Genomic DNA, 56,251 nt, shown 5'->3' with positions numbered 1-56,251 from the left:
GGCGGCTCCCGTCACGTCGTCGATCGACAGGGGGGCTGAAAATTAATCGACGACGCGATAGCGGCCGTACTGGTCGGGGCAGGTGCGGACGTAGCGGGTGTCCGTGCGACCATCGGGCAGACGGATCTGGCTTTCGGCCAGGCGGCATCCGTCTGAATTCTGATAGGGCGAGACCGAGCGGGAGCGGTCGTCGTAATAGTCGTCGCCGTTGTAGGCGTAGTCGTCGCGGCGGTCGTCGTAGCGACGGCCCTGATCGCCGGTGTAACGGTCGTCATAGTAGCCGTAGCTGGGTTGGCTATCGCTCTGGCTGTAGTAGCCGCTGGAGCCGTAGCTGCTCTGGTAGCTGCGGCAGGCGTCGGAGCTGGAGCGGCCGACTTGCGAGCCGATGACCGCGCCGACGACGCCGCCCAGGATGCTGCCTTCGGTGCGGCGACCGCGAGCGGCCAGTTGCGAGCCGATGACGGCGCCGGCTCCGCCGCCGATGACGGCCCCGGCGCCGGTGCGGCCCTGACGTTCGCGGGCGCAGGGGTCGTAGGACTGTTGCGGGTAACGGTTGTAGTCATAGGAGGGGGCGTAGGCGCCGGTGCCGTAGTTCTGGCTGTAGCCATAGCTCTGGGCCGAGGCGGCCATGGGCGCGGCGACGGCGCCGAGGGTCAGGGCCGCGACGGCGGCGAGGGACTTGGTGGAGAGACGCATCTTCAACCCCTTGTGGTCGGACGTTCAGCGATGGGGGCTGAACGGGTGGACCGGCTGTCTGTTGCACCCTGTCTATCGGGGCGAAGCTGAACGGCTTTTGAGCGCCTCGTTCATCTTCGTTCATGTTTCGTGGGCCTATCGCGCTTCGCGACATCCTTGGTGGCCTATCGCGCCTAGCGCTACTTGAGGCCGGCTGGTGTGTGGGGCTGTTCCGAGCGCGCCGCTTGGCGTGGGGCGGCGGCGGGGCTAGAAGCCCGGCGATGCAGACCTTTACGATCAGCCGCGTCGGCGGACAGGGCGACGGCGTCGCCGAGACGCCGCAGGGGCCGGTCTTCGCCGGCCTGACCCTGCCGGGGGAGACGGTGCGGGGCGAGGTCGTCGATGGACGGCTGGAGCGGGTCGAGATCGTAACCCCCAGCGCGGACCGGATCGCCCCGGTGTCGCCCCAGTACGGGGACTGCGGCGGGTGCTCGCTGCAACACTGGGCGGACAAGCCGTATCTGGAATGGAAGCGCGAGCAGGTGCGGCGGGCCCTGGCGCGCGAGGGGATCGAGACCGAGGTCGAGGCGACGGTGGCGAGCCCGGCCGGGACGCGGCGGCGGGTGGCCCTGCACGCGCGCCGGACCCAGGACGGCCGGGTGGTGCTGGGCTTCAAGGCGCGGCGGTCGTGGCGGCTGGTCGAGGTGCGGGAATGCCCGGTGGCCGATCCCCGGATCATCCGCGCCATCCCGGCCCTGACCGAGGTGGCGGCGGCCTTTCTGGAGCATCCGAAGTCGGCGCCGACCCTGCACGTGACCTGGACCCTGTCAGGGCTGGACGTGGATGTGACGGGGGTCGAGCGGCGCTCGGGCGGCGGGCTGTCGGCCGACGCCCAGATGCGGGCCATAGCGGCGGCGCACCGGGCCGATCTGGCGCGGCTGAGCCTGGCGGGCGACACCCTGGTGATGGCGCGCCAGCCGAAGATCGGCTTCGGTCCCGCGACCGTGCCCCTGCCGGCGGGGGGCTTCCTGCAGGCGGTGCCCCAGGCCGAGGCGGCCATGGTGGAGCGGGCCGTGGCGGCGGTGAAGGGGGCCAAGAAGATCGCCGACCTGTTCTGCGGCGCCGGAACCTTCACCTTTCCGCTGGCGACCGTCGCGCCGGTGATCGCAGCCGATGCGTCCAAGGCGGGGATCGAGGCCCTGAAGGCCGGCGTGGGTTCGGCCAAGGGGATGAAGGCGATCACGGCCGAGGCGCGCGACCTGTTCCGGCGGCCGCTGACCCCTTATGACCTGAAGGGCTGCGACGCCGTCGTGTTCGACCCGCCGCGCGCCGGGGCCATCGACCAGACGGCCCAGATCGCCGGGACCAAGGCCGGGGTGGTGGTCGGGGTGTCGTGCAATCCCCAGACCTTTGCGCGGGATGCGCGGGTGCTGATCGACGCCGGGTTCCGGCTGGAGCGGGTCACGCCGGTGGATCAGTTCCTGTGGTCGGCCCATGTCGAACTTGTTAGTATTTTCAAGCGGTAAGCCCTATGGATGATGAGCTGGAAGACGGCGGCGGATTCGACGCCGACGACTGGAGCCGGTTGACGCCCTTCGTCGGGGCGGTGGCGACGCTGGACGACGTCCAGGCGCGCCGGGCCGTCTTCGCCCTGGGCGAGACCGACGATCCGCGCCCCATCGCCATGGACCTGCCCCAGCCGGTGATCTGGTGGGAGGAGGACGGCGAACAGGCGGCGGTCGCGGTTCAGGCCGAGAGCCATCTGGGGCCGGACGGCGAAGAGATGGAGATCCTGGGCCTGATCCTGCCGGATGGGGAGGGGGCGGTGGCCCTGATGGAGGACGTCGATCTGGTCGACGACACCGACCCGACCTGGCGGGATCTGGTGACGCGGGCCGTCGATCCGTCGGCGGCGGACGAGGTCTGAGGAAATTGCACATCGGATGAAATCGGGTGCAATCTGTGCAATTTGCGACAGGTCGCTGTTTTTAATGGGGAAAACTTACCGCCGAAATTGCACTGTGCAATCTCGTTCAAATCCGTTCCGTCGAGATATCAAAGACCAGGGCTTGATCTTATCACGGCGCCGCAGGGCGCCGGGTTGATTGTCGAATTTACTTTCAAGCGTCTGAAAAGGCAGCTGATTGTTTTCAGAATTAGGAAACCTGGGCGGCCTTAGCCGAACAACTCCAGCTGCGGTCGAGCGTCGGCCGGAACGCGGAACTGGGTTTCGTCCAACAATCGCAGCGGCGCATCCAGGCCGTAGCGTTTGACGGCGGCCTTGAAGCGGGCGCCGATCAGTTCGGCGACGGGGCCGGTTCCATTCATGCGCTGGGACCAGTCGGCGTCGTAGTCCTTGCCCCCGCGCGTCTGGCGGATCAGCGACATGACGCGGGCGGCGCGATCGGGGCGGGCGTCGGCCAGCCACTCGCGAAACAGATCTTTGATCTCCAGCGGCAGGCGCAGGGTGACATACATGGCTCGCGTCGCCCCGGCCTTGGCCGCCGCCTCGAGCACCGATTCCAGTTCGTGGTCGTTCAGGCCGGGAATGACGGGGGCGAAGCCGACGCCGACGGGACAGCCCGCGTCGGCGAGGCGGCTGATGGCCTCCAGCCGTTTGGCCGGGGTCGAGGCGCGGGGCTCCATGGCGCGGGCCAGGCCCCGATCCAGGGTGGTGATGGAGACGAAGGCCGAGGCTAGGCCGGCCTGACCCATGGGCCCCAGAATATCGGCGTCGCGCGCGATCAGCACTGATTTGGTGATGATGCTGAAGGGGTGGTTGAACCGACGCATGACCTCAAGGATCGAGCGGGTCGATTTCAGTTCGCGTTCCACCGGCTGATAGGGGTCGGTATTGCCGCCTATGTGGATGCGCTTGCACCGGTATCGGGGGGCGAGGAAGGCCTGTTCCAGCAGACGCGCCCCTTCGGGCTTGAAGAAGATCCGGCTCTCGAAATCCAGGCCCGGGGATAGGCCCATCCAGGCATGGGACGGACGGGCGTAGCAGTAGATACAGCCATGTTCGCAACCTTTGTACGGGTTGATGGAGCGGTCGAAGCCTATGTCCGGACTGTCATTCCGGGCGATGATGGTGCGTGCGTGTTCGGGCGTGAGCGTGGTGCGCAGCGGCGCGGCCTGGGCGTCCTCGGGCGTCCAGCCGTCGTCGAACGATTCATGCTGCTGGGGCTCGTAACGGCCTGTCGCATTCGAACGCGCGCCTCTTCCCTTGGCGGATTTCATGAAAGGGAAGGTGGATCAGAAAGTGGAACATAGCAAGAACATTTGTTCATCTCGTTCTTTGGCGACGTTCTCGAGTGGAAACAGATACAGTATCTGTTGCGAACGAGCGCGGCTGGTTCTATCTGGCGTTCATGACCTCGCCCAGTCGCTATTCCGCCGTCGCCATCGCCCTGCACTGGGCCGTCGCCGTCTGTATCCTGTCGATGATCCCGATGGGGTGGTGGATGACCGCCGCCATCGAACAGCCGGGCAGCCAGGCCCTGGCCTATCGGGTGTTTCAGATCCACAAGTCGATCGGTTTCCTGATCCTGGCCCTGACCGTGGTGCGGATTGTCTGGCGGCTGACGCATCGGCCGCCGGCCCTGCCGGGCGGGATGAAGCGGTGGGAGGCGTTCGCCGCCAACGCGACCCATGTGGCCTTCTACGCCCTGATGCTGGCCCTGCCGCTGACGGGGTGGCTGTATGTCTCGGCCGGATGGGCCGTGGCGCAGGACCGGGCGCTGGAGGTGGCGACCAGCTGGTTCGGCCTGTTTCCGATCCCGCATCTGCCGGGCGTGGCCGAACTGGCGGCGGGCGCACGGCGGGCATTGGCCTTCCAGGCCATGGGGGCGCACGCGGCCATGGCCTGGGGCGCGGTCGTCCTGATCGTCCTGCACGTCGGGGCGGCGCTGAAGCATCAGTTCGTCGACCGCGACGGGGTGCTGGCGCACATGGTTCCTTTTCTGAAGGCGGGGCATGAGACGACGGTTTCCCCGCCGTCTTCGCCCTGGGTCGAGCGGGGCGTGGGCGTGGCCCTGATCGCGGTCGTGGCCATGGCCGGGGCGGTGGCGTCGCGGCCCTATGCCAGACCTGAGGTGGAGGCGGCTCGGACGGAGGCGTCCGTTCCAGCCTCGACGCCCGCGCCCGAGATCGCCGCTGCGCCGGAAATCGCGGCGCCCGAACCGGTCGTGGAGGAGACGACGCCCCAACCCGTGAAGGCCGGCGCCTGGACCATTGATCGCGCCGCCTCCAGCATCGCTTTCGGCGGAACCCAGTCGGGCGCAGCCTTCAAGGGCCGGTTCGAACGGTGGGACGGTCAGGTCCGGTTCGACCCGGCCGATCTGGCGGGCTCGAAGGCGGTGATTACGGTTCAGACGGCCTCGGCCCGCACGGGCGATGCGACCCAGGAGGGCTCGCTGCAGGGGGCTGAATGGTTCGATCCCGAGCAGTATCCGACCGCCCGGTTCGAGACGACAGGCTTCCGCGCCTTGGGCGGGGATCGGTATGAGGCGAGGGGCACGCTGAGGATCAAGGCCACGAGCCTGCGCGTCGTCCTGCCCTTCAGCTTCCGCGAGACCGGCGGGGTCGCGACGGTGCAGGGGCGGCTGGAGCTGGACCGGACGGCGCTGAACCTGGGGATGGAGACCGACGCGACCGGGGACTGGGTCTCGAAGATGATCGATGTCCAGATCAAGGTCTCGGCGCGACGGGCGGAGTAGGGCGCCGAATGCGCCGCCGCTTGCCCTGAGGGAAGTCAGGCCTTAGGGGTCCGCGCTCTTGATCAATGATTCAGGGAGCGGTCGATGACCCTCGCACTTCTGTTTCCGGGACAGGGCAGCCAGGCCGTCGGCATGGGCGCGCAACTGGCCGACGCCTTCGCCTCCGCCCGCGAGGTCTTCGCCGAGGTGGACGAGGCCCTGGGCCAGAAGCTGTCGGTGCTGATGCGCGAAGGCCCCGAGGACCAGCTGACCCTGACCGAGAACGCCCAGCCCGCCCTGATGGCGGTGTCGATGGCGGCGATCCGGGCGCTGAAGGTCGAGTTCGGGTTCGATGTGGCGACGGCGGCCTATGTGGCCGGTCACTCGCTCGGTGAATATTCGGCCCTGGCGGCGGCGGGGGCGATCTCGCTGTCGGATACGGCGCGGCTGCTGAAGCTGCGCGGCCAGGCCATGCAGCGCGCGGTTCCGGTGGGGCAGGGGGCTATGGCCTCGCTGATCGGGCCCAAGACCGATCTGGCCCTGGCCGAGGCTGCTGCGGCGGCGGGCGCCGAACTGGGCGTCTGCGTGGTCGCCAACGACAACAACGCCGGCAATATCGTCATCTCGGGCGAGAAGGCGGCTGTGGACCGGGCCATCGAAAAGGCCAAGGAACTGGGCGCGCGGGCGATCCCGCTGAACGTCTCGGCGCCCTTCCACTGCCCGCTGATGCAGCCGGCGGCGGACGAGATGGCGGCGGCGCTGGCGTCGGCGACCATCCTGGCGCCGGCGGTTCCCGTGGTGGCCAATGTGCTGGCGCGGCCGGAAAGCGATCCGGAAGTCATTCGCCGACTGCTGGTCGAACAGGTGACCGGCCGGGTGCGCTGGCGCGAGAGCATGGAGTGGATGGCGAGCGAAGGCGGGGCGACCCGCTTCGTCGAGATCGGCTCGGGCAAGGTGCTGACCGGCATGGCCAAACGGATTGCACCAGAGGCAGAGTGCCTGCCGTTGAACACGCCGGAAGAGTTGGAAGCCTTCGCGAAGGCTCTGGTCTAAAAACCGTGACACGGGGCTCAGCGATCCTTTGGATCTGGGCGGCGAGCATTGTCCTCGTCTGGATCGCGGTCGCGGTCGATCTTGGGCAACCGCTGTGGGCGCGTCAGCATTCCATTGACCTGACGGCCTATGGGGCCTTCGAAGGTCGCACTTTAACGGTGGAGCACGGGTGGAGGCTGCTGGCGTCGCAATGGTTGCACGTCAAGTTTCCACATATGCTGTTCAACGCCGTCATCATCGGCCTGGTCGGGGCGGCGTTGACGCGACGGATGAACTGGCCTTCGGTACTGGCCTTGGGCTTGATCGGGGGCGCTTGCGGGCAGTTGGCGTCAGCGCTGGCGCAGCCGCAAGCCTATGTGTCTGGGGCTTCGCAGGCCTATTTGGCGCTCTGTGCAACGGCGCTTTTGGTGCTGGATCGCAGGAGCGTGGGCTGGTGGTCGGCGGTCGTAGGCGTTCTGGTCAGCGTGGCGCTGGACCTGTTCGTGAGCGGCCATGCGGGCGTAAAGCCCGGACATTTCGTACCCTTCGTCATCGGTTTGATCGTTGGCGGCGGTTTTCTATTGTTGGACAGACATCGGCCTGATGGGGCGGTGCTTCGGAGGACATGATGTTCAATCTTGCAGGCAAGACCGCGCTGGTGACCGGCGCGACGGGCGGGATCGGCGGGGCGGTGGCGCGGGCGCTGCACGCCCAGGGCGCGACCGTGGTGCTGTCGGGCACGCGCGAGGCGGTGCTGGCGGATTTGGCCAAGGAACTGGGGGAGCGGGCGCATTTCGCGACGGCGAACCTGTCGGATCCCGAGTCGGTCGATAATCTGGTGAGCGCGGCCGAGACGGCCGCGGGCGCGCCGCTGGACATCCTGGTGGCCAATGCGGGCATCACCAAGGATGGTCTGCTGATGCGGATGAAGGACGAAGACTTCCAGTCGGTCATCCAGATCAATCTGGAGAGCTATTTCCGCCTGACCCGCGCGGCGGTGAAGGGGATGATGAAGCGCCGCTCTGGCCGAATCATCGGCGTGACCTCGGTCGTCGGCGTGACCGGCAATCCGGGCCAGACCAATTATTCCGCGTCCAAGGCCGGGATGATCGGTTTCTCCAAATCGCTGGCGCAGGAAGTCGGGTCGCGCGGCATTACGGTGAACTGTATCGCGCCGGGCTTCATCGCCTCGCCGATGACCGATGTGCTGAACGACCAGCAGCGCGAGACCATTCTGGGCCGGATTCCGGCGGGCCGGCTGGGCACGGGCGACGAGATCGCAGCCGCCGCAGTCTACCTGTCGTCGGACGAAGCGGCCTATGTCACGGGCCAGACCCTGCACGTGAACGGCGGCATGGCGATGATCTGATCATCGCGACGACGCTTTACAGACTATTTCCTGCCCGAACGGCTGTGCTAAAGGGCAGGAACACGAAGGCGGTTCGAGCCATTGAGCTTGCATCACCGACGTTGCCGTGAGACGGCGATTTACAAGCTACCCCCGCCTCTACGGCGATTTTAAACAGGCAGAGAGACACTCATGTCCGACACCCTCGAGCGCGTTCGCAAGATCGTCATCGACCATCTGGACGCCGATCCGGACAAGGTCACGGAAAAGGCCAGCTTCATCGACGACCTGGGCGCCGACTCGCTCGACAACGTCGAGCTGGTGATGGCCTTCGAAGAAGAATTCGACATCGAGATCCCGGATGACGCCGCTGAGCACATCCAGACGGTCGGCGATGCGGTCAAGTTCATCGACGAAAAGTCGGCCGGCTGATCCCAGCCCCCGACTGGCGGCCGAAAGGCTGACAGATCACAGGGCCGCCCGGCGCTCCTAGCGGAGACGCCCGGCGGCCTTTACTGTTTCTGACCCTTGCGAATCCGCAGTGATTCCCCGGGCCGGATTGGAGTTGAAGGAGCACGCACCATGCGCCGCGTCGTCGTTACGGGCATCGGTCTGCTGACCCCCCTTGGTTGGGGTGTCGACAAGAGCTGGAAGGGTATCGTCGAGGGGCGGTCGGGCATCGGTCCGATCACCTCGTTCGACACCACGGGCTATGGCTGCACCATCGCCGGCGAAGTGCCGAGCGTCGATGGACGCGGCGGCGGTGGCGAGGGGGACTTTGACCCCGAGAAAATCATGTCCGCCAAGGACAGGAAACGCGTCGACGACTTCATCCTGTATGCCATAGCAGCGGCGGACGAGGCGCTGGCCGACGCGAACTGGAAGCCCGAGACGGACGAAGACAAGGAACGCACCGGGGTCATGGTCGGTTCCGGCATCGGCGGCCTGGGCCCCATCGCCGAGACGGCCATCGTGCTGAAGGAACAGGGGGTGCGCCGCGTCAGCCCCTTCTTCATCCCCAGCGCCCTGATCAACCTGGCAGGCGGGCAGATTTCGATCCGCCACGGCCTGAAGGGTCCGAACCACGCGGCGGTGACCGCCTGCGCCACCGGCGCCCACGCCATCGGCGATGCGGCGCGGATGATCGCCCTGGACGACGCCGATGTCATGGTGGCGGGCGGGGCGGAAAGCTCGGTCGTGCCGATCGGCATCGCCGGCTTCCTGGCCTGCAAGGCCCTGTGCACCGCCTATAACGACACGCCGGAGACGGCGTCGCGCCCCTATGACCGGGGCCACGCCGGCTTCATCATGGGCGAGGGCGCGGGCATCCTGGTGCTGGAGGAATACGAACACGCCAAGGCGCGCGGAGCCAAGATCTACGCCGAGGTCGTCGGCTACGGCATGAGCGGCGACGCCTATCACATCACCGCCCCGTCAGAGGACGGCGAAGGCGGCCTGCGGGCCATGAAGATGGCGCTGAAGCGGGCCGGGATGGAGCCGTCGGACCTGGATTACGTTAACGCCCACGGCACCTCGACCATGGCCGACTGGATCGAGCTGAAGGCCATCGAGCGGCTGGCCGGCGATCACGCCAAGGATCTGGCCGTCAGCTCGACGAAGTCGATGACGGGCCACCTGCTGGGCGCGGCGGGGGCCATCGAGGCGGCATTCTGCGTCCTGGCGATCCGCGATCAGGTGGCGCCGCCGACGATCAATCTGGACGACCCGGAAATGGAGACGCCGATCGACCTGGTCCCGCACAAGGCCAAGCCGATGAAGATCGACGTCGCCATGTCCAACAGTTTCGGCTTCGGGGGCACCAACGCCTCGGTGATCTTCAAGAAGGTCGACTGACATGTTCGGACGGGGGCGGGTTGAAAAGGGGCGGGGACGGTCGGGTCTGACGGTGACCTTGCTGACCGCCTCGGCGACGTTCAGCCTGTTCCTGATCGCCGCCCTGGCCATCGTCTGGGGCGTCTACTACGGCCCCGGGCCGGGCGCGCGTCAGGGAGACCGGACGGTCGTGACCCTGGCCAGCGGGTCCGGGGTCTCGGCCATCGCCGCCCAGCTTAAGGCGGCGGGGGTGATCCGCTCGACCGACCTGTTCAAGGCGGCGGCGACCTTTACCGGGGCGGACCGCAAGCTGCGCGCCGGGGAGTATGAGGTGCCGTCGGGAACCTCGCTGGGCGGGGTGCTGAAACTGCTGGTCGAGGGGCGGGTGGTGCGCCATTTCGTGACCCTGCCGGAAGGCTGGTCTTCGGCCCAGGCGCTGGACATCCTGGCCAAGGAGCCGGTGCTGACCGGGACGGTCGAGGTGACGCCCGATGAAGGCAGCCTGTGGCCCGACACCTATGAGATCGCGCGCGGCGATACGCGGCAGTCGGTGATTGATCGGATGCAGCGTGCGGCCAACGAGAATCTGCGCCTGCTGTGGGCCCAGCGCGGGCCGGGAACCGTGGTGCGCAATCCCGAGGAGGCGGTGATCCTGGCCTCCATCGTCGAAAAAGAGACCGGTCTGGCGGCCGAGCGTCCGCGCGTGGCGGCGGTGTTTTCCAACCGACTGCGCCAGGGGATGCGGCTCGAGAGCGATCCGACCATCGTCTATGGCCTGACCCAGGGGCGGCCCTTGGGGCGCGGCATTCGCCGGTCGGAACTTCAGCGCCCGACGGCCTGGAACACCTATCAGATCGACGGCCTTCCGCCGACGCCGATCGCCAATCCGGGCAAGGAAGCCCTGGCGGCCGTGCTGAACCCGCCGGCGGACCAGGCTCTGTTCTTCGTCGCCGACGGATCGGGCGGCCACGCGTTCGCCGCCACCTATGAAGAGCATCTGCGCAATGTCGCGCGCTGGCGTCAGATCGAGCGCCAGAAGGCGGGCCTGCCGCCGGAAGCGCCGACGCCGGCCGAGCCGGACGCCAGCGCCGCGCCGATGACGGCGCCCTCTGATGAAGCCGCCATCACCCTGCCTGCGGGCGCGAGCCAAGGTCTGAGATGAGCCTGATATCAGGAATGACCGGCTTTGGCCGGGCCGAGGGCGCCGGCCACGGCTGGACCTGGTCGGTCGAGGCGCGCTCGGTCAACGGGCGCAATCTGGAGGTCCGGTTTCGGGGACCGAACGGGTTCGACGCCCTGGATCGTGCGGCCAAGACGGCGGGGCAGGCCCGGTTCGCGCGTGGCCAGATCACCGTCGGGGTCCACGCCAAGCGGGTCGAGGCCGGCGAGGCGGCGGTCACGATCAATGCGGCGGTGCTGGCCCGCTATCTGACCCTGGCCAATGAACTGGCCGAGGACGGAGCGACACCCCCGTCCGCCGACGGCCTGCTGGCCCTGCGCGGCGTCATCGAGACGCCCGAAGAAGTCGATGATCCCGAAGCCCGCGCCGTGCTGGAGACCGCAATAGCGCGGACGGTGGAAGAGGCGTTCGACGCCCTGAAGGGGTCTCGCCATGCCGAGGGCGCCCAACTGGCGCCTCTGTTGCTGGAGTTCATCAGCCGCATCGAAACCCTGGTGGCGGCGGCCGAGGGCGAGGCCCAGGCCCAGGTCGAGGCCATACGCGACCGGTTCAGCCGCCGCATGGCCGAACTGGCGCCCGATGCGCCGGGTCTGGAGGACCGAATCTTCCTTGAAGCGGCGGCCCTGGCGGCCAAGGCTGATGTGCGCGAGGAGCTGGACCGGCTGACGGCCCATGTGGGCGCAGCGCGTCAGTTGATGGCGTCGCCGCCGGCGGGACGGAAGCTCGACTTTTTGAGTCAGGAATTCATGCGCGAGGCCAACACCCTCTGTTCGAAATCGGCTACGACCGCGCTCACCGGAATCGGCCTCGAGCTGAAGGCCGTCATCGAACAGTTGCGTGAACAGGTCCAGAATGTTGAATGAACGCACGCCCCGCCGGGGTGTCCTCCTGATCGTCGCCAGCCCGTCGGGCGCGGGCAAGACGTCGCTGTGCCGCCGGCTTATGGCGGATCACGGGGGGCTGGAGCTTTCCGTCTCGATGACGACGCGCGGGATTCGCCCCGGAGAGGTCGATGGGCGCGACTATAATTTCGTCGATCGCGAGCGGTTCCAGAAGCTGATCGACGCCGACGCCTTCCTGGAATGGGCCGATGTTCACGGCAATCTGTACGGCAGTCCGCGCGCGCCCGTGGACCGCGCCCTGGCCGAGGGTCGCGACGTGCTGTTCGACATCGACTGGCAGGGGGCGCGGGACGTGGCCGAGAAATGCCCGGAGGACGCGGTGCGGGTGTTCATCCTGCCGCCCAGCCTGGAAGAACTGCGTCGTCGCCTGATCACCCGGTCTCAGGATTCGGACGACGTCATCGAGCGCCGCGTCGCCAACGCCAAGGGCGAGATCGAACACTGCGACGCCTTCGACTATGTGATCGTCAACGAGGATTTCGACCGGTCCTACGCCGAGCTGGCGCACATCTATCACGCGGAGCGGTCGCGTCGTTTCCGCAACCTGTGGGTCGGGGACTACAAGGCCGCCCTGCTGCGCGAGCCGGTCTGATAAAGACCCGGCCTGGGTCAATCGATCTGGGAAGAACAACGACACCGCGGCAGGCGGAGGGGGGACAATGCCGCCGCGGTGTCGTCTTCGGCTGAGGGCGGTAACGACATCGCGCCAGGCGGGGGCGTCCTACGCGATGTCGTCTTCAGCGCTACTCAACTGCACCCCTTATCCCACAACAGGGGTTCCAGAGGGTAAATTTCTATCTAGGGGCGATTGCTTAGGTACGCACCACGATTGCCGAATCGGCGGATTTGCAGGGGCGGTCAGAGCCGGGTGCGCGCCGCGAACCAGGGCGTGAGTCGCGTCAGTGCCGCCTCGACCTCGGGCGTCGAGACGGCGAAGCTGATGCGGATGAAGCGATGGCCGTCGACGGGATCGAAATCGACGCCGGGCGCGGTGGCGACGCCGGTATCGCGCAGCAGTTGTTCGCAGAAGGCCACGCTGTCGTCTGTCAGATGGCCGATGTCGGCCCAGATGTAGAATGCCCCGTCGGGCGGGGCGATCTTCTTCAGGCCGAGGGCCGGCAGGGCCGCCAGCATCAGGTCGCGGTTGCGGGCGTAGGTCTGGATATGGCCCTCCAACTCGTCGACCGCATCCATGGCGACGAGGCCGGCGTGCTGGCTGAGGCTGGGCGGGGTCAGGAACATGTTGCCGATATAGGCGCGGGCGGCGTCGATCAGGCTCTCGGGAACCAGCAGCCAGCCCAGCCGCCAGCCGGCCATGCTCCAGTATTTGGAGAAGCTGTTGATCACCATGGCGTCAGGGGCGAATTGCAGCATCGACGGGGTCGGGCCGACATAGGACAGGCCGTGGTAGATCTCGTCCGATAAGATGGCGATGTTTCGTGTGCGGCAGACTTCGGCGATGGCGGCGAGTTCGGGCTCGGGGATGATGGTGCCGGTGGGATTGGCCGGGCTGGCGATGATGACGCCGGCGGGGGCGGGATCGAGCGCCTCCAGCTGAGCGGCGGTCAGCTGGAACCGGGTCTCGGGACCGCAGGCGATCTCGACCGGCTCAAGATGCAGGGCGCGCAGGCTGTTGCGGTAGGCGACGTAGCCGGGACGGGCCAGGGCGATGCGGTCGCCGGGCTTGAACCGGGCGCTGAGGGCCAGGACGAGGGCGGGGGAGGCGCCGCAGGTCAGCAGGATGTTGGCGGGATCGACCGTGACGCCATACCGATCCTGATACAGGCGGGCGATGCGGGCGCGCAGTTCGGGGCTTTCCCAATAGCCCATGCCGTCGGCGTCCAGCACCTGGTGCGCACGGGCGATGGCGGCGACGGGAGCGCCGGTCGAGGGCTGGCCGAACTCCATATGGATGATCGACCGGCCTTCGGCTTTCAGCTGGTGCGCCAGGCGGCTGACGGTGATGGCGCGGAAGGGTTCGACGGTCATGGGAAATCCTTATCCATCCGCTCATCCCGGCGAAAGCCGGGACCCAGTGCTTTCGCATCACCAGCGCGTTGGATGAGCACCCGTGCGCGCCTTACCCAGCTTGCGCCCAAAGATCTGGGTCCCGGCTTTCGCCGGGATGAGCGGATCCTATTAGGCCAGGGCGTCCGCAAGACGCAGGAAACCCGCCACATCCACCGTCTCGGCCCGGACGTCCGGTTCGATGCCGGCGGCCTCGCACAGGGCGGCCCCGCCGAGTTGTTTCAGGCTGGAGCGGAGCATCTTGCGGCGCTGGCCGAAGGCGGCGGCGGTGACGCGTTCCAGCTTCTTCAGGCGTTCGGGCGACGGGCGCTCGTCCAGCGGAACCAGATGGACCACGGCCGAGGCGACCTTGGGCGGCGGGGTGAAGGCGGCGGCGGGCAGGTGCATGACGATGCGGGCGGTGCAGACGGCCTGGGAGATGACCGCCAGACGGCCATAGGCGTCCTCGCCCGGCGCAGCGGCGACGCGCTCGGCGACTTCCTTCTGGAACATCAGGGTCAGGCTGTGGGGCAGCCAGGGGCCGGTCAGCCATTTGATCAGCAGGGCGGTGCCGACGTTGTAGGGGAGGTTGGAGACCAGATGGGCGGGGCCGGAGACCAGATCGGCCTCCTTTACCTTAAGCGCGTCGGCCTCGACGATGGTCAGGCGGCCGGAGCCGTCGTCCAGTTCGGCCAGCAGGGGGATGAAGCGCGGATCCTTTTCGACCAGGACCACAGGGCCGGCGTCGGATTCCAGCAGGGCGCGGGTCAGGCCGCCGGGGCCGGGGCCAACCTCTATCACCGCACGCCCCTCGAACGGGCCGGCGAGGCGGACGATCTTGCGCGTCACATTGAGGTCCAGCAGGAAATGCTGGCCGAAGCTCTTCTTGGCCGAGAGGCCGTGGGCGTCGAGGGTTTCGCGGAGGGAGGGAAGGTCGGTCACACGCCCTGTTAGCGCGCGGCGCGGGCCGCCGCCATCTCCGATGCCAGACGAATGGCGGCGATCAGGCTGTCGGGGCGGGCGACGTTCTTGCCGGCGATGTCGAAACCGGTGCCGTGGTCGGGCGAGGTGCGGATGACGGGCAGGCCCAGAGACACGTTCACACCGCCCCAGAAGTCGAGGGTCTTGACCGGGATGAGGGCCTGGTCGTGGTACATGCAGATCGCCGCATCATAGGTGGCGCGGGCGTCGTCGTGGAACAGGGTGTCGGCGGGTTTGGGATCGGTGATGTCGATCCCCTCGGCGCGGAGTTGCCGGGCGACCGGGATCAGGATGTCGATCTCCTGAAGCCCCAGGGCGCCGCCTTCGCCCGCGTGGGGGTTCAGGGCGGCCATGGCCAGGCGTGGACGGGCGATGGCGAAATCGCGTTTCAGGCTTTCATGAACGACGCGGGCGGTGCGGGCGACGCGCTCGGCCGTGACCAGTTCCGGAACCTGGTCCAGGGCGACGTGGATGGTGACCAGGCAGGCGCGCAGGTCGCGGGCGGTCAGCATCATGACTGGGCCGCGTGTGCCTGCGTAAGGAGCATCAGCCGTCAGTTCGGCGATGAATTCGGTGTGGCCAGGGAAGCGGAAGCCCGAGGCGTACATGGGCGCCTTGGCAATGGGGGCCGTGACCAAACCCGAGGCTTCGCCGGACAGGACGAAGCTGACGGCCTCTTCGATGCCGTCGGCGACGGCGGAGGCGTTGGCGGGATCGGGGGTTCCGACCACGACCGCAACGGGCAGCGGGCGGTGGATGACCGGCAGGGCCCGCGCGAATCGGTTAAGCGCGTCAGCGGGGCTATTGATCTCGATGACCGGAACGCCCTGCTCCCGCAGCAAGGCGGCGTCGCCGATGACGGCGAAGGCCAGGGGTTCGGTGTTGAGCGCCCGCCAGGCGGCGGCCACGATCTCCGGCCCGACGCCGGCGGGTTCGCCTAGCGTCAAGACCAGAGGCCGGATCATTTGAACTCGATGAGCGCGTCGTTGCGCAGGTCGCGCAGATAGCGGCGCTCGAGCACGGCCAGGTTTTGGGACCGCAGGCGGCCCTCGACCTGTTGGCGATTCGGGGCCTCGGGGCCGCCGACGCGACGGCCGCAGACGGCGACCAGGTGCAGGCCCAGCGGGGTGCGGATCGGCGTGGAGACCGAACCGATTTCGCCGGTGCGGGCGAACTGCTGGAACTGCGGCGCCAGATCGGCGACGTCGGATTCGCCGAGGTCGGACCCGATGACGCCGGCCGTCGCGCGGGACTGGGACAGGATGTTGTCGCAGTTCAAGCCGTCGCGCATGGCTTCCAGGGTACGGGTCGCGGCGGCGAGGTCGGCTTCCGAGGCGGCCTCAGGCAGTTCGACCATCAGCTGCTTCAGCGACACCAGGCTGGTGGCGGCACCGTCGCGCTTGTCGCGCATATAGATGATGTAGACGCCGCCATCGACCGGAACCGGGTTGGACAGCTGGCCGGCCTGGAGCTGGTCGAAGATGGTTTGAAGGGCAGGCTGGACGGTGCCCTTGACCACCCAGCCGGCGTCGCCGGGGACGCGGGCCGAGGCCGAAGGCGCGGAGGAGAACTGCTGGGCCACGGCCTGGAAGGGCGCGCCCTGGATGATCTGCTGCACCAGCTGGCGGGCGCCGTTCATAGCGGCGTCCTGACCGCCGACGCGGGCGGCCTCGATATAGATTTCGCCGATCAGATACTGGGGCTGGGCGGCCGCGTCATTGAGGCGACGGACTTCCTGATCGACCTGAAGCGTGCTGGGACGGGCGCGGCTGTTGAAACGACCGGGCACCAGCTGGCCCCAGCCGATCTCGGTACGCAGGCTCTCGCGGAAGGCGTTGGGCTGGATGCCGCCCTGTTGCAGGAACTCCAGATAGGCGGCGGGCGTCACCCCGGCCTGACGGGCCATCTGGGCGATTTCCTCGTCGATCTCCTGATCGGTGACCTTCAGGGTTTCAAACTTGGTGATCTCCTGCGCCTTCAGACGCTCCTCGATCAGGCGGTTCAGCGCCGCCTGCTGGATCGCCGGCAGGTTCTGCTCGGTCGGCTGGACCTGGGACGAGGCGATCAGCATCAGCATCTGCTGGCGCAGGTCGAAGCCGGTGATGATCTTGTCATTCACCGTGGCGACGATGCCGTCGGCCATTTCGAACTGGGGCGCAGGGCGCGCGGCGGCGGGGGCGTCGCCGGCCGCCGGATTGGGCGCGCCTGCGGCTGGCGCCTGCGGAGCGGACGCCGTCTGACCCTGGGCCGAACCGGCGAGGAGGACCGCCGCGAGCGCAGCCCCCGTCGAATAACGCATCAAACCCATTGGTCGTCCTGATTCCTCACAGCGGTCCATCTGCCAGGCCGGCAGGCGGTCGCGCCCCGTAAAGCGTCATGCTCAACGCATCTCGCCCTGTCCATAACCTGAACCTCCGAAAGTGGCGAGGTTTAGGCGTACATAGATCCCGTCTGAAGGGCCGCTGGCCCGAACGCGGGTATTGTTGCGGCGATAGCCGAATTCGACACGGAAACAGTCGTCGTCGAACAGCAGGCCGACTTCCTGGCGTGTGATGACGTTGCGTTCCAGGTCGGCGATGCCCGTCACGGAGACGCCCCAGTTGCCATAGACGAACTGCTGGCCCGCCAGCTGGACGAATTCGTAGTTACGATTCTGGTCGCCCGACAGGGGATTGGAGCGATCGACGATATAGCTGACCGACGCCAGGTTGCGGCGGCCCCAGCGCCCGTCCACCGCCGCCTCGGCCCGGTGAACGTCGCCCGAGCCGTCGAAGGTGGCGTGGCCCCAGCTGCGGATGCGGTCGGACGGCGAGAAACTGCCCTGAACCACCCAGTCGGACGCCGAGGACGCCAGGCCGGTGGGATCGTACAGCTGGCCGGTCTCGCTGTCGGGAATGGTGGTGCGGAAGGCGTCCTCGTCGTCGGCGCGGTAGCTGCGGCCGACGAACAGGCTGGCGCTGCGCCCTTCGGACCAGCGAATCGTCGCCCGGCCGCCGGCCGTGATCCGCCCTCCGCCCTCGACCAGGTCGTAGCCGGAGAAGCGGTCCATGCGGAACAGCGAAGATTCGTCGAGTTCGATGACCTGCGAATCCTCGTTGGGAATCCTGGGGTCTATGTCAGCCTTGTTGGAGATCGACACCTGGGCGACCGGCTCGAGGATGATGTCCGCGCGAGGGGTGCGTCGAATCAGCGGGTAGCTGACGTCGACGCCGGCGCTGGCGCGGGTTCGGCTGAGGGTGTCGTCGCTTTCCACTCCCATCATCGGCGGGAGGTCCGACAGGGAATACAGGTCCAGGCGCGTATCGACGAAGGGCTCGATCCGCAGGCCGACTCCGGTGATGAAGACGCGGCGCCATTCCGCCTGGGCCGTCACGCGGCGGCTGTCGACGCCGGAAAGGCCGGTCGTATCGGACGGCACGATATCGGGGTTCAGGACCGGAGCGCCGACGAAGCTGTCGCGGTACAGGGACACGGCGGACCCCTTGACCCGCAGTCGTCCGCCGAGGACGGGGCCGGCGGGCTCCCAGCGCGCATCGACCAGGGGGGCGACCTGCGGCAGGGTGTTGTCGTCCTCGAACACCTTGAAGCCGGAGGCGTCGCGGAAGTCGTTGTCTTCATAGGCGGGGTCCAGACGCAGGCTCTGGATAGAGAAGGCCGCGACCGAGACATAGGACCGCTCGGTCTGATGCTCGGCGTAGATCTGGCTGATCAGCCGGCGGCGGTCGCCGTAATAGAGACCGTTGTCCTGATAGGGGTCGCGAATGTCGTAGCGGTCGAACAGGGTCTTGTCCGAGGTGCGCTCGGCCGTGAAGCCGAAGCGCCAAGGTCCATCGGGGTCGAACTCGCCGTGGGACAACAGATAGGAGCGGTGTTCCTTGTCGCCGAAACGGACGTTGCTTTCGTAGTCGCCGTCGCCGTCCAGATCGAAATCGCCGAAATTCCGTTCATAGGTGTAGCCGCCCCGCGCGATGATCGAACCGTTGGCGAACCGGCGGCGCCATTGCAGGTTCAGCAGGGGCGCCACTTCGGTGTTGATCTGGGGGCTGATCAGCCAGTCTTCAGAGGGCGAGACCACATGGAGATAGGGCTGTTCGATCGAGAAGCCGCGCCCCTCGTCGTAGTTTATGATCGGCACCAGCAGGCCCGAGGCCCGCTCCACCGTCGGGTCGGGGTGGGCGAAGAAGGGGGTGTAGAAGACCGGCACGCCGCCGACGCGGAAGATGGCGTTACGATAGATGACGGCGCGCAAGGCCTCGTCCTGCACCACTTTTTCGGCCTGGATCGAGACGCTGGGCGTCTTGGGGCCGTCGGCGTCGCAGATGGGGCAGGGGGTGAAGACGACGTAGTTCAACTCGTTGATGTTCTCGCTACGCCGCACAGCCGTCGCCGCCATCAGGCTGGATCCGTTTTCCAGCCGGGTCGCGAAATCGACGGCGACCGCCGCCTTCAGCTCGCGGTCGGTTTCCAGGTGGCTGGCGTAGACGACCGTGCCGTCGGCCGAGATCGCCTCGACCTGGCCGCTGATGGAGGCCGCGCCGTTGGACAGGTCATAGGCAAGGTCGTCGCCACGCAACACATTGCCGTCGGTGCGCAGATAGACGCGGTCGCCGCCGTCGCTGTGCGCCGTCATGACGTGGCCCGAACGGCCGGCTGCGGCGGCGTCGACATAGACGGCGCCCTTGGTCAGACCGTCTTCGGTCCCGGGAGTCGTGACAGGCGCGGTCTGGGCGAAAGCCTCTCCGGCGAACGGGACACAGGCGAACAGCGCCGCGCCGGCGAGAAGCCGCGCCCGGAAGGCCTTCGAACGCTGATCGCGATCACCCTGCATGAAGCATCCGTCTGTCTTGAGCGAGGCGCTCGCTTAGCCGTCTTCGGTATAGAACAGCAAGGTGAAGGCGGCGAGGGCCGTCAATATGGGCGGCAGCCAGGCCGCCACGACCGGCGGAACGACCTCTGCCGAGCCCATGGCGGAAGAAAACTGGTTCAGGAAGAAGAAGGCGAAGCCCAGCACCACGGCCGCAACGCTCATCTTGGCCAGGTCTCCCAGTCGCATCAGCCGCAGAGAGAAGGCGGCCGCCAGGATGGACATGGCCGCAAAGACCATGGGGGTGGCCAACAGCTGCTGAAACCGAAGCCGGTAAGCGGTCGAGGCGAAGCCGGCGTTTTCGATTCGCTGAATCTGGTTCGGCAGGGACCAGAAGGGGGTGGATTGCGGGCGGGCGAACCGCTCGAAAGCCTCTTCATCAGCCAGGCTGGAGATCAGATCGAGGCTGGAATAGGTCACGGCGCGTTGGCCGATGCTGGCGCCGACGGCGTTGGTCAGCCGCCAGCGGCCGGCGCTGAGGGCGGCGGACTGGGCGTCGATGCGTTCGGAGAAGTCGCGATTTCCCGAGGCGTTCGTCGTGTAGATGAAGAAGGTCACGTCCAGCAGCCGGGCGTTGGCGCGGTCCTGACGTCCGGCGCGGATGATCATCTGGCGTTGGTCATCGCCTTCGCGCAGCCAGATGGCGGCGTTCGAGCTGGCGTCAGGCGCGGCGCCGGAGATTCGCGCCCGTTCCCGCTGCCACAGACCGTCGCCGGCCGAGGCGAGAGGGCCGAGCACGGTCACGGTCAGGACGCCCAGCACCACGGCCATGCCCGCCGCAGGAAGAACGAAGCGCCAGGCCGACACCCCCGCCGCCCGCATGGCGATCAATTCGCTGCGGCGATTGAGGCCGATATAGGCGGTCAGGGTGCCGAACAGGAAGACGAAGGGCAGCAGCTGCACGATCACCGAGGGCGACTTCAACGCCACCAGGCCCAGGATGCGCAGGGCCGACAGGTCCTGGTCCGAGCCGACGCCACGCGATACCTCGACGAAGTCGATCAGCATCACCAGGGCCCCGATCACCGCCAGGGCGACCCCGAGGGCGCGAAGTTGCTGGACCAGGACATAGCGTTCGATCCGGCCCAGGCGGGGCGGATTGAGGGCGGTCAGGGACGGAAGGGCCAGGGTCATGCGAACCTCGCGCGGAATTGGGCCCGCATCCGGTCGATGATCGGGTGTTCGCGGCGTTTCCGCGGCTTCAGGGCGCGGAACAGCAGGCGCGCCGCCAGGGCGACGGCGACGAGCGGCGCCAGATATTGAAGGATGTTCATCCAGGGGTTCCAGGCGCTGGCGGCGACCAGCCCATAGCCGATCACCCGGACCAGCAGGAAGGCGCCGGCGGCCTTGGCGATTCTAAGCGAATAGCCGGTGCGGCTGAAGGACCCGCCCATGATGGCGGCAAGGGCCAGGGCGACGGCGACCAGGGCGTAAAGCGGCGCGGAGATCCGGGCGTGCGCCTCGGCCAGCAATTCGTCGCGTGATCCTGCGGTCTCGAGAACGCGCGGCGTCGGGTTCAACAGCTGACGCAGATAGAGGTCGGCGGGCTTGTAGCGGATCTGCTCGGTGACGGCGGAGAACTGACCCAGGGGGAAGTCGTAGCGCTCAAAGGACAGAGTCTCCAGCACGCCCCGCGAGGAGTATTTCTGCCATGAGCCGTCGATCATGGTCAGGACCGGCTCATTGGCGGCGTCGCGGCCGAACCGCGCCTCGGTCGCGCTCCAGTTCTGGGTGGACTTGCCGTCGTCCAGGTAGACGAACATGTTCTTCAGCAGGCCGTTCTGCTCGATCTGCTGGACATAGACCGTCAGGCCGTCAGGCCCCTGGACGAACTGACCTTCCTCGACCAACAGGGCCGCCAGGTCGGTGCGGATGGCGAAGGCCTGGTTGCGGGCCTCGCGCTGAGCCCAGGGCTGGGCGAACAGGGTCATCGCGAGATTGAGGATCAGCACCAGCACGGCCAGCCGCGCCGCCGGCGAGATCACCTGCCACCGGGTCATGCCTCCGGCGAAGGCCGCCGTGAGTTCCTGCTCGCGCTGCATCCGGGTCAGGGCGATCAAAACCCCGACGAACAGGCCGATCGGCAGGATGACGGCCAGCAGTTGCGGCAGGGCGAGCAGGGTCAGTTTGACCATGACCCACACGCTCTGGCCGCGCTCGACGATGACCTCAAGTTGGTCCAGGCTCTGACTCAGGATTCCGATGCCGGCCAGCGAGGCGCAGGCCGCAACCACGGGCAGCGAAATCTGGCGGAAAAGGTATCTTTGAATCAGGGTCATGGGCGGATGGACTTCGCCCGGTTGCAGGCGGCGATAATGAGGCGCATCTAGTAGCACAGGAGGGCGCGTCCGCGACAAGCAGACGCGCCATTTGTCTTTTTCTTCCGTTGTAGACGCCGGGTGGGGCCTGGCTGGAGTTGTGAATGAAGATCGAATTCGTCGCCGCCGTAGACGCTGCTGAAATTCTCGCCGTGCCGGTCCATGAGGACCGGACCCTGGCGGGCTCTGGTACGGACCTGGACGGCAAGTCCGGCGGCGCCCTGACCCGGGCGATGAGCAAGGGCCGTTTCGTCGGCAAATCCGGCCAGACGCTGAGCATCGCCGCGCCGTCGGGCGTCAGCGCCGACACCATCCTGCTGGTCGGCGCCGGACCGGCCGACAAGATCGACGACCTGGCGGTCGAAGCCTTTGGCGGCAACGCCTATGCGGCGGTGAAACTGTCGGGCGCCGAGGTCCTGACCATCGACGCCTCGAGCTTGACGCCCGAACAAGCGGCCCGTGTCGGCTTCGCCGCCCGTCTGGCCGCCTATCGGTTCGACAAGTATCGCACCACCCAGAAGGCCGACAAGATCCCGTCGATCACCGCGATCCGGGTCGTGACCTCTGATCTGCGCGCCGCCGAGGCTGCGTTGGAGCCGCTGTCGGCCGTGGCCGACGGCGTCATCTTCGCCCGCGACCTGGTGTCCGAGCCCGCCAACGTCCTGTACCCGGCCGAGTTCGCCAAGCGGGTCAAGGCGCTGGAAAGCCTGGGGCTCGAGGTCGAGATCCTGGGCGAGGCCGAGATGGAGAAGCTGGGCATGCGCACCCTTCTGGGTGTCGGCCAGGGCAGCCGTCGCGAAAGCCAGCTGGCGATCATGAAGTGGAACGGCGGCGAGGCGGGCGGCCAACCGCTGGCCTTCGTCGGCAAGGGCGTCTGCTTCGACACCGGCGGCATCTCGATCAAGCCGGCCGACGGCATGGAAGACATGAAGTGGGACATGGGCGGCGCGGCCGCCGTGACCGGAACCATGATCGCCCTGGCCGGCCGCAAGGCCAAGGTCAACGCCATCGGCGTGCTGGGCCTGGTCGAGAACATGCCGGACGGCAACGCCCAGCGTCCGGGCGACGTGGTCGTGTCGATGTCGGGCCAGACGGTCGAGGTGATCAACACCGACGCCGAGGGTCGCCTCGTCCTGGCCGACGCCCTTTGGTACACGCAAGAGCGTTTCAAGCCGAAATTCATGATCGACCTGGCTACCCTGACCGGCGCCATGATCGTGGCCCTGGGCCTGGATTACGCCGGCGTCTTCTCGAACTCGGACGAGGTCGCCGATCCGATCCTGGCCGCGTCGAAGAAGGTGGGCGAGAACTTCTGGCGCATGCCGATCCCAGCCATCTACGAACAGCACATCGATTCGAAGATCGCCGATGTGAAGAACACCGGCAACGGTCGCGCGGGCGGTTCCATCACCGCCGCCCTGTTCCTGCAACGCTTCACCAACGGCGTGCCGTGGGCCCACCTGGACATCGCCCCCACCGCCTGGGCCAACAAGAGCCCCAGCCCCACCGTGCCGGAAGGCGGCGTCGGCTTTGCCGTGCGCACGCTGGATCGCATGGTGGCCGACGCGTACGAAGCCTGAGTTCCGGACGATAGAGCCGGATGAGCGGCAAGCCCGAAATCTGGTTCTACCACCTGGAGCGTTCGACGCTGGACCAGGTGCTGCCGACCTTGCTCGAGAAGACCCTCGAGCGGGGCTGGCGCGCCATGATCAAGTCGTCGCACGCCCATCGGCTGGACGACGTCGACGAGCGTCTTTGGACCTTCCACGAAGAGAGTTTTCTGCCGCACGGCCGGGCGGATCAGCCCAACGCGGATCGTCAGCCTGTGCTGTTGAGCGAATCGGGAGAGAACCTGAACGGCGCTCAGGCGCTGTTCATCGTCGATGACGCAGAACTTGGCGTGACGGAAGGGATCGAACGATGCTTCATCATTTTCGACGGACGGGACGAGCCGGCGCTCCAGAATGCGCGGGCGCGCTGGAAGGCGCTGAAGGCCGAGGGCGCCAATCTGGCCTATTGGCGCCAGACGGACGAGGGACGCTGGGAAAAGGCGGCCTGATCGCCCTGGTGCTGCTGGCGGGCTGTTCCACGCCCGTCGCTGAACAGCCGGCGCCCCGGACGGTGGAGCGGGCGCAACTGAACCCGCCGGTCGGCAGCCGTATGCCGAGCGCCCAGACAACCGACGTCTGCAAGGCCGGAGAGCTGCAGTATCTGGTCGGCAGGCAACGGACCGAGATCCCTGTACCGGTGGACGTCGTCAACCGGCGCGTGACCTGCACCACCTGCCCGGTGACGGAGGATTTCTCGGCCTATCGGCTGAACATCTTCTACAATGCCGATACCGGCGTGATCGAACAGGTCCGCTGCGGCTGACGGCGGCCCAAGGAGAGACGACCATGAAGACCGCCTTTATGCTGAGTTCCCTGATGGCCGCAAGTCTGGCGCTGTCGGCGTGTGCGCCGACGGAAACGCCCGTGACCATAAGGACGCCGGGCGACGACGCCGCCTTCAAGGCCTGCAAGGTCGAGGATTATCAGGCCTATGTGGGCCGCAACCGTTCCGCCGTTCCGAGCGCGCCGGAAGGTCAGATCTTCCGCGTCCTGTGCGCGACCTGCATGGCGACCATGGACTATCGCGAGAACCGGGTGAACTTCGTCTATGACGAGGCGTCGGGCGTGATCCAGCAGGTCAAGTGCGGCTAAGGCCTCAGCGTCCGGCCGTGTCGCCGGGCCACAGCGGGCCGCTGAACTTCCTGGCCAGATAGTCCATCAGGGCCGTGACCCGCGCCGGGCGCGGCCCGCTGCTGGGCGCGACCAGGTGTAGGGCGATGGGCGGCAGGCGCCAGTCGGTCATCACCGTCTCCAGCTTCCCTTCGGCGACGTCCTTCCAGTAGATGAAATCCGGCTGGGGGAAGACGCCCAGGCCTGCGCAGAGGGAGGCGGTCAGGGCGTCGGAGTTGTTGGCCCGTAGCGGGCCGCGCGGCCGCACCACCACCTCTTCGCCCGCATCATTGATGAAGCGCCAGGCGTCGGGCGTCGGCATATAGGCGTAGCTGAGGCAGGCGTGCCGCTCCAGATCATCCGGATGGGTCGGCCGACCGCGCTGGGCCAGATAGTCGGGCGAGGCGACCAGGTGGCGTTCGACCGGCCGCAGCCGGCGCGCGGTCAGGGACGAGTCGGGCAGGGCGGCGATGCGCAGGGCGCAGTCGAACCCGCCGCCGACGAGGTCGATCACCTCGTCCGACAGGTGCAGATCGACCGAGACGTCGGGATGTGTAGCCAGGAACTCGGGCAGGGCGGGGGCGACATAGGCCATGCCGAAGGACATGGGGGCGGCCAATCGCACCAGGCCGCGGGGCGTCACCGACATGTCCAGGGCCTCTGACACCGCGCCCTCGGCCTCAACCAGCATCAGGCTCGCACGCGCCGCCAGATTGCGCCCGGCGTCGGTCAGGGCGAAGCGGCGCGAGGTGCGGTGGAGCAGGGTGGTCTTCAGCTGCTGCTCCAGTCGGGTCACCGCCTTGGATACGGTCGCCTTGGATAGAGCCAGGGCGTCGGCGGCGCCCGAGAAGGACTGGGCCTCCGCCACCTTGGCGAAGATGGCCATGGCTTCGAGGTCGGGCAGGCGTGACATGGCGGGCTCTGCGATGGAAACGATGAGTTTCAGGTGTTTCTATTTCTGTTCGGTCGTCGATCTCTATCTTGGCGTCAAGTCAATGACGCCGGGACGGCCCGGCCTGAGGATAGACCGATGATCGAGCGCAGACCTTTTGAATCGCTGGGCGGCGCCAACCATGGTTGGCTGAACGCCAAGCACCACTTTTCCTTCGCCAACTATTACGACCCCAAGCGGATGAGCTGGGGCAATCTGCGGGTCTGGAACGACGACGAAATCGCCGCCGGAACCGGCTTCCCGCCCCATCCGCACGCCGACATGGAGATCATCACCTATGTCCGCGACGGGGCCATCACCCATGAGGACAGTCTGGGAAACAAGGGCCGCACCGTGGCCGGCGATGTCCAGGTGATGAGCGCAGGCACCGGCATCCGCCATGCCGAATACAACGCCGAGCCGGAGCTGACCCGGATCTTCCAGATCTGGATCGAACCGACCAAGCGCGGCGAGGCGCCCAGCTGGGGCTCCAAGCCCTTCCCCAAGGGCGAGCGTTCGGGCCAATTCGTGGTCCTGGCCTCAGGCTTTGAGGGCGACAAGGATGCCTTGCCGATCCGCACCGATGCGCGGATCGTGGCGGCGACGCTGAACGCCGGCGACAGCGCCGACTATGCCCTGGGATCGAACCGGCGCGCCTATCTGGTGCCGGCCAAGGGCGAGATCGAGGTCAATGGCGTTCGTCTGAACGCCCGCGACGGGGCCGCCATCGCCCAGGAGGATGTCGTGACGGTCAAGGCGATCTCGGACGCCGAGATCGTCCTGGTGGACGCCGCCTGATGATGAAGAGCGCCGGGCGGAGCCTGTCCGCCCGGCGCGATCTTATGCCGAATTCAGTCGGTTAGAGCCCCACCGCCCAATCCGTAGCGCGAACCAGGCTGTCGACGATGCCCGGTTCCGACGAGGCGTGGCCGGCGTCGCCGACGATGTCGAGCCTGGCCTCGGGCCACGCGCGGTGCAGAGCCCAGGCGCTGGCGATGGGGGTGACCACGTCGAAACGGCCTTGGGCGATCCAGCAAGGGATGTGGCGCATCCGGTCCACATTCTTCAGCAGCCAGCCGTCCTCGGGGAAGAAGCCGGCATTGGTGAAGAACCAGTTCTCGATGCGCGCGAAGGCGAGGGCGAACTCGGGTTCCGAGAACTTGTCGGGGCGGGCGTCGGGGCCTTCGACACTGACGGTTTCGCCTTCCCAACTGGACCAGGCGACCGCGCACCGTTCGCGCTCGGCGACATTGTCGCCGATCAATCGTTTGTAATAGGCGCCCATCAGATCGCCGCGCTCAGCTTCGGGGATCGGGGCGACGAACCTTTCCCAGGCGTCCGGGAAGATCATCGAGGCGCCGTCCTGGTAGAACCAGTGCAGTTCCTTCTTGGTCAGCAGGAATATGCCGCGCAGGACCAGGGCGCGGACGCGTTCCGGATGGGTGATCGCATAGGCCATGGACAGGGTCGAACCCCATGAGCCGCCGAACACGACCCACTTATCGACGCCGCAGCGCTCGCGCAGGCGTTCGATATCCTCGATCAGGGTCCAGGTGGTGTTGTTTTCCAGCGAGGCGTTCGGGCGCGACTGGCCGCAGCCGCGCTGGTCGAACATGATGATCCGATATTTGGCCGGGTCAAAGAAGCGGCGCATGCCGGGGTTGACCGCTCCCCCCGGGCCGCCGTGCAGCACGACGACGGGAATGCCCTGGGGGTTGCCGCTTTCCTCGTAATAGATCTCGTGGACGTCGTCGGACGTCATCCAGCCGGACGCGAACGGCTCGATTTCCGGATAGAGGTCCCGGCGAGCTTCCAGAGGCGCGGAAAAGGCCATGCGTGGCGGTCTTTCTACTCGGCCCAAGCTTGGCCGTACTGAGGGTTATGAACGGAATGCCGCAAAGGCCAGGCAAAGCCAACCTGCGATCATGAGCAAGCCGCCCACCGGCGCGACGGCGCCCATGGCCGAGAGGCTGAGAAGGGCGATCATGGCCAGGGCCAGACTGAAGATCAGTCCTCCCGCCGCGCCTATCCATCCGGCAAGCCGCGCCAAACGCCCGCCGCCCTCCCACAGAGCGCAAGCAAAGGCGAAGACGGCGTGCGCCAGCTGGTAATGGGCCCCGGTCGATAGCAGGGTCTTGACCTGCGGCCCGGCCCCGTGGGCGGCGAAGGCGCCCAGGCCGATAGCCACGGCCCCGTTGAGGGCGGCGAAGACGATCAGGTTGCGACTCGCTATCATAAACCCACCCTAGACCGGGACGACCCTGGAGCAAACCGGTCGAGACGGCCGGAAGTTCTGCTATTTCGGCGCCTATGGGATTCGCTTCGAAATGGCGCGCGGCGTCGCATTACGCCTTGATGTACGGCGGTCTGGGCGTGAGCCTGCCCTACGCCGGTCTGTGGATGAAGGCGCAAGGGCTCAGCGGGGCGGAGATCGGGATGCTACTGGCGGCGCCCATGTTGGGGCGGCTGGTCACAGGTCCGGCCATCGCCGTGTGGGCCGACGGGTTCAAGTATCGCCGGACGCCCATCGCCCTTCTGGCCGGCGTCGCCGCCCTTGGGTACGGCGCGGCGGGGTTGGTGGATGGGTTTCTGGCCTGGGCGGTCTGCTGGTTCATCGCCGCGACCGGGGCGGCGGCGATTCTGCCTCTGACCGATGTGCTGGTGCTGCGGCGGGCGCGGCGGGAAGGCTTCGCCTTCGCCGTGCCGCGCGGTTTCGGCTCGGCGGCCTTCGTCGCGGCCAATATCGCCATGGGGTTCGTGCTGAGGACGACGGGAAGCGAGGCGGTCATCGTCGGCGTCACCCTGATCTGCGTCGGCATCGGCGTGACGGCCTGGCGGGTGCTGCCCGAGGAACCGGTGCATGACGGCTCGCCGCTGGCCGGGTGGGATCGGTTTCGCGGCATGGGGCGGCTGCTGAAGGATCCGGTGCTGGTGACCGCGCTTGCGGCCATTGGGACAGTGCAGGCGGCCCACGCCTTCTACTACGGCTTCTCCGCCATCCTGTGGCGCGAGCAGGGTATTGAGCCGCATCTGACCGGGATCTTGTGGGCCTTCGCCGTCGTCGCGGAGATCGCCCTGATGTGGATCTTTGAGCCGTGGCGACGCCGGCGGGGCATTGGGGCCTGGCCTATAATGATGATCGCGGCGTTTGGGGCGATGGTGCGTTGGCTGTTCATGGCCGCCGCACCGCCCCTGTGGGCGTTGTGGCCGCTACAGGCGCTGCACGCCGTCAGCTTCGCCGCCGGCTATCTCGCCGGGGTCGAACTGATCGAGAGACTGGCGCCGCGAGACAGTCAGACCGCCGCCCAGACCCTGAACTCAACCTTGTCGGCAGGGGTGTTGATCGGCGTGGCCACCCTGGCCAGCGGGCCGCTGTACGACACATGGGGCGCAGGGGGATATCTGGCGATGGCGGGACTGGCTGGCGTGGGTCTGATGGCCGGGCTGGCGCTGAAGCCGATGTTGGCGGCGCGAATCTAGGCGCGAGGCAGAAGGGCCATCTGGCCTGCCATGACGGAGGCGGCCGCCTTGACCGCCTTCTTTATCGTATTCTCGTCCGCCGTCGCGGGGGTGCGCAACAGACCGATGGCGGGCGTATGCGGACCGTCGGCCAGTTCGACCAGCACGCGATAGAGCAGATAGGAGCCGACATCCGCCTCGGCCTCCGACGTCGCATCGGCGGGGATGCCGGTCGCATTGATGGCTCGAACGATCTCCGCGACCGGCGCGGTGGTGCGCGCCAGACCGGGGCCAGTTTGCGACAGCCGTTCTTCGTGATCGAGGGCGCGATTCTCGGCCCGCATCTGCATACGGAAGCCATTGCTCTTGGCGGCGCGCCCCACCAGTAGGACGGCGCGGCAATCGCCGTTTCTCAGGTGTTCGCTCAGGCGCTCGGCCAGACGGGCCGGGTCGTCGGCTGATATACTGAGGGTGCGCGCGCCGACGGGGCTCCAGGCCTCGCCCGACAGGTCTTCGACCATGTCCCAACCGGAGTCCGCGTCATAGGCGCAGATCGCAATGCCGGGGCGTCGGTCGGGGCGGCCTGAGCCTTCGATCTCGGTTGTCATTCAGGCCTTACCCTCACCCAGCGTGACGCTTTCGTGACGGGGTTAGGTGGCGTGAACTTCATCCCGGCGTCAAGCCTCAACCGAGGTCGCCGACGGCGGCGTCGAGCAGCATAAAGGCACGGCCGCTGTCCGAAGCGAGACGATTCTGGACTGCCTGGGTGTCCCCGCTGCGGGCGTAGCCGGCGAGATCCTGCGAGAAGACGACCACATAGCGTTCGGCGTCGGCGCGCAGTTCAGGGTCGCTCAGCACACGACGAGAGACGCTGCGTACGGCGGCCGGCGCAACGCGGCGGACGATGCGGCGCGCGCCGTCGGGATCACCGGCTCCAAAAAGCCGGGCCGCCTCCTCGACCCGCGAGCGCGGCAGCAGCGCATTGGGATCGACACCCATACGGCGGATCGCGGCGGCGACGCGATCAGACAGGGCGACCGAGTCGGCGGCGTCGGCCGCGGGGCGCTCCAGCTCGAGCGGGGTTTCGTCAGCACCGCCGGAAACGAGATCATTCCAGTCGAGACCGCCCTCCGGGGCGGGCGTATGCCGCTGTGGCGTTTCAGCGGGCGACAGACGCAGCCGATTGCGCAGGCCGAAATTCCGATCGCTCGACCTGTCCGACGCGGACTCCTCCGGCGCCGCCGAGCGGGCCGCGCGGGCGCGCTCAAGGTCTGGAAGCGAGGCGCGATTACGGGCCGCAGGCGCGTCGCCCGAGACCACGCCCATCAGCCGCACGGCTTCCGTCAGCATGTCGTAGTTGCGGCGCACCCGCTCCTGGAAGTCGATGTCCAGAGCCTCGGTATCCTCGGCCGCCTTGCGCGAGGCGGCGGCAAGGGAGGACAGGCCCTGTTCGACACTGGCGCGCACCGCCTCGACCCGGGCGCGGGCCTGTTCCGGCAGGCTGGCCGCGCGTTCATCGACGTCGGCGATGGCGGTGTCGATCTCGGACAGGGCCGCGTTCAGGCGATCGACCAGGCTTTCCAGCCGCTGCACCATCCGCTCGCCGGCCTTGTCCACCAGGCCGGAGGTTTCGCCGACGATGCGGCGAGCGTCCTCGATGCGGGCGTCGGCGGCCTGATCGGCCTTCTGCGCCGCCTCGAACAGGGCCTCGCCCAGGCGATCGGCGCGGAGACGCGCCTGTTCGGAGGCGTCAGCGGCGGCGGCGCGGGAGTCTTCGGCCGTGGCGCGCATCTGCTCGAGCGCGCGGCGGGTCTCCTCCATCAGGGTGTCGCGGGCGTCGGCGGCCAGGGCTTCGAACCGATCCAGCGAGACCTTGGTGGCGGCGTCGAAGCCATCGGCCTCGCGCTGGGACATGTCGACCAGAGCCCGGAACTGGTCGCCGGCGGCTTCCAGGATTTCGCGCAGGCTCTCGATGGACACCTGGGACGTCCGCCCCATCTCGTCGTGCGCGGTGCGGGTGGCCGACAGGTTTTCGACGAATTGCGCGCGCTGGCTCTCGACCTGGGCGGAGAAGTCTTCCTGATCGGTCCGTAGGGCGTAGGCGGCGGTAACCAGGGCGGCGCGCTGCTGGCTGAGGCCTTCCTCGACCGACTGGATCTGTTCGGCGACGCCGGTTCCCGCGTTCTCCAGCCGGATCGTCTGGCGGGCCAGATCATCGGCGGCGACACGGGCGGCGTCCTGGGCCTCGCCGGCGGCGGCGGCCAGGTCGGCCGCGCGGGCGGCCAGGGCGGCCTCGGCCTCGCGCAACTGGGCCTGGGCCAGGTCCGAGGCGTCGGCCACCATGCGGGACTGGCGTTCGACTGCGTCGATGACGCTGGCGGCCTGGCTGTCCAGATGAAGGCCGAGGGTCTGCATCTGGTCGCGTTCGCGGGCCAGATTCTCGGTCAGACGACGCGCAGTGCGGCCGGCGTGTTCGGCCGCCTCGTTCAGACGATTGGTCTCTTCCATCAGGGCCTGACGCAGCAGGGCCATGTCGTTGCGGGCGCGCTCGGCCGCCAGGGCGGCGTGGTCGATGTCGGTGCGCAGGGTGCTCAGCACCTGGCCAGTCTGCTGGGCGGCGAGGGCGGTGGGGGCGACCAGGGCCTCGGCCAGATCGCGGGCGCGGCGTGTCTCGGCGGCCAATCCGGCGCCTTGGCGCAAGGCGTGGGCCAGCATGATCACCAGACCGACGGGCGCAAGGGCGATCAGGCCGTAGATCGCCAGCCGGAGCGGATCCAGTTCGGCGCCGCTGGACCCCAGTTCGAACGCGGCCCAGGAGGCGACGCCGCCCACCCAGAGGGTCGAGGCCAGGGCGGCGATCAGATAGGCGGTCTGGCTGCGCGCCGCCGTCGAGGCGCGCTCGGACACGCTGGAGCGGAGCATCGGCGGCCAGGCCATGTCGAAGGGCGCGGGAGGTTGACCGGCGGCCACGGCCATCTCGACGGCGGCGGCCGATTCGGGCGTCGGTTCCGCGACCGCCTCAGGGGCCATGGAGAGGGCTTGTTCGGACGCTTCAGCCACGACTTCCTCGGGCTCAGGCTCAGGCTCGGGCTCGGGCGGAGGGGGCGGGGGCGGGGCGGCGGCGCGCAACTGGGCCTGACGCGCCTCTTCGGCCAGACGGCGACGCCGGCGTTCCGAGATCGGACGTTCGGGCGGCGGCGCGGGCAGGGGATCCAGCTCCAAAGGCGGCTCGGACGGCGTGTCCGCCTCATCCTGCGCCTGTTCGACCTGCATCTGCTCGACCTCCGCCTCAATCGCCGCGTCATCGGGCGTCTCGACGGGCAAGACGGTGTCTTCGTCTGTCAGCTTCAGCGGCGGCCGGTTACGGGATTTCATCAGGCGTCGAGCTCGATTCATGCGCGCGGCGCGCGAAACGCGCCGATTCGACCCTAGCGACTTGAAACCCAAGGTCCAAGCCGTAGAGATCGCAGAGCCGTGGACTGTTCGCGCTCAGCAGTCGTGGTCGGCGTCGGCGGTGAAGGTCGCGGCCTTCTCGGCAGGGCAATCCGACACGCGGTGCACTTCACGTTCGGCAGGTTGCGGCGAATGGATGTCGACCCCGAATTGCGACAGGACGGCGGCGGCCAGCAGGGCGATGAAGCCCGCGATCAGTTCCACCAGCGCCTGCATGACGGCGTCTCCACAGCCCCCATGGCCGCCAGCCTTATGCGCCTTTTTGGCGAACGTCACAATCCCGCCGCGTAAAGATTGACCGGGCGTGGCGCGCGTGAAACGGAAGATGCGAGGCGTCCCCATCGCAGTGTCACGCGAATCGGGCAGGCAGGCTGAATGACCCAAGACAGCGACAGCTATGGCGGCAGTCTGCTGACCCCAGGAGCGGGCGTCTGGCGCCGCGAAATCGCGCACCGATTTTCCATACTTATGGAGAACGAGGCCTATTTCGACGCCTTGTCGTCGGCGCTGAACAAGGCCGAGCGGTCCATCGTGGTTCTGGGCTGGCAATTCGACCCGCGCACCCATCTGGACCCGGAGACCCGGCCGAGCGACAAACAGTTCGAGATCGGCCATCAGCTTCGCATGCTGGTCAAGCGAAAGCCGGACCTGGATATTCGTCTTCTGATCTGGAAATCACCGCTGTTGATCGCGGCGTCCCAGGGCTTTTATCCGCACCGGGCCCAGCGCTGGTTCCGCAAGCGCATGGTCGAGTTCCGAATGGATTCGCCGGGACCGATCGGCGCCTGTCACCATCAGAAGGTGATCGTCATCGATGATCGCGTGGCCTTCTGCGGCGGCGGCGACATCTCGACGGATCGTTGGGATTCCGAAGAGCATCTGGACGGCGACCCGAGGCGAGCCCTGCCGAACGGTCTGATCTGCAAGGCCCGACACGAGGTCATGAGCGTCATGGACGGGCCGGCGGCGCGGGCGCTGGGGGATCTGGCGCGGGAGCGCTGGTTCAAGGCGACCTGGGAGCGGACTGTGCCGGACGAGGTCCAGAGCGATCCCTGGCCGGACGGCGTGCCGGTGCAGATGACCAAAGTCCCCGTCGGCATCGCCCGCACCGAGCCGAAATGGAGCGGGCGGCACGAGGTGCGCGAGAACGAGGCCCTGTATCTGGAAACCATTCGGCGGGCCAAAAAGCTGATCTATTTCGAGAACCAGTATTTCACCTCGCCGGTGATCGCCGCCGCCCTGGCCGAGCGCCTCGCCGAGGTGGACGGGCCGGAGGTGGTGGTGGTCTCGACCGGCAAGAGCCCCAGTTGGTTCGACAGCCTGACCATGGACACGGCCCGCGCCGAGGTGCTGTACCGACTGGAGCAGGCGGACAAGTACAACCGCTTCTTCGCCTTCGCGCCCCTGACAGCCGAGGGCGACCGGATCATCGTTCACGCCAAGGTGGCGATCATCGACGACCGGTTGCTGCGGATCGGTTCGGCCAACCTGAACAACCGGTCGATGGGGCTGGACACCGAGTGCGACATCGCCGCCGAGCCGACCGATGCGGCGGGGCGCGCGGTCATCGTCGCCCATCGCCATCGGACGATCGGACACTGGATCGGCGTGCCGGCTGATGATTTCGCGGCCGTCGAGGCGGTCATGGGATCGACGGGCGCCGCCATCTGCAGCTTCGCCAGCGACCGGCTGAAACCGCTGGGGTCGGACCCGCCGACGCGGATTCAGCGACTGTTTGCTGAATGGCAGCTGGGCGATCCGACCTCTTCGAGCGACGCCTGGCGGCCGTGGAAACGGCTGAACCGGTCACAGCGCACCCGACCGATGTCCGAAGGCGGTCAGGCGCCCGGCTGAACGATCTCGAAGTCGATGATCAGCGGCAGGTGATCCGAGGCCACGCGGGCCAGGGGCGAGAAGTCCGCCTTGACCCCCGTGATGCGGATTTCCGGGCTGACGAAACAATGATCGATGCGGATGGCCGGGAAGCCCGAGGGGAAGGTCTTCACGGACGGCTTCAGGTTCAGCAGCCGCTGACAGTCCCCCAGTTTGCGCGCCAGGGTCTGATAGGGGCGGGTGATCGAGGTGGCGTTGAAATCGCCGGCCAACAGCGTCGGCCCGACGCAACCGCCCAGCCAGCCGGTTCCCGTCAGCGCCGCCGCCTGAAGCCGTTGTTCACGCGGGACTAGGCCCAGATGGGTGTTCAGGACATTGACCGCGACGCCGTCGATCTCGATCTCGGACCAGATGGCGCCGCGCGGCTCCAGCCCTGGAATGCCGCGCACGGTGGGCAGGGCGTCGGCGCGGATCAACCGCTCGGGATGGGGCGTCATGACCGCGTCGCCATAGAGTTCGGCCTCCACCCGCATCGCCGGGTGAAAGCGCGAGGTCATGGACAGGCCTTCGGCGATAGCTTCGGCCTGATCGACCTTGCCGGTGCGAGCGCGGCCGACGTCCAGTTCCTGGAGGCAGACGATGTTCGGTTCGTGCTCGCCGATCACGGCGACGATGCGGTCGACATCCAGGCGCTTGTCCGTGCCGACGCAGCGATGGACGTTATAGGTCAGAAGGCGGGGCATGGTTTCCCGAGGACGTGCCGAGACTTGGGCGGATGGCTAGGCCTTTTGGGCGCGGATTGCGACCCCGATACGACGATCAGAGCAGGATCAGGTGATCCGGCAACTCATTGGGGTTGTTTGCGCGTGGTGGGAAATGGGTCGCCAGGACCTGGCCGCACCGTTCGACCGCCGCCTCGAAGCCGGCGACGGGCCGGCCCGCCTTAAGCTCGCGGGTCAGGACGGCGACGGTGTCGGCCCAGACGCCTTCATCGACCTTTTGATGGATCAGTTCGTCGGCGATCAGCTCGACCTGATGTTCCTTGAGGGCGGCGAAGATCAGGACGCCGGTGCGATCCTGGGTGACATGGACGCCGTGGGCCAGGAACTGTTGCAGGGCCGCCTTGCGCACCCGGGCCCGACGCAGACCGCGCGGCGTAACCCAGCGCAGTATCGGCGGCGGCCGCGTCAGCAGGAAGACGCCGACAAAGATCGCCGCCTGAATCAAGGCGTAGGCCGCCAGGGCCTGGCCGACGCCGGCGGCCTGGGCCGAGGCATGGGCCGCCTCCCAGGTGTCGCCGACGGGCCAGGACGGATCAAAGCCGAAGGGGATCAGGATGGTCGGCGCCAGAAGGGCCGCGCCCGCCGCCCACGCGAGGCTGACATCGACGTAAGATGATACGCCGCGCGAGACGACGCAGAAGATTTCGCCCGAGGTGCCGGTCTCGGCCGAGGCGATGGCGGCGGCGACCCGCCCCCGGTCTTCGTCCGTGAATCGCATCACCATCCTCCCGAAGCGCCGCCGCCGCCGAAGCTGCCGCCGCCTCCGCCAAATCCACCTCCGCCGCCGCCGCCAAAACCGCCCCCGCCGCCGCGTCCGGCGTTTCTCAGGGCTTCCGACGCCGCCCACAGCAGGATCGGCGTCACGCTGTCGCCGCGATGGCGACGCCCGCGTCCGGCGGAACCGACAGCCACCAGAAGGAAGAGGATGAAGATCACCGCCATGATCACGATAGGCAGGATCGGCGCGGCGTCGGCTTCATCTGCTTCCTGCACGGCGGCGGCCGCCCGCGCCTGGGCCTCAGCCGGATCGAGCTCCAACTGGGCGATCAGGGCGTCCACGCCACGGACGACGCCCGTCTGATAATCACCGTCGCGGAAGGCCGGCAGAATCTCGTTGCGGATGACCATGGAAGAGAAGGCGTCGGTCAGGATCGGCTCGAGACCATAGCCGACCTCGATCCGCACCTTGCGTTCAGTGGGGGCGACGATCAGCAGGGCGCCGTTGTCGCCTTCCTTCTGGCCAATGCCCCAGGCGCGGCCCAGCTGATAGCCGTAGTCCTCGATTTCCTGGTCCTGAAGGCTGCGGACGGTGACCACGACCAGTTGATCGCTGGACTTGGCTTCGAGCGCAGCCAGCTTTTCCGTCAGCGCCTGTTCGGTCGCAGCGTCGAGCAGATCCGCCTGATCCACCACCCGGCCGGTCAGGGGCGGGAAGTCCAGTTTCGCCTGCGCCGTCGCCGGCAGGGCGAACAGTAGGACGGCCATGAGGCCGAAGAGACCCGCGACGACGCCCGCTGGACGCCGTGTCCGAACGGGGAGGGCGCTCACTGGGCCGGCGGGGGCGAACCCGGCGCGACCGGCGCAGCGCCGCCGCCGGGGGCAGCAGCCGGGGCGCCGTTCAGATTAAAGTTCACCTGAGGCGCGGACTGCGCCTCGGCCGTGGCGGTGAACAGCTGCATCGGCTGGGAGCCCGCGTGGGCCGTCTTGGCCCAGATCACGTTCGGGAAGGTGCGCAGAGTGGTGTTGTAGTCGCGCACGGCCTCATTGTAGTCGCGGCGCGCAATGGTGATGCGGTTCTCGGTGCCTTCCAGTTGGGACTGGAGGGTCAGGAAGTTCTGGTTGGCCTGAAGCTGAGGATAGGCCTCGACCGAGACCAGCAGGCGCGACAGGGCGCCGGACAGTTGGCCCTGGGCTTGCTGATACTGCTGGAAGGCCTGCGGGTTGCTGAGGTCGGCGGCCGAGACATTGACCGAGGTGGCGCGCGCGCGGGCGTTGATCACGTCCGTCAGGGTGGTGCGTTCCTGGATCGCCGCGCCCTGGACGGTGGCGACCAGATTGGGGACCAGGTCGGCGCGACGCTGGTACTGGGCCTGGACATCGGCCCAGGCCGCCTCGGCCCGCTCCTGCTTGGTCGGAATAGTGTTGTAGCCGCAGCCGGTGACGGCGGGCGCCACCACGAGAGCAGTCGTCAGAGCCAGAGCACGAGCGTTGAAGCGAGCCATGGATATTCCCCTATCGGCGATTGCGCCGGTGCGGCGACTATCGCCTCAGCGCCGCAACGCTTCAAGCGTCCAATGGCTCCGGTTCGATTCCAATCGAGCGACAGGCGGCCGAATAGGTGTTGGCCAGCAGACAGGCGATGGTCATGGGGCCGACGCCGCCGGGGACGGGTGTGATGCGACCGGCGACCTCGACCGCCTCCTTGAAGGCGACGTCGCCGACGACGCGGGTCTTGCCCTCGGCCGCCTTGACCGGATCGGCCGACGGGACGCGGTTGATGCCGACGTCAATGACGGTGGCGCCCGGCTTGATCCAGTCGCCCTTGATTATCTCTGGCCGCCCGACGGCGGCGACCAGGATGTCGGCGGTCCGGCACAGGGCGGGCAGGTCAAGGGTTTTGGAATGGGCGACGGTGACGGTGCAGCTCTCAGCCAGCAGCAGCTGCGCCATCGGCTTGCCGACGATGTTGGACCGGCCGACGATGACGGCGTTCAGACCCGTCAGATCGCCGAGTTGATCCTTCAACAACATCAGGCTGCCCAACGGCGTGCAGGGCACCAGGCCCGGAAGGCCGACCGCCAGACGTCCGGCGTTGACGACATGGAAACCGTCCACGTCCTTGTCGGGGTCGATGGCGTCCAGCACGACCGAGGACTCGATGTGTTTCGGCAGAGGCAGTTGCACCAGTATGCCGTGGATGCCGGCGTCGGCGTTCAACTGGGCGATAAGGGCCAGAAGTTCGTCCTGGGTCGTGGCTTCGTCCAGCCGGTGGGTGTCGGACCGCATGCCCGCGCGCAGGGTGGTTTCGCCCTTGTTGCGGACATAGATCTGGCTGGCGGGGTCTTCGCCGACGATGACGACGGCCAGGCCCGGCTTGACGCCCTGGCTTGCTTCGAGGCGAGCGGCGGCGGCGGCGACGCGGTCCACCAAGTCGACCGAAAAGGCCTTGCCGTCGATCAGTGTCGCGCGTGTGGGCTCGGCCGACATAAGGAAGACTCCGGGGGATAAGGATGCGGCGATTTACAGCCGTCATGGTTCGGCGTCTATGATCGGTGTCAAACTCTGGGAGTCTTCTATGAACCGCTCGACCCTCGTCGCCGCCGTCAGCGCCATCACCTTGGCCTGGGCTGCTTCGCCCGCCCTGGCCCAGGACGTCCAGGCGCTGCGGATCGGGGCCTCGGTGAACGGCGCCCTGACTGATGGGGACACGGCCACAACCGGCGACGACGCCTATCGCTACGACGACTACCGATTCGAGGCGCGCGCGGGCCAGCGGCTGGAGGCCGTGCTGCGGTCGGAGGCGTTCGACGCCTATCTGGCGGTCTATGCCGACGATGCGGACGCGCCGCTGACCGAAGATGACGATGGGCTGAATGAAGAGACCAATGCGCGGCTGCGGTTCACGCCTGAAACCAGCGGAACCTATGTCCTGCGCGCTCGCACCCTGTCGGGCACGGACGGCGGCGACTATAGCCTATCTTTACGAGAACGGGAAGCCCCGCCGCGCGCGCCGCGCCCGTCCGGACTTCGCGTTGGGGCTGAACAGACCGGCGAACTGACCGGACGGGATCCAGAACTGGAGGACGGGGGCCGTTATGACGCCTACGCCTTCCGGGCGGCCGCCGGTCAGAGGCTGATCGTCACCCTGAAGTCCGAGGCGTTCGATCCGAAGGTTTTGGTCGGACGGATGAACGGCGCTGATTTCGTCGAGCTGGCCCAGAACGACGACGGCCCCGACGACGGGCTGAACTCGCGTCTGGTCTTCACCGCGCCGACCGCTGGCGAATATGTCATCCGCGCTGCTGCGCTTCAGGAGGGTGAGGGCCGCTACACGGTCGGCTTGACGGAAGCCCCGCCCGCGCCGCCGGCCAAACCTATCGCCATCGGCGACAGCCTCGATGGGAACCTGAATGAGGATACGGGCGCGAACGACGAGGGGCAGCGCGCCGAATTCTATCGGTTCTCAGTGACGGCCGGACAGCGTGTGGCCATTGAACTATCGTCCAAGGATTTCGACACCTACCTGACCCTGCGCAAGGCGTCGGACAATTCGGTCGTGGCCGAGGATGACGACGGCGCCGGATCCGGCACGGATTCCCGGATCGCCCAGACCCTAGAAGACGCCGGCGACTATGTGGTCGAGGCCCGCGCCTTTAGCGGCGACGGCGAGGGGCGGTTCAAGTTGAAGCTGGAAGAGGTCGCGCCGCCGCCGGCGCCGTCGGCCTTGACCTTTGGCCAGACGGTCGAGAGCGAGATCACGCCGGACGCCCCCCAGGATGACGAGGGCAAACATTATGACGCCTATGTCTTCAGCGGGACTGAAGGCCAGCGTGTTCAGGCCATTCTGCGGTCGGGCGATTTCGACGCCGTCCTCGCGATCGGGTCGGCCGAGGATGAGTTCAGCGCCCTGGCCACCGACGACGACGGCCTGGGGGAGGGGACGGACTCGCGACTGAACCTGACCCTGCCGTCGACCGGCGACTATGTGATCCGGGCATCGCCCCTGACCGGCGAAGACAAGGGCCTCTATGCGCTGGAACTGATCGACCGCGGGCCTGAGCCCAAGCCGGGCAGTGTTCTGGTCGGCGCCACCGCCCGCGGGACCCTGACCGTCGCCGACGCTCTCACGGAAGAAGGCGCCTATTATGACGCCTACAGGTTCCAGGCGAAGAAGGACGAGAAGCTGCGGATCACCCTGGTCTCCAACGCCTTCGACGCCTTCATCGACCTGGGCGAGGACGGCGAGGATTTCAGCAGCATCGCCTCGGACGACGACAGCCTGTCGGACACCCATGCCAAGCTGGACTGGACCGCGCCGGAGGACGGTTGGTACGTGGTTCGCGCCCGCTCGCTGGGGCCCAACGAGACCGGCGCCTATGCCCTGACCGTCGAACGTCAGCCCTGATCGCCCCATCGGGGCCACGATCCGGTCCTAGGCGGACGATATGACCGACGCTGTTTCGCCCGGCCGCAAGGACCAGCACCTGGATGTGGTGCTGTCCGGGCGGGGTCGCCACGCCCGCGACGCGGGGTTCGACGCCATCCGCTTCGTCCATGAGGCGCTGCCGGACCTGGATCATGACAAGATCGACCTGGGCGCGGACTTCCTGGGGCGGCGGCTGAAGGCGCCTCTGCTGATCAGCGCGATGACAGGCGGGCCGGCGCGGGCCGAAGCCGTCAATGCGCGGTTGGCCGAGGCGGCCCAGCATCTGGGTATCGCCCTGGCGGTCGGGTCGCAGCGGGCGGCGATAGAGGGCGGCCCCAGTGGCGGGTTGAATCTGGAGCTGCGGCGACACGCGCCGGACACCCCGATCCTGGCCAATATCGGTGCGGGGCAGCTGACGCGAGGCTTCGGCCCGGACGAGGCGCGACAGGCGGTGGCCATGATTGGCGCTGACGCCCTGGTCGTGCATCTGAACCCGCTCCAGGAAGCTTGCCAGCCCGAGGGCGACCGCGATTGGTGGGGCGTCGGGGCGGCGCTGGAAGCCTTGATCCGCAAGATCGAGGTCCCGGTCGTGGTCAAGGAAACCGGCGCGGGCCTATCAGGGCGCACCGCACGCCGCCTGATCGACATGGGCGCCGCCGCCGTGGACGTCGCTGGGGCGGGTGGATCAAACTGGGCCCTGATCGAAGGCGAGCGGGCGACCGACCTTCACGACCGGCGCCACGCCGCCGCCTTCGCCGATTGGGGCGTGACCACGCCCCACGCCATCGTCGATGTGCGTCGCGCCTGTCCGGAGTCCGTGGTGATCGGCTCAGGCGGCGTGCGGGATGGGGTGGACGTAGCTCGAGCCGTTCGGCTGGGCGCCGACATCGTCGGCCAGGCGGCGGGCGTGCTTAAGGCCGCGACGGTGTCCACCGAGGCTGTGGTCGAGCATTTCCAGACTGTGATCCGGCAACTCCGCACCGTGTGCTTCTGCACCAACTCCGCTAATCTGGCGCAACTTCGTCACGCCCTCCTTCAACCGTTCGACTGACCGCCTGATTGCCTCGTTGCAGGCGACAGTGAAGGGTTTTCTGGATATGGCGTCCGTCGCGATTGCCAATCGGGCGAGGGGCGGTGTACGGGACCGCATCCTGTTGGGGAGTAGCTTCCGGCGTCAGTTCGTCGGGGTCGGGTCAACACACTCGCGTTTCGACGCGTGGTCCGACCAGCGGAAACACCGCCTAGCGAGACCAGCGCGTTCCACCGCCGCACCGGCCGGCGTGGAGCCGCTGTCCTGCGTCCGGTGGATCGATCCGACATGACCCCAGGAGCTATCGCCATTCTGTCGCTCAGCATGTCCACGGACGCCTTCGCGGCCGCCGTGGGCCGCGGCGCCTCGCATCGTCCGTCCGTCCCCCAGGCGGTGAAGGCGGGGCTGGTCTTCGGCGTCATCGAGGCCATCACCCCGTTGATCGGCTGGAGCCTGGGCCTGATCGCCGCCGGGCTGGTCGAACGGATCGATCACTGGATCGCCTTCGTCCTGTTGGCCGTCGTCGGCGGAAAGATGATCTGGGAAGGGGTCAAACCGCGTGAGGCGGAGGAGGGCGAGGCGCCTCGGAAATCCGGCCCCTGGGCCCTGATCGCTACGGCCGTGGGCACCAGTATCGACGCCGCGGCGGTGGGTGTGGGCCTGGCCTTCCTGGGCGCCAATATCTGGGTGATCGCCGCCTCGATCGGCTTCACCACCTTCGTCTCCACGACCATCGGCATGCTGATTGGAAGGGTCGTCGGCCTGAAGTTCGGCAAGGCGGCCGAACTGATCGGCGGCGTCGCCCTGATCGGTCTGGGGACGATGATCCTGCTGGAGCATCTGGGCGTGCTGGCCCTCTGACGTCGTCAGGCGGAGGGCAGCAAGTCCTCCGCGAACCGGCGATACAGTCCCGCCCGCACCCCGTCCGTCGCCCGGGCGATGTCCGGCGCGAAATAGTGGTCGCTGGCGTAGGGGGCGGCGGCCTGGCGGACAATGGACAGGACCTGTTCCAGAGCCGGCGAACTGGTCAACGGGCGGTGGAACTCCAACCCCTGGGCGGCCGCCAACAGTTCGATACCGACGACGGTCGCGGTGTTCTCGGCCATGTCGAGCAGCCGCCGCGCGCCGTGCGTAGCCATGGAGACATGGTCCTCCTGGTTGGCGCTGGTCGGGACGGTGTCGATGCTGCACGGGTGGGCGACCATGCGGTTCTCGGCGACCAGAGCCGCCGCCGTGACCTGGGCGATCATGAAGCCCGAGTTCAGGCCGCTCTCCTTGACCAGGAAGGCCGGCAGCTCGCTCATCTTCGGATCGACCAGAATCGCGGTGCGGCGTTCGGAGATATTGCCGATTTCGCACAGGGCCATGGCGATCTGATCTGCTGCAAAAGCAACGGGTTCAGCGTGGAAGTTTCCGCCTGATATGACGTCGCCATCCTCGATGAAGACCAGGGGATTGTCGGTGACGGCGTTGGCTTCTCGCTCAAGCGTCGCGGCGGCTGAGTTCAGGATATCCAGGATCGCCCCCATGACCTGGGGTTGGCAGCGCAGGGAATAGGGATCCTGCACCTTGGCGCAGTCGTCGCGGTGGCTGTCGCGAATGGCGGAGCCGGTCATCAACGCCCGCAGCCGGGCCGCGACGGCGATCTGACCGGGCTGGCCGCGCAGGGCGTGGATGCGGGGATCAAAGGGCGCATCGGAGCCTTTCAGCGCATCGACCGACAGGGCGCCGGCCGCCAGACCCGCCGCGAACACGGCCTCGGTCGCAAACAATCCGGCCAAGGCCAGGGCCGTCGAACACTGGGTGCCGTTCAACAGGGCCAGACCTTCCTTCGGCCCCAGGGTCTGGGGCGTCAGACCGATCTGGGCCAGGGCCGCCTCGGCTTCAAACACTTCTCCGCGTACGCGGGCCTGACCGACGCCGATCAGCACGCAACTCATGTGGGCCAGGGGCGCAAGGTCGCCCGAGGCGCCGACCGAGCCTTTGGACGGAATACAGGGCAGGACGTCGCCGTTCACCAGGGCGACCAGGGCCTCCAGCGTCTGACGGCGGATGCCCGAGGCGCCGCGCGAAAGGCTGGCGATCTTCAGCACCATCAGCAGCCGCGTCACGGCGTCCGGCAGCAGGGGCCCGACCCCGCAGGCGTGGCTGAGCACCAGGTTCCGTTGCAGCGTTTCCAGATCCCCGGGCGCGATAGAGGTGTTGGCCAGCAGGCCGAAGCCGGTGTTGACCCCATAGACGGTGCGGCCCTCTGCGACGATGGCGGCGACGACAGCCGCACCCTTATCGACGTCGGCCCAGGCGGCGGGGGTGATCGAGACCGTCACCGGGCCGTCCAGCACGGCCCGCAGTTGGGCGAGGGTCAGCGGGGATTGGCCGATGGCGATCTGGGTCATGGCTCAGGCCTTGAGGCTGGGAAGATTCAGGCTGTGCTCGCGGGCCGCGGCGCGGGCGATATCGTAGCCGGCGTCGGCATGACGCATGACGCCCGTCGCGGGGTCGTTCCACAACACCCGCTCAAGCCGTCGTGCGGCCTCGGGCGTGCCGTCGGCGACGATGACGACGCCCGAGTGCTGGGAATAGCCCATGCCGACCCCGCCGCCATGGTGCAGGGACACCCAGCTGGCGCCTGAGGCCGTGTTCAGCAGGGCGTTCAGCAGGGGCCAGTCGGACACGGCGTCCGACCCGTCCATCATCGCCTCGGTCTCACGGTTCGGGCTGGCGACCGAGCCGGAGTCGAGATGATCGCGGCCTATGACGATGGGGCCGGACAGTTCACCTGAGGCCACCATCTCGTTGAACATCAGGCCGGCGCGGTGGCGATCACCCAATCCGATCCAGCAGATACGGGCCGGAAGTCCTTGGAATGCAATCCGCTCTTCCGCCATGTCGAGCCAACGATGAAGACCCGCATTGTCAGGGAACAGCCGTTTCATGGCGGCATCCGTCTTGCGGATGTCGTCCGGATCGCCGGTCAGGGCCGCCCAGCGGAAGGGTCCGATTCCGCGACAAAACAGGGGGCGGATATAGGCGGGCACGAAGCCGGGGAAGTCGAAGGCGTTCGCCACGCCCTCGTCGAAGGCCACCTGGCGGATATTGTTACCGTAATCCACGACCGGAACGCCTGCCGTCTGGAAGTCCAGCATGGCCTGAACATGGGCGACGATGGAGGTTCGAGCGGCGGCCGAGACCGAGGTGGGATTGCTGACGCGTCGATCCTCCCACTCGGACACCGTCCAGCCGGAGGGCAGATAGCCGTTGACCAGGTCGTGGGCGCTAGTCTGGTCGGTGACCAGATCGGGCCGCACGCCCCGACGGACCATCTCAGGCAGCACGTCCGCTACATTGCCTAACAGGCAGACCGATAAAGGTTTTCTTGTCTGATTGGCCGTCTCGATCAGGCCCAGAGCCTCGTCGAGCGTCTCGGCCATGATGTCGAGGTAGCGGGTCTTCAACCGCATCTCGATCCGGCTACGCTGGCATTCGACCGCCAGGCAGGAGGCCCCCGCCATGGTCGCCGCCAGGGTCTGGGCGCCGCCCATGCCGCCCAGGCCGGCGGTCAGGATCCATTTGCCGGCCCAGTCGCCGCCGTGGTGCTGGCGACCCGCCTCCATGAAGGTCTCGTAGGTGCCCTGAACTATGCCCTGTGTGCCGATGTAGATCCATGAGCCGGCCGTCATTTGGCCGTACATCATCAAGCCTTTGCGATCGAGTTCTGAGAAATGCTCCCAGGTCGCCCACTTCGGCACCAGATTGGAATTGGCGATCAGGACGCGGGGCGCGTCGGCATGGGTGCGGAAGACGCCGACCGGCTTGCCCGACTGGACCAACAGGGTCTCGTCCGCCTCCAGCGTCTTCAGGGTGTCGACGATCCGGTCGAAGGCGGCCCAGTCGCGCGCCGCCTTGCCGATGCCGCCATAGACGACCAGGTCCTGGGGCCGTTCGGCGACCTCGGGGTCGAGATTGTTCATCAGCATCCGCATGGCCGCCTCTGCGACCCAGGTCTTGGCGGTCTTTTCCGGGCCGCGCGGGCTGCGGACTATACGGGCGTTGGGCGTGTTCATCGGGCGGTCACTGGTTCGATTGGGCGAAGGCGATACAGGCGGCCAGGACGCTGCGCAGATGGCGCCGCATCGGCTCGGCGCGTTCGGGCTCATAGGGGCTGGGCCAGTTGTCGGGCGTAACCGGTCCCGACGGATCGGCGATGTAGCCTCTGTCCGCCAGCTCCATCTGGATGGCGTGGACGCCGGTCTCGGGGCGACCATAGTGGCGGGTGGTCCAGCCGCCCTTGAAGCGGCCATTGACGATCAGGCTGTCGCCGTTGGCCGCGCAGGCGGCCTCGACCGCGCGGGTCAGCTCCGAGGCGCAGGTGGCGCCGTCGTTGTCGCCGATGTTGAACTGGGGCAGTTCGCCGTCGAACAGGCGGGGCACGACCGAACGGATCGAATGGGCGTCATACAGAACCACCGGCCCCCGCACGCGCAGTCGATCCAGCTGGGTCCGAAGCGCGGCATGATAGGGGTCGAACCAGGTCGCGCGACGCTCCGCGATCTCGGCTTCGTCGGGCGTTTGGCCGGGGCGATACAGGGGTTCGCCGTCGAAGGTCTCGGTCGGGCACAGGCCGGTCGTCGTCATGCCCGGATAGAGGGAGGCGCCCGACGGGTCGCGGTTCACGTCAATGACGCTGCGCGAGACGGCGGTGCGCACGACGCTGGCGCCCATGTTGATCGCGAAATCGTACAGCCGGTCCACCCACCAGTCGGCGTCCTTGCGCGCCAGCCAGGGCGAACTCATCCGGTCTAGGATGGCGTCGGGAATCTCGGTCCCGGTGTGCGGCAGGCCGATCACCAGGGGCGCCGATCCTTCGTGGACGGTCAGCCAGTCGTCGGTCATCTCGGCCTCCCTCGCCAAATCGATTTGCCGCGTTTATGTCTAGACATATTGATCGCAACGAGACGGACCTGTCCAGTGAGCCCTGAGCCCGAACCTGTGGACCTCGCCCTCTGGTTCGAAGCTGCCCTGCTGCCCGACGGCTGGGCGAAGGGTGTGCGGATCGGCGTAGGGGCGGGACGCATCGTTTCCATCGACACCGGCGTCAGCCGCGCGCCCACAGACGCGGGCGGCGGTGTCGCTCTGCCCGGCGTGACCAATGTTCACAGCCACGCCTTCCAGCGCGCCATGGCGGGGCTGACCGAGGCGCGCGGACCTTCGGACGACGACTTCTGGACCTGGCGCGAGTTGATGTACCGCTTCCTCGACCGGGGCGGGCCGGACGAGATCGAGGCCATCACCGCCCTGGCCTTCGCCGAAATGCTGGAAGGCGGCTTCACCCGGGTGACCGAGTTCCACTATCTGCATAACGACCCCGCCGGCGCTGCCTATGCCGACCTTAGCGAGATCGCGGCGCGGATCGTGGCGGCTGCTCGTACGAGCGGGATCGCACTGACCTTGCTGCCGGTCTTCTACGCCCATGCCGGGTTCGGCGGGCAGCCGCCGGCCCAGGGCCAGAGGCGGTTCATCACCGACCTCGACGGGTTCGCCGATCTGGTCGGGACTTGCCGTCGCTTGACGGCGGATATGGCGGACGCATGCGTGGGCGTGGCGCCGCACAGCCTGCGGGCCGTCAGCGCCGACGAACTGTCAGTTCTGCCCGATCTGGCGCAGGGCGGCCCGATCCATATCCATGTCGCCGAACAGACCAAGGAGGTCGAGGACTGCCTGGCCTGGTCCGGCGCGCGGCCGGTCGAATGGCTGCTGGACCATGCGCCGGTCGATGCCCGATGGTGCCTGATCCACGCCACTCATGTGACCGAGGCCGAGTGGCGCGGCGTGATCGCGCGGGGCGCCGTCGTCGGCCTGTGCCCGATCACCGAGGCCAATCTGGGCGACGGAATCTATCCCGCCGCCGCCTATGCGCGGGCAGGGGGGCGGTTCGGGGTGGGAACCGATTCCAATGTCCAGATCGGCCTGGCCGAAGAGCTACGGATGCTGGAATACAGCCAGCGCCTGACGTCGCGCGGACGCGCCATGATGGCCGATCCCAACCGATCCACGGGCCGCGCCCTGTTCGAGCGCGCCCTCGCGGGCGGGGCTCAGGCGGGCGGGATCTCTGGCGGACTAGCTGTGGGCCAGGCGGCCGACATCGTCTCGCTGGACACGCGTCGGTTCGCCTTCGCCGGCCGGTCGGGCGATGCGGTGCTGGACAGCTGGATCTTCGGCGCTCCGACTGGGTCAATCGCCTCCGTCTGGCGCGCCGGCCAAGAGGTCGTTCGTGACGGACGCCATGTGAACCGCGACGCCCTGGAGGCGCGATGCCGCGCGGCCTTGAAGGTCGTTCTGGCATGACGACAGAACCTCTGCACCGCCGCATCTACGCCGATCTGGAAGGCCGTATCCTGTCGGGTGAACTGGCGCCGGGCGACCGAATTCCGTTCGAGCACGAACTGACGGACCGCTATGGCTGTTCGCGTGCGACGGTGTCGAAGGCCCTGTCCGAACTGGCAGGCAGGGGGCTGGTGGTGCGCCGGCGGCGGGCAGGGACTTTCGTCGCCCAGCCCAAGGCCCATGCCGCATTCCTGGCTATTCCAGACCTGAGGGCGGAGGTGAATGAACGCGGTCAAGTCTATGGATACACGCTGCTTCATAGAGCGACGCGAGCGCCTGTCGATCAGGCGGACGCCGACTTGGCGGCCGGTGGGCGGCTGCTGGATCTCACCTGCCTGCACACTGCGGATTCGACGCCCCTGGCCTTGGAGCATCGATTGATCGCTCTGGCGGCGACGCCGCAAGCTGAAACCGTAGATTTTCAATCTATTCCGCCCGGAAGTTGGCTGCTGGACTACGAGCCCTGGACCCAGGCGGAAAACCGGATCGGCGCGGTCGAGGCGGACGCGTTTTCCGCACGCCTGTTGCAGATCCGGGCGGGGGCCGCCTGCCTGTGCGTGGAACGGAGGACCTGGCGCGACGGCCAGGGGGTGACGCGGGTGCGTCAGATCTTCCCCGGCGACCGCTATGATCTGGTGGCCCTGTTCTCCTCCGCTCATTCGAAGGATCAGGCGCGATGAAGGCCGACCGACTGCTGATCGATTGCCATGCCGCCACCATGGTGGAAGGCGACGTTCCGTATGGCGCCATAGAGGATGCTGCGGTCGTGATCGCGGACGGACGGATCGCCTGGATCGGTCCGCGCGTCGATCTTCCGCCAGTCCAGGCCGAGACGACCGAAAGGCTGGACGGACGCTGGCTGACGCCGGGGCTGATCGATTGCCACACGCACCTGGTCTTCGGCGGCGACCGGTCGGGCGAGTTCGAGCAGAGGCTGGGTGGCGCGACCTATGAGGAGATCGCGCGCGCGGGCGGCGGCATCGTCGCCTCGGTCCAGGCGACGCGCTCAGCCTCCGAGGACGCGCTGTTCGCCTCCGCCATGGCGAGGCTGGAGGGGCTGAAGGCGACCGGAGTCACGACGGTCGAGATCAAGTCCGGCTATGGGCTGGATATGGACTCCGAGCTGAAGATGCTGCGCGTCGCGCGGCGGATCGGACGCGAGGGCGGGGTCCGCGTCCGCACAACCTACTTGGGCCTGCACGCCGTGCCGCCGGAATACCGGGCGGATCGCAGCGCCTATGTGGACAAGGCCATAGACGACATCCTGCAGGCCGCCCATGCCGAGGGGCTGGTCGATGCTGTGGACGCCTATTGCGAGCCCATCGCCTTTTCGCGCGAGGAGGTGTCGCGCCTGTTCGACCGAGCGCGGGCGCTGGGACTGCCGGTCAAGCTGCACGCCGACCAGTTGTCGAATGGCGGCGGGGCGGAACTGGCGGCGCGCTACCGAGCCCTGTCGGCCGACCACATCGAATACGCCACGGACGCGGGCGTCGCGGCCATGGCCCAGGCCGGAGTGGTCGCCGTTCTGCTGCCCGGCGCCTTCCTGATGCTGCGCGAGACCCAGGCTCCGCCCGTTGCCCTGCTGCGAGCCCATGGCGTGCGAATGGCCGTCGCCACCGACTGCAATCCCGGCACCTCGCCCCTCGTCTCCATGACCGACGCCCTGAATCTGGCCTGCGTGCAGTTTCGCCTGACGCCGGAGGAGGCTCTGGCCGGGGCGACGCGCGAGGCGGCGCGGGCGCTCGGCTTGCAGGACCAAGCAGGCGTGCTGCAGGAGGGACGGGCGGCGGACCTTGCAGCCTGGGATATCTCGCGGCCCGCTGAGCTGGCCTACTGGCTTGGCAAGCCGATGCTGCACGCACGTTGGATAGCCGGAATACGATCTTAGATTGCATCTAACTACAAAATAACCATAGGTTGCTTTCATGGTCGGAAAGCAACCCCACGATGTTGATGCCTTCATCGCTCACTGGGCCAATGTCCCGATCAGCGAAAGGGCCCAGTACCAGACCTTCATCATACAGCTCTGCCGGCTCATCGGCGTCCCGGCGCCGGACGACGAGCAGATGGGCGACCTGGACTATTGTTTCGAACGGCCGGTCCGGTTCGTTCACGAGGACGGAGTCAGCCATCCTTGCTATATCGACTGCGCCAAGCGCGGCTGTTTCGTGCTTGAGGCCAAACAGTCGCGAAAGCGGCGAGACGGCGGGCCGCTGGACCCGGCAGTGCAGTTGGCCCGGTTCGTACACCCGTCGCGCAAAGGCCGCGCTCCTTCACCGGAAGCTTTGGATCGGGTGATGCGGGTGGCGAAGCGCCAGGCGGAGAACTACGCCAAGGCCCTGGACGAATGGCCGCCGTTTCTGATCGTGGTCGATGTCGGCCGAGCCATCGAGCTGTGGTCCGACTTCGCGCGACAGGGCAAGGCCTATGCCCAGTTTCCGGACCGCGCCACCTACCGGATCGAGCTGGACCATCTGCGTCAGGCGGAGGTGCGCGAACGGCTGCGTCGGGTCTGGACCGATCCGATGTCGCTGGACCCCGCCGCCCGGGTGGCGGAAGTCACCATGGACATCGCCGCGCGTCTCGCCCTGCTGGTCCGATCCATCCGTCAAAGGCAGTCGCAACCGCCTGATGATCAGGCGGCGCGGGCGGCGAGGGCGGGGCGGATCGCGCTGTTCGTCATGCAGTGCATCTTCGCCATGTTCGCTGACAGCGTCGGCCTGATTGACGCGCGGGGCTTTCAGCGTTTCCTCGAGTCCTATCGCGGAAAGGCGGACCGGTTCCATGATGCGGCACGGGTGTTTTTCAGCACCATGGATAGGGGCGGCCATTGCCTGGCGACCCAGCAGCGCATCCGCCAGTTCAACGGTGGGCTGTTCAAGGTGGTCGATCCGATGCCGATCACCGAGGCGGAGCTGGCGGCGCTGATCGAGGCTTCGGAATGCGACTGGAGCCTGGTGGAGCCGGCCATCTTCGGCGCCCTGCTGGAACAGGCGCTGGACCCGTCCGAACGGGCGGAGCTGGGCGCTCATTATACGCCGCGCGCCTATGTCGAGCGGCTGCTCGAGCCGACGATCATGGAGCCGCTTCGCGCCGAATGGGAAGCGGTCGAGGCCCACGCCATGGGTCTGCATCTGGAGGGGGAGACCGCGGGCGCGCGCAGGATGGTTCGCGCCTTTCATGATCAGCTCTGTCGGGTGCGGGTTCTGGATCCGGCCTGCGGCACGGGCAATTTTCTCTATGTCGCCATGCGGATGATGAAGGAACTTGAGGGCGAGGTTCTGGGCGTTCTTGGCGAGATGGGCGAGACCCAGGGGCGGTTAGGCATGGAGGGCCACGTCGTCAGCCCGGAACAATTCTATGGGCTGGAGAAGAACGCCTACGCCGCCTGGATCGCGGAAATGGTTATGTGGATCGGCTACTTGCAATGGCATTTCCATCTGTTCGGTGAGGCCAAGCCATCGGAACCGATCCTGAAGGATTTCCAGCGCGTCGTGCGAACGGACGCGCTGGTCAGTTGTTCGCGCCTGGATCTGGCGCGCGATGCAGAGGGGCGGGTGATCACACGGCCCGTCGGGCGATTGTCGGACGGGGCGGCCGAGCGAGAGGTCGAGCACTATGTGGATCCCTATCCAACACCATGGCCGGAGGCGCATTTCATCGTCGGCAATCCGCCCTTCATCGCCGGCAAGGATCTGCGCGCGGAACTGGGCGACGGCTATGTGGACGCCCTGGACAGCCTCAGAGGCGGGCGGTTCCGTTCGGCCGACATTGTGACGGCCTGGTGGGATCGGGCGGCGGAAATCCTGGCCCGTGAGGGATCGATCCTGAGGCGGTTCGGCTTCATCACCACCAACTCGGTGACCCAGACCTTCTCGCGGCGGGTGATCGAACACCATCTAGCGCGCCGCCCGTCGATCCGGCTTGTCTTCGCGATTCCCGACTATCCGTGGGTGACGGGCGTCGGTCGCGCCGATGTGCGGATTGCGATGTCCGTCGCTGAGCGGGGCGACGCGGACGGGGGTGGGCGATTGCTGGAGGTCGTCCGCGAAGACGACCTTCACACCGACCTGCCGAAGCTGAGCTTCCGGGAAAGGCAAGGCGTCATCGGCGCCGATCTGATGATCGACACGGGCCTGACCGGCACCGTCGATTTGAAGGCGAATACGGGCCTGGCCTATCGCGGGGTTCAGTTGATGGGCGCCGGTTTCCTGGTCTCGCCTGCGCAGGGGCGAGTTCTGCTAGAAGGATCAGATCCCGACGCCCCGTCCCCGTTTCGCACCTATCGCAACGGCCGGGATCTGGCGGATCGGGCGCGGGATGTGCAGGCGATCGATCTGTTCGGCTGGGACGAGGCCGAGGTGCGGCGTCTCCATCCGTTGATCTATCAGCATCTGCTGGAGACGGTGAAGCCCGAGCGGGACCGCAACAACCGCCCGTCCTACCGCGAGAACTGGTGGACCTTCGGCGAACCTCGCCGTGACCTGAGGGCCGCGTTGGAAGGGCTCGACCGCTACATCGTCACGGTCGAGACGGCGAAACACCGCTGGTTTCGCTTTCTGGATTCTGCGGTCTTGCCGGATAACAAGCTGGTGGTCGTCGCCAGCGATGATCCCGCCGTCCTGGCCATGCTCTCGTCTTGCCAGCATCGCGCCTGGTTCGCCGCAAACGCCGGGCGGATCGGCGAGTACCGGCGCGAGGCCGTCTATGTGAAGGGCGTCTGCTTCGACCGTTTCCCGTTCCCGCAGCTGGCGCCGGCACAGGCGGCGGAACTCGCGGCCCTGGGCGAGGAGCTGGATGCGACGCGGGCGCGTATTTTGGCCGAACATGCGGACCTGACGATGACCGGCCTCTACAATGCGCGGGCGCGTCTCGTTGATCCGACGGTGATGAGCGCCGCTGAGCGCGCGGTTCACGACGCGGGCCGCATCGGCATCCTCGACCATCTTCATCACATGATCGATCGCGTCACGGCGAAGGCCTATGGCTGGCCCGTCGATCTGTCCGACGCCGAAACGGCGACCCGGCTGGCGGACCTCAATCAGACGCGAGCGGCGGAGGAGGCGCAGGGGCGGGTGCGGTTCATTCGCCCGGCCTATCAGACCGAACGAGTCAGAACCTCTTCGGCGCCCGCTCAGATCGAGGCCATGCTGATCCCCGAAATCCTATCGCCGCGCCTGCCGGACGACCCTGGACAATTGGCGGCCGCCCTGCTGAGCAGCTTGCGTCGATCGGGCGTGCCGATGCGCCCAGAGGATCTGGCGACGGCCTTTGCGGGCGGCGGGCTGCGCAAGCGGCGGACAATCGAACATACGCTGGCCGTCTTGGCGGTTTCAGGCGCAGTCCAGAGATCGGAAGGCGGGTGGTTCGCGCCGCGTCGCGCGGCCGCTGGCTGAACCGCCGAAGGGTGGTATGCCTTGGTCAGAGAGAGGCCATGGCCAAGACCGAAACCGACGTCGTCATCCTGGGGGCAGGCCACAACGGGCTGGTCTGCGCCTTCTATCTCGCTCGGGCCGGGTTGAAGGTGACGGTGCTGGAGCGCCGCTCGGTCGTCGGGGGCGCGGCGGTGACGGAGATGTTCCACCCCGGCTTCCGCAACTCGACCGCCAGCTACACCGTCAGCCTGCTCAGTCCCGCCGTCATCGCCGACATGGATCTGGCGCGACATGGACTGAGGATGGTTGAGCGGCGGATGTCGAACTTCCTGCCGCTGGACGACGGCCGCTATCTGGCGGCGGGGCCGGGCAGAACCCGGGCGGAGGTCGCCAAATTCTCGACGCGAGACGCCGAGCGGCTGGACGCCTATAAGGCCCGGCTGGAGACGGTCGCGGCCCTGCTGCGGGATCTGACGCTGAAGTCGCCGCCGAACATGGTCGAAAGCGGCTGGTCGGCGGCCCTGCCGGAGATGCTGAAGGCGGGAAGCCTGGGGCGACGCGTCGCCGGACTGGATCAAACGGGACGGCGCGACCTGTTGGATCTGTTCACCAAATCTGCGGGCGATTGGCTGGACGGCTGGTTCGAAAGCGATCCGATCAAGGCCCTGTTCGGGTTCGACAGCGTGGTCGGCAACTACGCCAGCCCCTACACGCCCGGTTCGGCCTATGTACTGCTGCACCATGTGTTCGGCGAACTGAACGGGAAGAAGGGCGTCTGGGGTCACGCCCTGGGCGGCATGGGGGCGATCACCCAGGCCATGGCGCTGGCCTGCGCCGAACAAGGTGTGGAGGTGCGGCTGGATGGGGCTGTGACCGAGGTCGTGATCGAAAAGGGCCGGGCCGTCGGCGCGGTGACGCATGGCGGCGACGTCGTGCGGGCGCGAGCCGTGGTCTCTAACCTTCACCCGCGCCTGCTGTTTGAGACTCTGGTCGATCCCGCAGCGGCGCCGGCGGACTTCATGGAGCGGATAGGGCGGTACGCCTCCGGCTCGGGCACATTCCGAATGAATGTCGCGCTCTCGGAACTGCCGAAGTTCACCGCTCTGCCTGAAGCCGGCGATCATCTTACGGCGGGCATCATCATCGCCCCCAGCCTGGCCTATATGGACCGCGCCCATGCCGAGGCGCGGCTGAACGGTTGGTCGTCAAAGCCGATCGTGGAAATGCTGATCCCCTCGACACTGGACGACAGCCTGGCGCCGGCGGGCGCCCATGTGGCGAGCCTGTTCTGCCAGCATGTCTCGCCCGACCTGGCGGACACGCATCGCGACACGGTCGCCGATCTGATGATTGATACGGTCGAAGCCCATGCGCCGGGCTTCAAGGCCTCGGTGCTTGGGCGCTTGGCCCTGGGTCCACGCGATCTCGAGCGGCGTTTCGGACTGGTCGGCGGGGACATCTTCCATGGCCGACTGAGCCTGGACCAGTTGTTCAGCGCCCGACCCGTTCTGGGCCATGCCGACTATCGGATGCCGGTGGCCGGACTCTATCTCTGCGGATCAGGCACCCACCCCGGCGGCGGCGTCACCGGGGCGCCGGGCCATAATGCCGCGCAGGCGATCCTTCGGGACCTAAGTCCTAGGCCTGGGCGACGCCCATAGCCTTCATCAGGGCGTCCCGGATCGCGGCCTCGGTAAAGGGCTTCTGGACGGTAGCGGAACCCCGCCATTCTTCGGGCAGGCCACCTTCGCCATAGCCGGTCGAAAAAACGAAGGGCACGCCCCGGGCCCTCAAGGCCTCGGCGACCGGGAAGACCTGTCGGCCCGCCACATTGACGTCCAGCAGGGCGGCGTCGAGATCTATCGTGTCGCGGGCCATCGCCTCGCCCTCGTCCACGTTGGACGCGGGGCCGATTGGAATACACTCCATGTCCTCGAGAATGGTCTCAAGCAGCATGGCGACGAGCGACTCGTCTTCCACCACCAAAACACGTCGACCGTTCAAAGGTTGGGTCATTCGGTATGCGTCCTGTCGAGTGGAACCGTCAGTTCCGCAATCAATCCACCGCTGGCGTAGACCAGATCGACTTTACCCGCCAGATCATGGCGAATATTTCGTTCAATCAATCGGCTTCCGAAACCTTTTCTGTCCGGCACCGTAACTTTCGGCCCGTCCAATTCACGCCAAGTCAGACTCAGAATTCGGTCGGGTTGCTCCGAAACATTCCAGTCGATCAGAATTCTTCCGTCTGGTGAGGACAGGGCTCCGTACTTGGCGGCGTTGGTGGCGAGCTCGTGAAAAATCATGCCGAGCGACAGGGCCGTGGCCGGCGTCAACGCCAGGACGGGGCCATTCAAACTGATGCGACTGGGGCCGAACGCCGCTGTCTCGTGGAGCAGGACGGCTTGCAGATCAGCGCCTTCCCAATGACTGAGGGTCAGGAGGTCATGGGTGTGCGACAAGGCCAAGATGCGGGACTGGAATGTCGAGGCGAAACTGTTCGGGTCGGTGTGCGAACGGGCGGTCTGAACTGCGATGGATTGGACAGTAGCCAGGGTGTTCTTCACGCGATGATTAAGCTCATCGATCATCAGCTTCTGGAGTTGAACGGCCCGGACGTTCTCCGTGACATCGTGGCCTTGAACAAAGATGCCGACGACTGCGCCGCCCTCGTCGCGGATCGGCTGGTAGATGAAGTTGAGATACAGGGTCTCCAGCGAACCGCCGGGCGTTCGCCTCAGCTGGGCCTGACTCTCACGCCCCTCGTAGGGCTGACCCGTTTCGAACACCGCATCCAGGAATTCGTAATAGCCTTGCCCAGCCAGTTCGGGCAGGGCCTCGCGCAGCGGTTTTCCCGCTATGTCCCGGTGCCCGATCAGTTGGCCGTAAGCTCGATTGTGCATCTGAAAACGGTGATCGGGCCCAGTCAGAACAGCGACAAACCCCGGCGCCTGCATGAACATTTCAACCAATCGGTTGCGTTCCGTTTCCAGCCGCCGATTGTCCTCCTGCACCGATTGAGCGCGTCGAAGAACAGACCCGCCGATCAGCGCATCCAGCGCCGTCGTCGGCTCGTCGGTTCGTATCGCCGGGGAAAGATCGGTCACGTCCATCGTATGTTGAAGAAGAAGGACGACCTCGCCGTCCTCATTCATCAACGGCGTATGTGTCGCGCTCCAGATCCGTTCCTCGAAGACTTCGCTCCCGTCATCACCCACCCTCGGTATGGCGTAACGGACGACGGCGAGGTGGTCGCGCTGGCGCGTATCTCGCGCCTTTTCCAGTGACGCCCTGACCTGCC

At 67.2% G+C, this 56,251-nt stretch carries 51 protein-coding genes (1 of these 51 running past the window's edge); 26 read left to right on the top strand and 25 right to left on the bottom strand.

The window, feature by feature from the left end; all coding sequences use genetic code 11:
* Window positions 1–42 precede the first annotated feature (42 nt).
* Complete coding sequence (locus ACW177_RS09425; RefSeq protein ID WP_492025469.1) at window positions 43–696, bottom strand: YMGG-like glycine zipper-containing protein; 654 nt, start codon at window positions 694–696, stop codon at window positions 43–45.
* A gap of 260 nt (window positions 697–956) precedes the next feature.
* Between ACW177_RS09425 and ACW177_RS09420 the strand changes: the two genes are divergently transcribed.
* Window positions 957–2,201, top strand: coding sequence for a class I SAM-dependent RNA methyltransferase (locus ACW177_RS09420; RefSeq protein ID WP_492025468.1), 1,245 nt, complete (start codon window positions 957–959; stop codon window positions 2,199–2,201).
* Window positions 2,202–2,206: 5 nt separating this feature from the next.
* Window positions 2,207–2,602 (top strand): hypothetical protein, encoded by a 396-nt coding sequence (locus tag ACW177_RS09415; RefSeq protein WP_492025467.1) that lies wholly within the window; start codon window positions 2,207–2,209, stop codon window positions 2,600–2,602.
* A gap of 248 nt (window positions 2,603–2,850) precedes the next feature.
* Here the strand turns inward: ACW177_RS09415 and ACW177_RS09410 are convergent, their stop codons facing one another.
* Complete coding sequence (locus ACW177_RS09410) at window positions 2,851–3,915, bottom strand: PA0069 family radical SAM protein (protein WP_492025466.1); 1,065 nt, start codon at window positions 3,913–3,915, stop codon at window positions 2,851–2,853.
* A gap of 131 nt (window positions 3,916–4,046) precedes the next feature.
* Here ACW177_RS09410 and ACW177_RS09405 point away from each other — a divergent pair, with 131 nt between their 5' ends.
* From ACW177_RS09405 to gmk, 9 genes are all read left to right on the top strand, one after another.
* Window positions 4,047–5,393 carry a cytochrome b/b6 domain-containing protein gene (locus ACW177_RS09405; RefSeq protein ID WP_492025465.1) on the top strand — a complete coding sequence of 449 codons (1,347 nt, stop codon included), beginning with the start codon at window positions 4,047–4,049 and terminating at the stop codon, window positions 5,391–5,393.
* Between the two features lie 84 nt (window positions 5,394–5,477).
* Window positions 5,478–6,425, top strand: coding sequence for an ACP S-malonyltransferase (gene fabD, locus ACW177_RS09400; RefSeq protein ID WP_492025464.1), 948 nt, complete (start codon window positions 5,478–5,480; stop codon window positions 6,423–6,425).
* Complete coding sequence (locus ACW177_RS09395; RefSeq protein ID WP_492025463.1) at window positions 6,368–7,033, top strand: rhomboid family intramembrane serine protease; 666 nt, start codon at window positions 6,368–6,370, stop codon at window positions 7,031–7,033. The genes fabD and ACW177_RS09395 overlap by 58 nt, the downstream gene beginning before the upstream one ends.
* Window positions 7,033–7,773 carry a 3-oxoacyl-[acyl-carrier-protein] reductase gene (fabG, locus tag ACW177_RS09390; RefSeq protein ID WP_492025462.1) on the top strand — a complete coding sequence of 247 codons (741 nt, stop codon included), beginning with the start codon at window positions 7,033–7,035 and terminating at the stop codon, window positions 7,771–7,773. Before ACW177_RS09395 ends, fabG begins: the two co-directional genes overlap by 1 nt.
* 171 nt (window positions 7,774–7,944) lie before the next feature.
* Window positions 7,945–8,184, top strand: coding sequence for an acyl carrier protein (locus ACW177_RS09385; protein ID WP_008264317.1), 240 nt, complete (start codon window positions 7,945–7,947; stop codon window positions 8,182–8,184).
* Between the two features lie 150 nt (window positions 8,185–8,334).
* The gene (gene fabF / locus ACW177_RS09380) at window positions 8,335–9,606 is read left to right on the top strand and encodes a beta-ketoacyl-ACP synthase II (RefSeq protein WP_492025461.1); all 1,272 of its coding nucleotides are present in this window, start codon (window positions 8,335–8,337) and stop codon (window positions 9,604–9,606) included.
* A gap of 1 nt (window position 9,607) precedes the next feature.
* On the top strand, window positions 9,608–10,747 hold the full coding sequence (mltG, locus tag ACW177_RS09375) for an endolytic transglycosylase MltG (RefSeq protein WP_492025460.1): 1,140 nt from the start codon (window positions 9,608–9,610) through the stop codon (window positions 10,745–10,747).
* Window positions 10,744–11,628: a YicC/YloC family endoribonuclease gene (locus ACW177_RS09370; RefSeq protein WP_492025459.1), complete on the top strand. Its 885-nt coding sequence runs from the start codon at window positions 10,744–10,746 to the stop codon at window positions 11,626–11,628. The genes mltG and ACW177_RS09370 overlap by 4 nt, the downstream gene beginning before the upstream one ends.
* Window positions 11,618–12,259: a guanylate kinase gene (gmk, locus tag ACW177_RS09365; protein WP_492025458.1), complete on the top strand. Its 642-nt coding sequence runs from the start codon at window positions 11,618–11,620 to the stop codon at window positions 12,257–12,259. Before ACW177_RS09370 ends, gmk begins: the two co-directional genes overlap by 11 nt.
* Window positions 12,260–12,525: 266 nt before the next feature.
* On the opposite strand, the gene ACW177_RS09360 is transcribed toward gmk, so the two are convergent.
* The 7 genes from ACW177_RS09360 to ACW177_RS09330 all read right to left on the bottom strand — a co-directional run bounded on the left by ACW177_RS09360 (window position 12,526) and on the right by ACW177_RS09330 (window position 21,798).
* Window positions 12,526–13,656 carry a pyridoxal phosphate-dependent aminotransferase gene (locus tag ACW177_RS09360; RefSeq protein WP_492025457.1) on the bottom strand — a complete coding sequence of 377 codons (1,131 nt, stop codon included), beginning with the start codon at window positions 13,654–13,656 and terminating at the stop codon, window positions 12,526–12,528.
* A gap of 150 nt (window positions 13,657–13,806) precedes the next feature.
* Window positions 13,807–14,616 carry a 16S rRNA (adenine(1518)-N(6)/adenine(1519)-N(6))-dimethyltransferase RsmA gene (rsmA, locus tag ACW177_RS09355; RefSeq protein ID WP_492025456.1) on the bottom strand — a complete coding sequence of 270 codons (810 nt, stop codon included), beginning with the start codon at window positions 14,614–14,616 and terminating at the stop codon, window positions 13,807–13,809.
* Between the two features lie 8 nt (window positions 14,617–14,624).
* On the bottom strand, window positions 14,625–15,620 hold the full coding sequence (gene pdxA / locus ACW177_RS09350) for a 4-hydroxythreonine-4-phosphate dehydrogenase PdxA (protein ID WP_492025455.1): 996 nt from the start codon (window positions 15,618–15,620) through the stop codon (window positions 14,625–14,627).
* The gene (locus ACW177_RS09345; protein WP_492025454.1) at window positions 15,617–16,963 is read right to left on the bottom strand and encodes a peptidylprolyl isomerase; all 1,347 of its coding nucleotides are present in this window, start codon (window positions 16,961–16,963) and stop codon (window positions 15,617–15,619) included. Before ACW177_RS09345 ends, pdxA begins: the two co-directional genes overlap by 4 nt.
* A gap of 72 nt (window positions 16,964–17,035) precedes the next feature.
* Window positions 17,036–19,483 (bottom strand): LPS-assembly protein LptD, encoded by a 2,448-nt coding sequence (locus ACW177_RS09340; RefSeq protein WP_492025453.1) that lies wholly within the window; start codon window positions 19,481–19,483, stop codon window positions 17,036–17,038.
* A gap of 33 nt (window positions 19,484–19,516) precedes the next feature.
* Entirely contained in the window at window positions 19,517–20,653 is a 1,137-nt protein-coding gene (gene lptG, locus ACW177_RS09335; RefSeq protein ID WP_492025452.1) for an LPS export ABC transporter permease LptG, read from the bottom strand.
* Window positions 20,650–21,798 (bottom strand): LptF/LptG family permease, encoded by a 1,149-nt coding sequence (locus tag ACW177_RS09330; protein ID WP_492025451.1) that lies wholly within the window; start codon window positions 21,796–21,798, stop codon window positions 20,650–20,652. The genes lptG and ACW177_RS09330 overlap by 4 nt, the downstream gene beginning before the upstream one ends.
* A 143-nt stretch (window positions 21,799–21,941) precedes the next feature.
* Between ACW177_RS09330 and ACW177_RS09325 the strand changes: the two genes are divergently transcribed.
* Genes ACW177_RS09325 through ACW177_RS09310 form a run of 4 tightly spaced genes read left to right on the top strand, consistent with a single transcriptional unit; the run spans window position 21,942 to window position 24,539 of the window.
* Window positions 21,942–23,417: a leucyl aminopeptidase gene (locus ACW177_RS09325; RefSeq protein ID WP_492025450.1), complete on the top strand. Its 1,476-nt coding sequence runs from the start codon at window positions 21,942–21,944 to the stop codon at window positions 23,415–23,417.
* A gap of 20 nt (window positions 23,418–23,437) precedes the next feature.
* Window positions 23,438–23,896: a DNA polymerase III subunit chi gene (locus ACW177_RS09320; RefSeq protein WP_492025449.1), complete on the top strand. Its 459-nt coding sequence runs from the start codon at window positions 23,438–23,440 to the stop codon at window positions 23,894–23,896.
* The gene (locus tag ACW177_RS09315; RefSeq protein ID WP_492025448.1) at window positions 23,854–24,210 is read left to right on the top strand and encodes a hypothetical protein; all 357 of its coding nucleotides are present in this window, start codon (window positions 23,854–23,856) and stop codon (window positions 24,208–24,210) included. Before ACW177_RS09320 ends, ACW177_RS09315 begins: the two co-directional genes overlap by 43 nt.
* Window positions 24,211–24,233: 23 nt before the next feature.
* A complete protein-coding gene (locus ACW177_RS09310; protein ID WP_492025447.1) occupies window positions 24,234–24,539 on the top strand; it encodes a hemolysin in 306 nt (101 codons plus the stop codon).
* 4 nt (window positions 24,540–24,543) lie between these two features.
* Here the strand turns inward: ACW177_RS09310 and ACW177_RS09305 are convergent, their stop codons facing one another.
* On the bottom strand, window positions 24,544–25,470 hold the full coding sequence (locus tag ACW177_RS09305; RefSeq protein ID WP_492025446.1) for a LysR family transcriptional regulator: 927 nt from the start codon (window positions 25,468–25,470) through the stop codon (window positions 24,544–24,546).
* A 117-nt stretch (window positions 25,471–25,587) separates the two neighbouring features.
* On the opposite strand from ACW177_RS09305, the gene ACW177_RS09300 reads away from it, so the two are divergent.
* Window positions 25,588–26,286, top strand: a complete 699-nt coding sequence (locus ACW177_RS09300; protein ID WP_492025445.1) for a pirin family protein — start codon at window positions 25,588–25,590, stop codon at window positions 26,284–26,286.
* Window positions 26,287–26,347: 61 nt separating this feature from the next.
* Here the strand turns inward: ACW177_RS09300 and pip are convergent, their stop codons facing one another.
* Entirely contained in the window at window positions 26,348–27,322 is a 975-nt protein-coding gene (gene pip, locus ACW177_RS09295; protein ID WP_492025444.1) for a prolyl aminopeptidase, read from the bottom strand.
* A gap of 45 nt (window positions 27,323–27,367) precedes the next feature.
* Window positions 27,368–27,724, bottom strand: a complete 357-nt coding sequence (locus ACW177_RS09290) for a DUF423 domain-containing protein (RefSeq protein WP_492025443.1) — start codon at window positions 27,722–27,724, stop codon at window positions 27,368–27,370.
* A gap of 74 nt (window positions 27,725–27,798) precedes the next feature.
* Here ACW177_RS09290 and ACW177_RS09285 point away from each other — a divergent pair, with 74 nt between their 5' ends.
* A complete protein-coding gene (locus tag ACW177_RS09285; RefSeq protein WP_492025442.1) occupies window positions 27,799–28,968 on the top strand; it encodes an MFS transporter in 1,170 nt (389 codons plus the stop codon).
* Here the strand turns inward: ACW177_RS09285 and ACW177_RS09280 are convergent.
* The 3 genes from ACW177_RS09280 to ACW177_RS09270 form a co-directional block, all read right to left on the bottom strand.
* Complete coding sequence (locus ACW177_RS09280; protein WP_492025441.1) at window positions 28,965–29,555, bottom strand: pyroglutamyl-peptidase I family protein; 591 nt, start codon at window positions 29,553–29,555, stop codon at window positions 28,965–28,967. The genes ACW177_RS09285 and ACW177_RS09280 overlap by 4 nt on opposite strands.
* Window positions 29,556–29,631: 76 nt before the next feature.
* Complete coding sequence (locus ACW177_RS09275; RefSeq protein WP_492025440.1) at window positions 29,632–32,322, bottom strand: coiled-coil domain-containing protein; 2,691 nt, start codon at window positions 32,320–32,322, stop codon at window positions 29,632–29,634.
* A gap of 114 nt (window positions 32,323–32,436) precedes the next feature.
* Complete coding sequence (locus tag ACW177_RS09270; RefSeq protein WP_492025439.1) at window positions 32,437–32,616, bottom strand: hypothetical protein; 180 nt, start codon at window positions 32,614–32,616, stop codon at window positions 32,437–32,439.
* 159 nt (window positions 32,617–32,775) lie between these two features.
* Here ACW177_RS09270 and ACW177_RS09265 point away from each other — a divergent pair, with 159 nt between their 5' ends.
* On the top strand, window positions 32,776–34,254 hold the full coding sequence (locus tag ACW177_RS09265; protein WP_492025438.1) for a phospholipase D-like domain-containing protein: 1,479 nt from the start codon (window positions 32,776–32,778) through the stop codon (window positions 34,252–34,254).
* Here ACW177_RS09265 and ACW177_RS09260 read toward each other — a convergent pair.
* From ACW177_RS09260 to ACW177_RS09240, 5 genes are all read right to left on the bottom strand, one after another.
* Window positions 34,239–34,976: an endonuclease/exonuclease/phosphatase family protein gene (locus ACW177_RS09260; protein WP_492025437.1), complete on the bottom strand. Its 738-nt coding sequence runs from the start codon at window positions 34,974–34,976 to the stop codon at window positions 34,239–34,241. The genes ACW177_RS09265 and ACW177_RS09260 overlap by 16 nt on opposite strands.
* A gap of 76 nt (window positions 34,977–35,052) precedes the next feature.
* The gene (locus ACW177_RS09255; protein WP_492025436.1) at window positions 35,053–35,733 is read right to left on the bottom strand and encodes a TPM domain-containing protein; all 681 of its coding nucleotides are present in this window, start codon (window positions 35,731–35,733) and stop codon (window positions 35,053–35,055) included.
* A complete protein-coding gene (locus ACW177_RS09250; RefSeq protein WP_492025435.1) occupies window positions 35,733–36,500 on the bottom strand; it encodes a TPM domain-containing protein in 768 nt (255 codons plus the stop codon). The genes ACW177_RS09255 and ACW177_RS09250 overlap by 1 nt, the downstream gene beginning before the upstream one ends.
* A 59-nt stretch (window positions 36,501–36,559) precedes the next feature.
* The gene (locus ACW177_RS09245; RefSeq protein ID WP_492025434.1) at window positions 36,560–37,237 is read right to left on the bottom strand and encodes a LemA family protein; all 678 of its coding nucleotides are present in this window, start codon (window positions 37,235–37,237) and stop codon (window positions 36,560–36,562) included.
* Between the two features lie 61 nt (window positions 37,238–37,298).
* Window positions 37,299–38,222, bottom strand: a complete 924-nt coding sequence (locus ACW177_RS09240) for a bifunctional methylenetetrahydrofolate dehydrogenase/methenyltetrahydrofolate cyclohydrolase (protein ID WP_492025433.1) — start codon at window positions 38,220–38,222, stop codon at window positions 37,299–37,301.
* Window positions 38,223–38,310: 88 nt separating this feature from the next.
* Here ACW177_RS09240 and ACW177_RS09235 point away from each other — a divergent pair, with 88 nt between their 5' ends.
* From ACW177_RS09235 to ACW177_RS09225, 3 genes are all read left to right on the top strand, one after another.
* Window positions 38,311–40,140, top strand: a complete 1,830-nt coding sequence (locus tag ACW177_RS09235) for a PPC domain-containing protein (RefSeq protein WP_492025432.1) — start codon at window positions 38,311–38,313, stop codon at window positions 40,138–40,140.
* 40 nt (window positions 40,141–40,180) lie between these two features.
* Window positions 40,181–41,212, top strand: coding sequence for a type 2 isopentenyl-diphosphate Delta-isomerase (fni, locus tag ACW177_RS09230; protein WP_492025431.1), 1,032 nt, complete (start codon window positions 40,181–40,183; stop codon window positions 41,210–41,212).
* Between the two features lie 267 nt (window positions 41,213–41,479).
* The gene (locus ACW177_RS09225) at window positions 41,480–42,052 is read left to right on the top strand and encodes a manganese efflux pump MntP (RefSeq protein ID WP_492025430.1); all 573 of its coding nucleotides are present in this window, start codon (window positions 41,480–41,482) and stop codon (window positions 42,050–42,052) included.
* Window positions 42,053–42,057: 5 nt separating this feature from the next.
* On the opposite strand, the gene hutH is transcribed toward ACW177_RS09225, so the two are convergent.
* From hutH to hutG, 3 genes are read right to left on the bottom strand one after another with little or no spacing between them, the layout of a single operon-like run.
* Complete coding sequence (hutH, locus tag ACW177_RS09220; protein WP_492025429.1) at window positions 42,058–43,587, bottom strand: histidine ammonia-lyase; 1,530 nt, start codon at window positions 43,585–43,587, stop codon at window positions 42,058–42,060.
* Between the two features lie 3 nt (window positions 43,588–43,590).
* Window positions 43,591–45,255 (bottom strand): urocanate hydratase, encoded by a 1,665-nt coding sequence (gene hutU, locus ACW177_RS09215; RefSeq protein ID WP_492025428.1) that lies wholly within the window; start codon window positions 45,253–45,255, stop codon window positions 43,591–43,593.
* Between the two features lie 7 nt (window positions 45,256–45,262).
* Window positions 45,263–46,084 (bottom strand): N-formylglutamate deformylase, encoded by an 822-nt coding sequence (gene hutG, locus ACW177_RS09210; protein WP_492025427.1) that lies wholly within the window; start codon window positions 46,082–46,084, stop codon window positions 45,263–45,265.
* Window positions 46,085–46,159: 75 nt separating this feature from the next.
* Here hutG and ACW177_RS09205 point away from each other — a divergent pair, with 75 nt between their 5' ends.
* Genes ACW177_RS09205 through ACW177_RS09185 form a run of 5 tightly spaced genes read left to right on the top strand, consistent with a single transcriptional unit; the run spans window position 46,160 to window position 54,611 of the window.
* Window positions 46,160–47,536 (top strand): formimidoylglutamate deiminase, encoded by a 1,377-nt coding sequence (locus tag ACW177_RS09205; protein ID WP_492025426.1) that lies wholly within the window; start codon window positions 46,160–46,162, stop codon window positions 47,534–47,536.
* Window positions 47,533–48,255, top strand: coding sequence for a histidine utilization transcriptional repressor HutC (hutC, locus tag ACW177_RS09200; protein ID WP_492025425.1), 723 nt, complete (start codon window positions 47,533–47,535; stop codon window positions 48,253–48,255). Before ACW177_RS09205 ends, hutC begins: the two co-directional genes overlap by 4 nt.
* Window positions 48,252–49,463: an imidazolonepropionase gene (hutI, locus tag ACW177_RS09195; protein WP_492025424.1), complete on the top strand. Its 1,212-nt coding sequence runs from the start codon at window positions 48,252–48,254 to the stop codon at window positions 49,461–49,463. Before hutC ends, hutI begins: the two co-directional genes overlap by 4 nt.
* A gap of 37 nt (window positions 49,464–49,500) precedes the next feature.
* Entirely contained in the window at window positions 49,501–52,971 is a 3,471-nt protein-coding gene (locus tag ACW177_RS09190) for a class I SAM-dependent DNA methyltransferase (protein WP_492025423.1), read from the top strand.
* A 38-nt stretch (window positions 52,972–53,009) separates the two neighbouring features.
* A complete protein-coding gene (locus ACW177_RS09185; protein WP_492025422.1) occupies window positions 53,010–54,611 on the top strand; it encodes a phytoene desaturase family protein in 1,602 nt (533 codons plus the stop codon).
* Here the strand turns inward: ACW177_RS09185 and ACW177_RS09180 are convergent.
* Together ACW177_RS09180 and ACW177_RS09175 are read right to left on the bottom strand one after the other, a co-directional pair.
* Window positions 54,589–54,966, bottom strand: coding sequence for a response regulator (locus ACW177_RS09180; RefSeq protein ID WP_492025421.1), 378 nt, complete (start codon window positions 54,964–54,966; stop codon window positions 54,589–54,591). The genes ACW177_RS09185 and ACW177_RS09180 overlap by 23 nt on opposite strands.
* Window positions 54,963–56,251 carry the 3' portion of an HWE histidine kinase domain-containing protein gene (locus ACW177_RS09175; RefSeq protein ID WP_492025420.1) on the bottom strand. 202 nt of this gene lie beyond the right edge of the window, so only the last 1,289 of its 1,491 coding nucleotides appear in the window; the start codon falls outside the window, past its right edge — the gene reads right to left on this strand; it ends in the stop codon at window positions 54,963–54,965. Before ACW177_RS09175 ends, ACW177_RS09180 begins: the two co-directional genes overlap by 4 nt.

Source organism: Brevundimonas sp. AVps23W (assembly GCF_058681395.1).
This window is presented reverse-complemented; position numbering and strand designations above follow the sequence as displayed.

Excerpts from the sequence above, each read along its gene's own strand:
- ACW177_RS09425 (WP_492025469.1), bottom strand. The coding sequence starts at position 696 with ATGCGTCTCTCCACCAAGTCCCTCGCCGCCGTCGCGGCCCTGACCCTC.
- ACW177_RS09420 (WP_492025468.1), top strand. The coding sequence starts at position 957 with ATGCAGACCTTTACGATCAGCCGCGTCGGCGGACAGGGCGACGGCGTC.
- ACW177_RS09415 (WP_492025467.1), top strand. The coding sequence starts at position 2,207 with ATGGATGATGAGCTGGAAGACGGCGGCGGATTCGACGCCGACGACTGG.
- ACW177_RS09410 (WP_492025466.1), bottom strand. The coding sequence starts at position 3,915 with ATGAAATCCGCCAAGGGAAGAGGCGCGCGTTCGAATGCGACAGGCCGT.
- ACW177_RS09405 (WP_492025465.1), top strand. The coding sequence starts at position 4,047 with ATGACCTCGCCCAGTCGCTATTCCGCCGTCGCCATCGCCCTGCACTGG.
- fabD (WP_492025464.1), top strand. The coding sequence starts at position 5,478 with ATGACCCTCGCACTTCTGTTTCCGGGACAGGGCAGCCAGGCCGTCGGC.
- fabG (WP_492025462.1), top strand. The coding sequence starts at position 7,033 with ATGTTCAATCTTGCAGGCAAGACCGCGCTGGTGACCGGCGCGACGGGC.
- ACW177_RS09385 (WP_008264317.1), top strand. The coding sequence starts at position 7,945 with ATGTCCGACACCCTCGAGCGCGTTCGCAAGATCGTCATCGACCATCTG.
- fabF (WP_492025461.1), top strand. The coding sequence starts at position 8,335 with ATGCGCCGCGTCGTCGTTACGGGCATCGGTCTGCTGACCCCCCTTGGT.
- mltG (WP_492025460.1), top strand. The coding sequence starts at position 9,608 with ATGTTCGGACGGGGGCGGGTTGAAAAGGGGCGGGGACGGTCGGGTCTG.
- ACW177_RS09370 (WP_492025459.1), top strand. The coding sequence starts at position 10,744 with ATGAGCCTGATATCAGGAATGACCGGCTTTGGCCGGGCCGAGGGCGCC.
- gmk (WP_492025458.1), top strand. The coding sequence starts at position 11,618 with ATGTTGAATGAACGCACGCCCCGCCGGGGTGTCCTCCTGATCGTCGCC.
- ACW177_RS09360 (WP_492025457.1), bottom strand. The coding sequence starts at position 13,656 with ATGACCGTCGAACCCTTCCGCGCCATCACCGTCAGCCGCCTGGCGCAC.
- pdxA (WP_492025455.1), bottom strand. The coding sequence starts at position 15,620 with ATGATCCGGCCTCTGGTCTTGACGCTAGGCGAACCCGCCGGCGTCGGG.
- ACW177_RS09345 (WP_492025454.1), bottom strand. The coding sequence starts at position 16,963 with ATGGGTTTGATGCGTTATTCGACGGGGGCTGCGCTCGCGGCGGTCCTC.
- ACW177_RS09340 (WP_492025453.1), bottom strand. The coding sequence starts at position 19,483 with ATGCAGGGTGATCGCGATCAGCGTTCGAAGGCCTTCCGGGCGCGGCTT.
- lptG (WP_492025452.1), bottom strand. The coding sequence starts at position 20,653 with ATGACCCTGGCCCTTCCGTCCCTGACCGCCCTCAATCCGCCCCGCCTG.
- ACW177_RS09330 (WP_492025451.1), bottom strand. The coding sequence starts at position 21,798 with ATGACCCTGATTCAAAGATACCTTTTCCGCCAGATTTCGCTGCCCGTG.
- ACW177_RS09325 (WP_492025450.1), top strand. The coding sequence starts at position 21,942 with ATGAAGATCGAATTCGTCGCCGCCGTAGACGCTGCTGAAATTCTCGCC.
- ACW177_RS09320 (WP_492025449.1), top strand. The coding sequence starts at position 23,438 with ATGAGCGGCAAGCCCGAAATCTGGTTCTACCACCTGGAGCGTTCGACG.
- ACW177_RS09310 (WP_492025447.1), top strand. The coding sequence starts at position 24,234 with ATGAAGACCGCCTTTATGCTGAGTTCCCTGATGGCCGCAAGTCTGGCG.
- ACW177_RS09305 (WP_492025446.1), bottom strand. The coding sequence starts at position 25,470 with ATGTCACGCCTGCCCGACCTCGAAGCCATGGCCATCTTCGCCAAGGTG.
- ACW177_RS09300 (WP_492025445.1), top strand. The coding sequence starts at position 25,588 with ATGATCGAGCGCAGACCTTTTGAATCGCTGGGCGGCGCCAACCATGGT.
- pip (WP_492025444.1), bottom strand. The coding sequence starts at position 27,322 with ATGGCCTTTTCCGCGCCTCTGGAAGCTCGCCGGGACCTCTATCCGGAA.
- ACW177_RS09290 (WP_492025443.1), bottom strand. The coding sequence starts at position 27,724 with ATGATAGCGAGTCGCAACCTGATCGTCTTCGCCGCCCTCAACGGGGCC.
- ACW177_RS09285 (WP_492025442.1), top strand. The coding sequence starts at position 27,799 with ATGGGATTCGCTTCGAAATGGCGCGCGGCGTCGCATTACGCCTTGATG.
- ACW177_RS09280 (WP_492025441.1), bottom strand. The coding sequence starts at position 29,555 with ATGACAACCGAGATCGAAGGCTCAGGCCGCCCCGACCGACGCCCCGGC.
- ACW177_RS09275 (WP_492025440.1), bottom strand. The coding sequence starts at position 32,322 with ATGAAATCCCGTAACCGGCCGCCGCTGAAGCTGACAGACGAAGACACC.
- ACW177_RS09270 (WP_492025439.1), bottom strand. The coding sequence starts at position 32,616 with ATGCAGGCGCTGGTGGAACTGATCGCGGGCTTCATCGCCCTGCTGGCC.
- ACW177_RS09265 (WP_492025438.1), top strand. The coding sequence starts at position 32,776 with ATGACCCAAGACAGCGACAGCTATGGCGGCAGTCTGCTGACCCCAGGA.
- ACW177_RS09260 (WP_492025437.1), bottom strand. The coding sequence starts at position 34,976 with ATGCCCCGCCTTCTGACCTATAACGTCCATCGCTGCGTCGGCACGGAC.
- ACW177_RS09255 (WP_492025436.1), bottom strand. The coding sequence starts at position 35,733 with ATGCGATTCACGGACGAAGACCGGGGGCGGGTCGCCGCCGCCATCGCC.
- ACW177_RS09250 (WP_492025435.1), bottom strand. The coding sequence starts at position 36,500 with ATGGCCGTCCTACTGTTCGCCCTGCCGGCGACGGCGCAGGCGAAACTG.
- ACW177_RS09245 (WP_492025434.1), bottom strand. The coding sequence starts at position 37,237 with ATGGCTCGCTTCAACGCTCGTGCTCTGGCTCTGACGACTGCTCTCGTG.
- ACW177_RS09240 (WP_492025433.1), bottom strand. The coding sequence starts at position 38,222 with ATGTCGGCCGAGCCCACACGCGCGACACTGATCGACGGCAAGGCCTTT.
- ACW177_RS09235 (WP_492025432.1), top strand. The coding sequence starts at position 38,311 with ATGAACCGCTCGACCCTCGTCGCCGCCGTCAGCGCCATCACCTTGGCC.
- fni (WP_492025431.1), top strand. The coding sequence starts at position 40,181 with ATGACCGACGCTGTTTCGCCCGGCCGCAAGGACCAGCACCTGGATGTG.
- ACW177_RS09225 (WP_492025430.1), top strand. The coding sequence starts at position 41,480 with ATGACCCCAGGAGCTATCGCCATTCTGTCGCTCAGCATGTCCACGGAC.
- hutH (WP_492025429.1), bottom strand. The coding sequence starts at position 43,587 with ATGACCCAGATCGCCATCGGCCAATCCCCGCTGACCCTCGCCCAACTG.
- hutU (WP_492025428.1), bottom strand. The coding sequence starts at position 45,255 with ATGAACACGCCCAACGCCCGTATAGTCCGCAGCCCGCGCGGCCCGGAA.
- hutG (WP_492025427.1), bottom strand. The coding sequence starts at position 46,084 with ATGACCGACGACTGGCTGACCGTCCACGAAGGATCGGCGCCCCTGGTG.
- hutC (WP_492025425.1), top strand. The coding sequence starts at position 47,533 with ATGACGACAGAACCTCTGCACCGCCGCATCTACGCCGATCTGGAAGGC.
- hutI (WP_492025424.1), top strand. The coding sequence starts at position 48,252 with ATGAAGGCCGACCGACTGCTGATCGATTGCCATGCCGCCACCATGGTG.
- ACW177_RS09190 (WP_492025423.1), top strand. The coding sequence starts at position 49,501 with ATGGTCGGAAAGCAACCCCACGATGTTGATGCCTTCATCGCTCACTGG.
- ACW177_RS09185 (WP_492025422.1), top strand. The coding sequence starts at position 53,010 with ATGGCCAAGACCGAAACCGACGTCGTCATCCTGGGGGCAGGCCACAAC.
- ACW177_RS09180 (WP_492025421.1), bottom strand. The coding sequence starts at position 54,966 with ATGACCCAACCTTTGAACGGTCGACGTGTTTTGGTGGTGGAAGACGAG.